Below are 56277 nucleotides of genomic sequence, written 5' to 3'. Positions count from 1 at the left end.
GCGAAAGACTTTGTCGAGGTTGGCTTCCAGATGCTGCAGGCTGTCGGCCGAGAACAACTCCAGCGTGCGCCGATTGACCTGCAGCACACGCAGCGACGCACTGCATTGGCGCAGGCGGTCCGGGTCTTCGGCCAGATGGGAGCGTATGTCCGTCACCCCTTGCGCGCGCCAAGCATCGAACAGGCGTTTGAGTTCGCTGAAATCCTCCAGCCATAGCGACACGGGCGCCAACTCGAACATGTGTTCGTAATCGGCCCCCGAGGAGAGAGAAGACACCACAACAAATTCCTCCGTGGTCAATTATTGACGACACGGCCCGTAAAAAGCAGAGTGCTCGCACTGCAGCCACAAAAAAGGGCTGGCACCTTGCGGTGCCAGCCCTTTTTCGGACGGAGCGCTCAAAACGCCCCACCTTTGTCTATCGATCAGCGTGCGGGGCGCGCTGGGCGCTTGCGCGCATCGTGGGCCACAAAGGGCTTGCCACCGCCACCCGCAGGCTTGGAGAACGCAGGCTTGCGCGGCGCGAAATCGCCACGCGGTGCGCCTGCATCACCACGGGGGGCAAAGCCACCACGGCCCGCATCGCCAAAGCCTGGCTTGCGACCATACCCTTCGCCTTCGCGGCGAGGCGCAAAACCACGGTCAGCACCACGGTCGTCACGGCCGCCGAAGCCGCCACCATCGCCACGGGCGGGAGCGCCACGGTTGTCACCACGGCCCGCAAAGCCACCACCAAAACCGCCGCCGAAGCCACCACGGTCAGGGCCGCCACGGGCTGGGCCGTTAAAGCGGCCGCGCGATGGGTTGTCACGGTTGTCGTACGAGCGGCCCTGGCCACCACGGCCGCCGAAGTCGCCACGCGGTGCCTGAGGGGCACGTTGCGAAGGCTCCATGCCAGGAACCACTTCAGCCTTGAATTGCTGGCGGCTGTACGACTCAATGTCGTAGATCTTGCGACGATCGCGGAACTCAGCGAACGTCACAGCCAGTCCATCGCGGCCCGCACGGCCGGTACGGCCGATGCGGTGGGTGTAGTCCTCTGCCTTCATGGGCAGGCCAAAGTTGAACACGTGGGTGATCGTGGGCACGTCGATGCCACGGGCTGCCACATCGGTCGCCACCAGGATCTGCACCTGGCCACTGCGCAGCGCCATCAGGCGGCGGTTGCGCAGGCCCTGGCTCAAGGCACCGTGCAGGGCCACGGCCGAGAAGCCGTCTTGCTGCAGGTCGTTGGCCAAGCCGTCGCACTCCACCTGGGTGCTGGCAAACACGATGGCCTGGTTGATCGTGGTGTCACGCAGCCAGTGGTCCAGCAGCTTGCGCTTGTGCTGGGCATTGTCGGCCCAGTACAGCACCTGCTTGATGTTGGAGTGCTTCTCTTGCGGGGAATCGATGGTCACCTTCTGCACGGACGAGCCACCGTCGTGCATCACGCGCATGGCCAGTTGCTGGATGCGGGGAGCGAAGGTGGCGCTGAACATCATGGTCTGCTTGCGCTGTGCGGTCAGCTGGTTCAGCTCGGCCAGGTCGTCCGAGAAACCCAGGTCCAGCATGCGGTCGGCTTCGTCCACCACCAGGAACTGCACCTTGTCGAGCTTGATCTGCATCGAGCGCTGCAGGTCCAGCAGGCGGCCAGGGGTAGCGACCACTAGGTCGGCGTTCTGCAGCTTGGCGATCTGCAGCTGGTAGGGCATACCGCCCACCACATTGGCCACACGCAGACCACGGCAGTGCTTGACCAGATCGATGGCGTCGTGCGCCACCTGCTGGGCCAGTTCACGCGTGGGGCACAGGATCAGGGCGCCAGGGGTGGCAGCCTTGAAGTTGCGCGAGCTGGTGGGGTCCTTGCGCTTGGCGCGCTTGGGGGCTGGCTCGCCACGGGCAGCCGCCTCGGCCACAGCGCGTTCGAACGCGGCGCGCTCTTCGGCTTCGGCCACGGCCTGCTGTTGGATCAGCGTGTGCAGCACAGGCAGCAGGAAGGCGGCGGTCTTGCCGCTGCCCGTCTGGCTGGAGACCATCAGGTCAATGAACTTGGAGGCATCGCTGCCCATAGCCAGAGGAATGGCCTTGCGCTGCACGCTGGTGGGCTGGGTGTAGCCCAGGTCAGCCACGGCTTGCACGAGTTCTGGTGCGAGGCCCAGTTCGACGAAGCCATTGGGCTCGGCCGTCACGGCTGCATCGCCTTCCGCAGCGGCGGCCACCACAGCGTCCAGGGGGGAAGACTGCACGGAAACGTCGGCAGCAAAGGAGGTATCGGCAGGCGCGAATTCGCCCTGCACCAAAGAGGTGTCGGTCATGATTTTTCTCTCACGAAGACGGTCGCGGGCGCTGCCCACGATTGGCTTCGTCAAATGGTTAAAAAACATCAACCATCAAACGAAACCTGCGCTGGCTCTGGAAAATCAGGCCGATGCGGGTGGGCTGTTATTCGCCAGTCCTGCACTGCCGGCTTACATTTGCATGTGGGCAGTGGGCTGGCAAGCCCGGTGTGTGAGGGGAGATGCACAAACTGCGAGGCGGATTTCCTGCGCAGCCCGCAATTATGACACGGTTAAGGGTTTCCCCGCAATACCCTTCAAATGCGCAGCCTGCCAAAGGAGTGCCCCGGGCCTACGCCCTCACCCACTCGCCGCCCCACTGCAGGGACGACCTATACCGCGCACGCACCGAGGGCGCTCCTGGCGCCAAGCGATTCAGGGGGTTTTCACTTCCACGGACAACAGGTGCTGGCGGTAGTGCGCCAGCTCATCGATGGACTCGTGCACATCAGCCAGCGCCGTGTGCTTCTGGGCTTTCTTGAAACTGGTGTAGGCCTCGGGCTTCCAGCGCTTGGCCAGTTCCTTCAGCGTGCTCACATCCACATTGCGGTAGTGGAAGAACTTCTCCAGCTTGGGCATGTAGCGCACCAGAAAACGGCGGTCCTGCCCGATGCTGTTGCCACACATGGGGGCTGTGCCCTTGGGCACATATTGACCCAGAAACGCGATGATCTGCCGCTCGGCCTCTTCCTCGGTCACCGTCGAGGCCTTCACCTTGTCGATCAGGCCGCTGCGGCCGTGGGTTCCCTTGTTCCAGGCATCCATCTTGTTCAGCAATTCATCCGATTGGTGGATGGCAAACACCGGGCCTTCGACACGGGGGTCCAGGCCCGGGCCCGTCACGACCACGGCAATCTCCAGAAGGCGGTCCGTATCAGGCTCCAGGCCGGTCATTTCACAATCGAGCCAGACCAGGTTCTGGTCGGATTTGGCGAGCGTCGCAGGGGTGGGGTTGTTGGCTTCTGACATGGCGCGCATTGTCGCCGATGGCCTAAACTCGCCGCACATGCCCACCCCTGACGCCTTCTCTCCTTCCATGCTGCTCACGCTGGCCTTTGCTTCGGCGCTGGTCCTGGGCCTTGCGCTCAAATTCTGGCTGGCTACACGCCAAGTGCGCCACGTGGCCCGCCATCGCGCTGCCGTGCCCGCACCTTTTGCCGAACGCATCCCCCTGGCGGCCCACCAGAAAGCCGCCGACTACACCATCACAAAGGCTCGCCTGGGGCTGCTGGAGATGGCCTTGGGCTGCGTGGTGCTGCTGGGGTGGACCTTGCTCGGAGGCCTGGACGCACTGAACCGCACCCTGCTCGATGCCATGGGGCCCGGCATGGGACAACAGATGGCTCTGCTGGTGGCGTTTGCCGCCATCGGTGGCCTGATCGACCTGCCCCTGTCGCTGTACCAGACCTTTGTGATCGAAGAGCGCTTTGGCTTCAACAAGATGACCTGGCGCCTGTGGCTGGCCGACGCGGCGAAGGGCCTGCTGGTGGGCGCCCTCATCGGCCTGCCGATTGCCGCACTGATTCTGTGGCTCATGGGCGCGGCCGGCCCGCTGTGGTGGCTCTGGGCCTGGTGCTTCTGGATGGGCTTCAACCTGCTACTGATGGTGATCTACCCCACCTTCATCGCGCCGCTGTTCAACAAGTTCCAGCCGCTCGAAGACGAATCCCTCAAGGCCCGCGTCACAGCCCTGATGCAGCGCTGCGGCTTCTCGGCCAAAGGCCTGTTCGTGATGGACGGCAGCCGCCGCAGCGCCCACGCCAATGCCTACTTCACAGGCTTCGGCGCGGCCAAGCGCGTGGTGTTCTACGACACCTTGCTGAAGCAGCTGGCCCCGGGCGAAGTCGAGGCCGTGCTGGCCCATGAGCTGGGCCACTTCAAGCACCGCCACATCATCCAGCGCATCGTGGTCATGTTTGGCCTCAGCCTGGCCGGTTTTGCGCTGCTGGGCTGGCTCTCCACCCAGGTGTGGTTCTATACCGGGCTGGGCGTGCGCCCCAATATCTCGCTGGACCCATCCATGGCGGCAGCCCCCAACGATGCCCTGGCGCTGCTGCTGTTCATGCTGGTGGTGCCCGTGTTCACCTTCTTCATCTCACCGCTGTTCTCGCAGCAATCGCGCCGGCACGAGTTCCAGGCCGATGCCTATGCGGTGGCCCAGGCCAGCGGCGCCGATCTGGCTTCGGCCCTGCTCAAGCTGTATGAAGACAATGCCTCCACGCTCACACCCGACCCGGTGTACGTGAAGTTCTACTACTCGCACCCGCCCGCCACCGAACGGCTGGCACGCATGCACACCACCCCTGCCCATCCATGACCACCACCATGCTGAAGAAAAAAGACTGGTCTGCGCTCGCCCGCCGTGCGCTGACCGCTACTGAAGTTGTAGCAAACCTCGCCAAGCTCGAAGGCTGGAGCCTCAGCGGCGACGGCGCAAACGTCGCCATCGAGAAGACCTACCACTTCGCCAATTACTACGAGACCATCTCGTTCGTGAACGCGCTGGCCTTCGTCGCCAATGCGCAGGATCACCACCCCGACCTCTCGGTGCACTACAACCGCTGCGTGGTGCGCCTGAACACCCACGATGTGAACGGCATCTCCGCGACCGACTTCGAGTGCGCCACCCAGTTCGACGCATTGGTCGCGCTGTGACACAGGCCCACCATGGCTGAACGCAGCGCCCTCATGGAAGGCACCGTGGTAGCCAGCCATGGGCGCCACTGCATGGTTGAAACCGCCGACGGCGAACGCCGCATCTGCCACCCCCGGGGCAAAAAAAGCCAGGCCGTGGTGGGCGACCGGGTGCTGTGGCAAGCCCCCCCACCCGGCCAGGGCGAGGAAGGCACCATCGAGAAGGTGCAAGAGCGGCGCAACCTGTTCTACCGCCAGGACGAGATCCGCACCAAGTCGTTTGCGGCCAACCTGGACCAGGTGCTGATCCTGATCGCGGCAGAACCCGTGTTCTCCGAGAGCCAGCTCGCCCGCGCCCTGATCGCGGCCGAGGCCGAAGGCATCAAACCCCTGATCGGCCTCAACAAAAGCGACCTGGTGGAGCCCTTTGCCCGCGCCTGGGAACGCCTGCTGCCATACCGCCACATGGGGGCAGGCACGCACTATGGCGTGCTGCCCTTGTCGCTGGCGCTGTCCAGCGATGTGGACCGCGCGCTGCTGATGGAACACCTGCGCGGCAAGACCACGCTGGTGCTGGGCCCCTCAGGCTCGGGCAAAAGCACACTGATCAACCTGCTGGTGCCAGGCGCCACCGTACTGACGGGCGAAATCTCGCAGGCGCTCAACTCCGGCAAACACACGACCACCAGCACGCACTGGTACTGGATGGATGCGGAGCGCACCACCGCGCTCATCGACTCACCAGGGTTCCAGGAATTCGGCCTGCACCATGTGGCGCCCATGCAGCTCGCCGCCTGCATGCCTGACATCGCAGAACACGCCACCGACTGCAAGTTCTACAACTGCACCCACCTGCACGAGCCCGGCTGTGGTGTGCTGGATGCAGTAAAAAACGGCCCCTCCGCGCACGGGATAAGCCCGACTCGCTATAAAATTTATAGCGATTTGTTTGAAGAGCTGAGCCACACGCGTTACTGACGTGGGGCCTGCACCAGGGGCGCCCGGCACTAGGGCGTGCCATCAATCAATATCCCCACGCGAAAGCCAGCCAGGCCGTGCAGTGCTAGGCGTCCTGAGTGCCGTGTAGCTTGGCTACACAAGCGAAGGGCAACGACGCAATGCGTGGCCTGGCTGGCTTTCCCTTCGGGCTGACCCCGCAATGCGGCGTCTGCTTTGTCGCGTGGCTTGCCCATAGATGACTATGGGCTGCGCCCCGCTTCGCGCATCCATCCGCATTGCGGGGTCAGCGCGTGGGGGTATTGATTGATGACACGCCCTAGCCCAGCAGGCGGGCCAGTGTGAGCAACGCCAGCAGCAGCATCCAGACCACCACGGATCGCCACACCAGCCCCACCACACTGCGCAGGTGGCCCACCTCGGGCTCACGGCCAGGGGTGGCATCGCTGTCGCCCATGTCGGCGTCGATCTCCAGCCCTTCAGGCGCCTGCGTTTCGGTGCGCGATTTCAGAGCCTCGCCGCCCAGGCGCACATTGATCGCGCCCGCTGTGGCGGCGAGCACCACGCCGTCGTTGTCATTGGGGAAGCGCTGTGCATGAAAGCGCCAGCCCTCGATCGCTTCCTCGAAGCTACCCACCACCGCAAAGCTCAGCGCCGTGAGCCGCGCTGGCAGCCAGTCCACCACGGTCCAGGCCTGGGCGCAGGCCTTCTGCAGAGAGGCGCTGGCGGGCTGCGTGCCCGCGCGCTGCCGGTAGTGCCAGTAACGTGAAACAAATTCGGCCAGGCGGTACAAAACCGCCCCCGTGGGCCCCAGCCCCAACGCGGCCAGCACCGAGAACCAGGCCAGCACACCAAACACGTGGCGGTGGGCGGCCAGCACCGAATACTCGATCACATGGCGCACGATCTCGCTGCGGGGCAAGGCCCCCACATCCACCTGCTGCCAATCGGCCAGACGTTCACGGGCCGCATCTTCGTCACCCTCTTCGAGCGCATCACGGATGCCCGTGAAATGGTGGCTGAACTGGCGGAACCCCAGCGTGACATACAGCACCGCCACGCTCCAGAGCACCGCAAACGGCCACCCCAGGCCCCACAGCAGCGCCCAGTGGATGGCCAGGGTGATCACGGCCGGGAGCAGCACCGCGAGGCTCCAGGCCACCCAGCCATGGTGGGGTTTGCCCGCATCGAAATTGCGGCTCACGGACAACGCCCACGCCCGCAAACCCGCATGGATAGGGTTGCTGCGAGCCAGGGGGCGGGCCTGCTCGATCAGCAGAGCGAACAGGATGGCGAAGAAACTCATGGGGGGCAATGATACTGGCGCTTCGCCCCCCTGCACCCTTTATGTGCGAGTCGGATCAGGCCTGCATGAAACGGTAGAAATTGCGCAGCATGCCCGCCGTCGCGCCCCAGATGAAATGGTTCTTGCGGTTGTCCTGGTAGGGCATGGAGAACCACTCACGGTGCACACCGTCCAGGTCGAACACATGGCGCCGGTGGTTGGCGGGGTCCAGCAGGAACGCCAGCGGCACCTCGAACAGGTCCGCCACCTCATAGGGATTGGGCTGCAGCACACAACCCGGCCGCACCAGCGCCACCACCGGCGTGATGATGAAGGACGAGCCGGTGACATAGGTTGGCAGAGTGCCCAGCACCTCGACGAATTCGGGTGCCAGCCCCACCTCTTCCTGGGCCTCACGCAAAGCCGTGGCGGCGGGCGTGGCGTCGCCAGGGTCTGCCCGCCCGCCCGGGAACGCCACCTGCCCCGAGTGCGTGGACAAGTGAGCCGTGCGCTCGGTGAGCAGCACCGTGGGCTGCTCGCGCAGCATGATCGCCAACAGCACCGACGCGTGGGCTGGCTCGCGGTTCATGAACTTCTTCTCCAGCAGCACCTCGGGCTCCCAGCGGGGCGGGTGCGCAAACCGCGCGCGCAGGGCCTCGGGCGTCTGCGCCGCCGCAGGCACGGCGGGCAGATGCGCATCCACGCCCACCACCGGCACCAGGCGGGGGTCGAAATCAGGCAGGCTGGACAGCGGCGCAACCACGGACGAAACGGCGGGGGCGGGAGAAGATGCGTTCACTCAAAAATTTCGGTTCGGGTTCAGGTTTGGATTCAACAGGCCAAAAAACAAAAAGCCGCTACAGGCTGATGCTGTAGCGGCTTGTCAGGGCAGGCCCTCGCCTTGCTTGGATTAAGCGGCGGTGGCAGCAGCAACCTTGACGCGTTGTGGCAGCTTTTCCTTGATACGTGCCGACTTGCCGCTGCGGTCACGCAGGTAGTACAGCTTGGCACGGCGCACGTCACCGCGGCGCTTGACTTCGATGCCAGCGATCAGCGGGCTGTAGGTCTGGAACGTACGTTCCACGCCTTCGCCGCTGGAGATCTTGCGCACGGTGAAGCCGCTGTTCAGGCCGCGATTGCGCTTGGCAATCACCACGCCTTCGTAGGCCTGCACGCGCTTGCGGGTACCTTCGACCACGTTCACGCTCACGATGACGGTGTCACCAGGGGCGAATTCGGGGATGGTCTTGTTCAAGCGGGCGATTTCTTCCGCTTCCAGGGTCTGGATCAGGTTCATGTTTGATGTCCAACGATCTTGTCCGCGCCAAAAATGGCTGCGTCGGGATTGACGGTTCAGTGTTTTGCGGGAGGAATCCCTGTCAAAACGGCCGGCCAGAGGATCGAAAAGCCTTTGATTATAACAATTCAGCCAAGCTTGGCCAATACCGCTTCATCCGCCGGGGCCAAACGCCCCGCCTGGCGCGCCGCGTCGATGAGATCAGGGCGGTGGCGGGCCGTGATGGCCAGCCGCTGGTCGCGCCGCCAGCGCTCGATCTGCGCATGGTGCCCGGACATCAGCGCCGCAGGCACTTGCTGCCCCGCCCACTCCTCCGGCCGCGTGTAGTGCGGGCAGTCGAGCAGACCGTCGAGCGCCGGGTTGAAGCTGTCGAGCCGGTGGCTGCCTTCGTCGTTGAGCACACCGGGCTGCAAGCGGGCGACCGCATCCAGCAAGGCCATGGCGGCGATTTCGCCGCCCGAGAGCACAAAGTCCCCCAGGCTCATCTGCACATCCACATGCGCGTCGATGAATCGCTGGTCAATGCCTTCGTAGCGGCCACACAGCAGCACGGCGCCCGCACTGGCAGACCAGCGCTCCACGGCAGCATGGTTGAGCGACACCCCGATGGGTGAAAAAAGCACCAGCGGCGCCCGGCCCTCTTCCGGCTCGGCCCGCTCCACACGGATGGCCGCAAGGCACCGCTGCAGCGGCTCGGCCATCATCACCATGCCGGGGCCACCGCCAAACGGACGGTCATCCACCCGGCGGTAGTTGCCTTCTGCATGGTCGCGCGGGTTCCACAGGCGCACATCGACCTGGCCACTGGCATAGGCGCGGCGGGTCACGCCACTCGCCAGAAAGGGCGCAAACAGCTCGGGGAACAGGGTGATGATGTCAAAGCGCATGGTGCAGGGCGCAGGGGAGCGGTATTCGGTCAGTAGTCCGGCTGCCAATCGACCGTGATGCGCTTTTCGGGCAAATCCACCTTGTCCACAAACGCCGAGACAAAAGGAATCATGCGCTCTTGCGCCTTGCCGTCCTGCTCGTAGGCCAGCACCAGCACGGTCTGGGGGCCCGTGGACATCAGCTCCTGCACCTGCCCGAGCGCCACGCCTTCGCGATTGACAACCGACAGGCCGATCAGATCGACCCAGTAGAACTCGTCTTCCGAGGTGGAAGGGAAACTCGACCGGGGCACAAAAATGCGCGCGCCGCGCAAGGCCTCAGCGGCATTGCGGTCATCAATGCCCTGCGCCCAGGCCACCACGGTGTCGGAATGGTCCTTGGCCTGGCGAATGGACAGCAGCACCGTGCCGGCAAATGCCTTGGCACCCCGCTCGGATGGCTGCAGGTACCAGCGCTTGGACGCGAACAGCGCCTCGGGGCTGCTGCTGTGGGACAGCACCTTGAACCAGCCCTTGACGCCCCAGGCATCGGCAATGCGCCCCACTTCAACGGCATCGGGCGGCAGCTCTGCGGGTTCGAGGGTCAGGGGAGTGGTGGCCATGGCGGGGGTGATTCCAGAATAGGAAAAGGGCGGGTTCCGCCAGACAAGCCGACGGAACCCGCCCTTTTCAGGGAGCTTTAAGCAGCCTTCTTGGCGGCTTGCTTGATCAGGCGGTCCACCGTGGGGGAGGACTGGGCGCCAACGCCCACCCAGTAAGCCAGACGGTCTTGCACGATGCGCAGGCCTTCTTCGGTTTCCTTGGCGGTGGGGTTGTAGAAGCCGATGCGCTCGATGAAGCGGCCGTCACGGCGCACGCGCTTGTCAGCAACGACGATGTTGAAGAAAGGACGGCCCTTGGAGCCGCCGCGGGAGAGTCGAATGACGACCATGATTTATCCTTCGGGTGGTGAACTCCGGCAACATTTGCCGAAAGCCACAGTGTTCGCAACCATATTCGCAACGCTTGAGACACGCGACATGGCCACCCGGCCAGCGACACGCTGCAAAGCCCGCGATTATATCCATTTCCTCCAAAATGCCCACCATCCGTCCCAGCACCGACAGCGATATCCCTGCTATTACCGCCATTTACCAACACCACGTGCTCCACGGTACGGGCACTTTCGAGATCGATCCACCGTCTGAAACCGACATGGCGGGCCGCCGCGCCGACGTGCTGGTGCGTGGCCTGCCCTGGCTGGTGGCCGAGCAGGACGGGCAGGTGCTGGGGTTTGCCTACGCCAACTGGTTCAAGCCGCGCCCGGCCTACCGTTTTTCGGCCGAAGACTCGATCTACGTGGCCGACAGCGCCCGTGGCATGGGCCTGGGCCGCAAGCTGCTGGCCGAGCTGGCCGTGCAGGCCGAAGCCGTGGGCGTGCGCAAGCTGCTGGCGGTGATTGGCGATTCGGCCAACGCGAGCTCCATCGGGGTGCACCGGGCATTGGGGTTCACCGACGTAGGCGTGATGCGCTCGGTAGGCTGGAAGTTCGGCGCCTGGCGCGACATCGTGCTGATGGAAAAAACCCTGGGCGCGGGCGACACCACCTCCCCCGAATGACACGATGCCCCGCATGAAGAACAAGACCCTGGCGGCCTGGCTCGCTTTTCTGGGTGGGCCGCTGGGCCTGCACCGCTTTTACCTGCACGGCATGTGGGACCTGATCGGCTGGCTGCTGCCCCTGCCCACGGCACTGGGGGTCTACGGCATCCAGCGTGTGCAGCAGTTTGGCCAGGACGACCACACCAGCTGGATGCTGATCCCGCTGCTGGGCTTCACCATCGCGGGCTGTGCGCTGCAGGCCATCCTGTTTGCCCTAAAGACACCCGAAGTCTGGAACGCCCGCTACAACCCCCACGCTGCGCCCGACGCTGCACCCGGCCGCACGGGCTGGATCACCATTGCCGCCATCGTGGCGTCGCTGATGATTGGCACGGCGGTGCTGATGGCCAGCATCGCGTTCAGCTTTCAGCGCTACTTCGAGCACCAGATCGAGGAAGCCCGCAAGATTTCCCAATGAAATCGGGGCCTTGCGCCTGATAGATAAGCGCAATTAGCTATAAAAAATATAGCGATTTGGCAACCCACCATCCGCTGACTGGCAGCGGATGGCGGCGGGCCTTCAGAAAATCTGCAGGCTGATCCAGTACGCCACGGCGGCCACAAATGCGCTGGCCGGAATGGTCAGAATCCACGCCCAGACGATGTTGCCTGCAACGCCCCAGCGCACGGCGCTGGCGCGCTGCGTGGAGCCCACACCGACGATGGCGCCGGTGATGGTGTGGGTGGTGGACACCGGAATGCCCAGCGTGGTCGCGAGGAACAGCGTGAGCGCCCCGCCCGTTTCGGCGCAGAAACCGCCCACGGGCTTGAGCTTGGTGATCTTCTGGCCCATGGTCTTGACGATGCGCCAGCCGCCGAACATGGTGCCAAGGCCAATGGCCACGTAGCAGCTCACGATGGTCCAGGTGGGGGGTGAGGCATCGGTTGCCGAGGTGTACCCCGTTGCGATCAGCAGCAGCCAGATGATGCCGATGGTCTTTTGCGCGTCATTGCCACCGTGGCCCAGGCTGTAGGCCCCTGCGGACACCAGCTGCAGGCGGCGGAACCATTTGTCCACCTTGCTCGGGCGCGTGCGCCGGAAGATATGCGCCACCGCCACCATCATGATGGAGCCCAGCATGAAGCCGAGCAGTGGCGAGACGAAGATGAAGGCCACGGTCTTGAGGATGCCGGTGGACACCAGCGCGCCCGCCCCGGCCTTGGCGATCACCGCGCCCACGATGCCGCCGATCAGCGCATGCGACGAGCTGCTGGGGATGCCGTAGTACCAGGTGATCACGTTCCAGGTGATCGCGCCCACCAGGGCGCCGAACACCACATGGGTGTCCACGATGCCGGGCTGCACGATGCCCTTGCCCACGGTGGCCGCCACGCTCAGGTGGAACACGAAGATCGCGATGAAGTTGAAGAATGCCGCGAACAGCACCGCCTGCGCGGGCTTGAGCACGCCGGTGGAAACCACCGTGGCGATCGAATTGGCGGCGTCGTGGAACCCGTTCATGAAGTCGAACAGGAGCGCCAACGCCACGAGCAGAACCACAACCCACAGGGCCGTCTGTATGGTTTCCATGCTGGTCAGCCTGTGGGGTTCAGGAGTTTTCGAGGACGATGCCCTCGATGCAGTTGGCCACGTCCTCGCACTTGTCGGTGATCGTTTCCAGCAGCTCGTAGATGGCCTTGAGCTTGATAACCTCGCGCACATCGGGCTCTTCGCGGAAGAGCTTGCTCATGGCGCTGCGCATCACGCGGTCGGCGTCGGATTCGAGCTTGTCGATCTCTTCGCAGGTCTTGAGCGCGGCCTCGGCCACGGCCGGGTCGGCAATCTTGTCGAGCAACTTGACGGCATCGCGCAGGCGCTCGCAGCACTTGAGGCTCAGGTCCGTGAGGCGGGTGATTTCTTCCGTCATGTGGCGCACGTCGTACAGCGCCATGGTCTCGGCCGAGTCCTGGATCAGGTCGGCCACGTCGTCCATGGTGTTGATCAGCGTGTGGATCTGCTCACGGTCGATGGGGGTGATGAAGGTCTTGTGGATCGCCTTGTTCACCTCGTGGGTCACGCGGTCAGCGGCACGCTCGGCGTTGTCCACGTCCTGGTTGTACTTGTCGCGCAAGTGCGGATCACTGTAATTGGCCACCAGCTGCGAGAAGGCCCGGGCCGCCTCGACGATGCGGTCCGCATGCTGGTTGAACATTTCGAAAAAATTGCCTTCGCGTGGCAACAGCTTGGCAAACAGCATGGGAGAGGCTCCTGGAACGGGATCGAATTTTGAAAAAAGGCAAAGCCATGACAGAACCATGACTTTTTCGTGACCCAGGGAGTTTAACCGTCCACCCCCGACGGGCCGATGCCTGCGCAGCATGCGGTCATGCGCCGGGGCAAGCCCTGGCGCGCGCGCGGCTCAGGCGCTGCGGAAGATGAAGTACACCGCGCCAACCAGGCACAGCCCCGCCCAGAGGTAGTCCCACTTGAGCGGCTGACCCATATAGAACACCGCAAACGGCACAAACACCCCCAGCGTGATCACCTCCTGCATGATCTTGAGTTGCCCGACGTTGAACTGCGTGTAGCCGATGCGGTTGGCAGGCACTTGCAGCAGGTACTCGAACAGTGCAATGCCCCAGCTCACCAGCGCGGCGGTGTACCAGGGCGAAGACGCCAGGCTCTTGAGGTGCCCGTACCAGGCAAAGGTCATGAAGACGTTGCTGGCAATGAGCAGCAACACGGTCTGGAGCGAAACGGGCAGGGATTGGAGGGTGGACATCGACGGCCTCGGCCAAGAGGGGCTGAACAAGGGCCGGATTATGAACAAAAATGGCACTCTGCGCGCGACAGGCAAGCACTTTAAGCTACAAATACGATAGCAAATATCTGCTTCCCCGCTTGCAGGGGGCAGAAAAAAAGGCACTGCCGGAGGGGGCAGTGCCTTGTTGTCCCCCGGGTTCTGCACCCTTTGGCAGACGGCAGGCGGCAGATGGGGTGGTGGGCAGTGCGGATTACTCGCCCAGGTAGGCGGCGCGCACCTTGGGGTCGTTCAGCAGCTGCTGGCCCGGGCCGGTCATGGTGATCAGGCCCGACTCCATCACATAGCCTCGGTCGGCAATCGCCAGCGCGCGGCTCGCGTTCTGCTCCACCAGCACAATGGTCACGCCCAGAGCGTACACGTCGCGCACCACCTCGAAGATCTTGTCCACCATGATGGGCGACAGGCCCATGGAGGGCTCGTCCAGCAGCAGCACCTTGGGCTGGCTCATCAGCGCGCGACCCATGGCCAGCATCTGCTGCTCGCCGCCGGACATGGTGCCCGCCAGCTGGTCCTTGCGCTCGCGCAGGCGCGGGAAGATGGTGAACATCTTCTCGATGTCGGCCAGGATGCCCGCCTTGTCCTTGCGGATGTAGGCGCCCATCTGCAGGTTCTCGGTGATGGTCATGCGGGCGAACACGCCACGGCCTTCCGGCACCATCACCAGACCTTCCTTGACCAGATCCCAGGCGCCCTTGCCCTTGATGCTCTTGCCCAGGTACTCGATGTCGCCATCGTTCATGCCCAGGGTGCCGGTGATGGCCTTCATGGTGGTGGTCTTGCCAGCGCCGTTGGAGCCGATCAGCGAGACCAGTTCACCCTCGCGCACTTCGAAGTCCACGCCCTTGACGGCCTGGATACCGCCGTAGGCCACCTTCAGGCCCTTGACCTGCAGCAGTACCTTGTTGGATTTTTCGGCCATTCTCAATGTCCTCCGGTGCCCAGATAGGCCTCAATCACTTTTTCGTTCTTCTGCACTTCGGCCGGGTTGCCTTCGGCAATCTGCTTGCCATAGTCAAGCACGGTCACACGGTCGCACAGGCCCATCACCAGCTTCACATCGTGTTCGATGAGCAGGATGGTGCGGTTGTCGTTGCGGATGCGGTCGATCAGCTCGCGCAGCTGCACCTTTTCGGTGGCGTTCATGCCGGCGGCGGGCTCGTCCAGCGCAATCAGTTGCGGGTCGGTGGCCAGGGCGCGGGCAATCTCCAGGCGGCGCTGGTCGCCATAGCTCAGCGTGCGCGCCTTGTAGTCGGCAAACTTGCCAATGCCCACGTAGTCCAGCAGCTCCTGGGCACGCTTGGCAATGGCTGCTTCTTCGGCCTTGAAGCCCTTGGTGCGGAACACCGCGCCAAACAGGCCAGAGCCCGTGCGGATGTGGCGGCCGACCATCACGTTTTCCAGCGCCGTCATTTCGGCAAACAGGCGGATGTTCTGGAAGGTGCGCGCAATACCGGCCTTGGCCACTTCGTGCACGGCCGTGGGCTCGTAGGGCTTGCCCGCCAGCTCGAAGGTGCCCGCGTCGGGGGTGTACAGGCCGGTGATCACGTTGAAGAACGTGGTCTTGCCTGCGCCGTTGGGGCCGATCAGGCCATAGACCTGGCCACGCTTGATGGTGATTCCCACGTCGGACAAGGCCTGCAGGCCGCCGAAGCGCTTGGAAATACCGGCGACCTTCAGCACCACTTCATTGGATTTCTCTGTCATTGCTAACTTTCGGTGGTGTTCTGCTTCAGGTCTTCTGCGTCAGGCTCTTGCCGTGTTCAGGCGACGGCCACAGGCCACGGGGGCGCAGCAGCATGATGATGATCATGGCCAGGGCAATCAGCAGCTGGCGCAGGATGGCGGAGTCCAGGCGGCCGTCCGTCATGGCCTGCAGCGGGCCGGCCACGTAGCGCAGCACTTCGGGCAGGGCCGACAGCAGCACGGCACCCAGGATCACGCCGGGGATGTGGCCGATACCGCCCAGCACCACCATGGCAACGATCATGACCGACTCCATCAGGCTGAAGGACTCGGGCGACACGAAGCCCTGGAAGGCACCGAACATCGCACCCGACACACCGCCGAACGAAGCGCCCATGCCAAAGGCCAGCAGCTTCATGTTGCGGGTGTTGATGCCCATGGCCTTGGCGGCGATTTCGTCTTCGCGGATGGCCATCCAGGCGCGGCCGATGCGGGAGTCCTGCAGGCGGTAGCAGATGATCACGGAGACCACCACCAGCACCAGGAACAGGTAGTAATAGAGCGTGACGGAGTTGATGTCGAAGCCGAACACCTCCAGGCGCTTACCCAGGTCCAGGCCAAAAATTTTGACCGAGTCGATTTGGCCCAGCCCCTTGGGGCCGTTGGTCAGGTTGACGGGGTGGTCCAGGTTGTTCAGGAAGATGCGGATGATTTCGCCAAAGCCCAGCGTCACGATGGCCAGGTAGTCACCGCGCAGCTTGAGCGTGGGCGCCCCCAGCATGGCGCCAAAAAACGCCGCTAACAACGCCGCCACCGGTATCACGATCCACAGCGAGGTGTGCAGCCCGTTGGGGAACATGGCGGCAAACGCCGCAAAGTTGTCCGCGAGGTGCGGCGAGGCCATCAAGGCAAACAGGTAGGCGCCCACGGCGTAGAACGCCACGTAGCCCAGGTCCAGCAGACCGGCGTAGCCGACCACGATGTTCAAGCCCAGGGCCAGCAGCACATACAGCAGGGCCAGATCGGCAATGCGCACCCAGGCGTTGCCGAAGGATTGCAGGATCAGCGGCAGCACCAGCAGCGCCACGGCGCCGATGATCCAGTTGGTTTTGGTGTTCTTCATGGTGTGAGGCTCCTCAGGCGCGATCCGCCACACGCTCACCCAGCAGGCCCGAGGGGCGCAGCGTCAGGATGATGATGAGCACGATGAACGCAAAGATGTCGGTGTAGTGGCTGCCCAGCAGGCCGCCCGTGAGCGTGCCGATGTAGCCCGAGCCGATGGCTTCGATGAGGCCCAGCAGGATGCCGCCCACCACTGCGCCGGCCAGGTTGCCGATGCCGCCAAACACAGCCGCCGTGAAGGCCTTGAGGCCCGGCAGGAAGCCCATGGTGTGCTGGGCCGTGCCGTAGTTGGAGGCATACATGATGCCGGCGATGGCCGCGAGCACCGCGCCGATGATGAAGGTGGCCGAGATCACCATATCGGGCTTCACACCCATCAGGGACGCCACGCGGGGGTTTTCTGCCGTGGCGCGCATGGCGCGGCCCAGGTTGGTGTGGTTGACCAGGTAGACCAGCGAGGCCAGGGCCACAGCCGTCACGCCCAGGATCAGGATCTGCGTGGGGGTGATGAAAGCGCCACCGATCTGGAACGGCGAACTGGGCAGCAGCGTGGGATACGGCTTGTAGTTGGGCTTCCAGATGATCATCGCCAGCGTCTGCAGCAGGATCGACATGCCGATGGCGGTGATCAGGGGGGCGAGGCGCGGACTGGTGCGCAGGGGCTTGTAGGCCACCTTCTCGATCACGAAGTTGAGGGTAGCGGCCACCACACACGCGATGATGGTGGCCAGCAGCAGGATCATCCAGCCCGGCGCGCCCGGCATGGCGGCCTGCATCATTCCAATACAGCTCCAGCTGGTCAGGGCGCCGATCATGAGCACCTCGCCGTGGGCAAAATTGATGAGTTGAATAATGCCGTACACCATCGTGTAGCCCAAGGCTATCAAGGCGTACATGCTGCCGAGAACCAGACCGTTGATGATCTGTTGCAGCAAAATGTCCATAAGAGAAGTCCTTCGTTTGTGACGCACCCACCGCTTAGGCACCGGAATCGGTACAGCCTTGTGGGCCCGACTGCCATCTAGCAAAAAACCCGCCAGGCATTCAACTGTGCGGGTTTGTGGACGGGATTGTAGCGAGTAGTCTTCTCTGCCCCCACCCGCGCTGGGCGGGGTTTTCCCTCGGGTTTTCGTCCCATCAGCGCGCCACGCACTTCATAAGGAAAAATGATCCACGCAGGATCATTGATGTGCAAACTTATTACCGCATTGATGCAAAATCAGCATAAAGTGGCAAACACACCCGGCATGCGCCCTTTCCAGGCCCGCTGCCTCACCCCCCGTCGCTGGGGTCTGCAGCAACACCCGCTGCGGCATTGCGTACACGCAACTCGCGCAATTTCTGTGCAATCTTGATTTCGAGGCCGCGCTCCACCGGCTGGTAGAAACCGGGCTCTGGCATGCCCTCGGGCAGGTAGTTTTCGCCTGCCGCAAAGCCGCCCTCTTCGTCGTGTGCGTAGCGGTAACCCTTGCCGTAGTCGAGCTGCTTCATGAGCTGGGTGGGTGCGTTGCGCAGGTGCATGGGCACGGGCCGGGTGCCGTCCTGCTTCACCCACGCGCGCGCCGCGTTGTAGGCCTTGTAGACCGCGTTGGATTTGGGCGCCACTGCCAGGTACACCACACACTCGGCCAGCGCCAGTTCGCCCTCGGGGCTGCCCAGGCGTTCATAGACCTCGGTCGCGTCCAGTGCCAGGCGCAGGGCGCGCGGGTCGGCCAGGCCGATGTCCTCGCTGGCCATGCGCACCAGGCGACGCGCCATGTAGCGCGGATCGGCCCCGCCGTCGAGCATGCGCACCAGCCAATACAGCGCAGCGTCGGGGTCGGAGCCGCGCACCGACTTGTGCAGCGCGCTGATGGTGTCGTAGAACTGCTCGCCGCCCTTGTCGTAGCGGCGCATGCGCTCGCCCAGCACCTTGAGCAGCCACACGTCGGTGATTTCGGCGAGCTTTTCCTGCGCGGCCGCCATGGCCAGCGTCTCCAGCGTGTTGAGCAGGCGGCGCGCATCGCCATCGGCATAGGCCACCAGGCGGTCAATTGCTACGCTTTCGATAGCTGGAAAGGCTTGCTCATCGCGCGCAAGGGCCACAATTTTCTTCAAATCCTCTTCGGACAACGGCTGCAGCACGTAGACGGCAGCACGCGACAGCAATGCGGAGTTGACTTCGAACGAAGGGTTCTCGGTGGTGGCGCCAATAAAGGTGAACAGGCCCGATTCGACATGGGGCAGGAAGGCGTCCTGCTGGCTCTTGTTGAAGCGGTGCACCTCGTCGACAAAAACGATGGTGCGTTGCTGCATGAGCCCGTCGCGCGCAGCCTGCGCCTGCTCCACCGCCTCGCGAATGTCCTTGACCCCACCCAGCACCGCGCTGATGCTGATGAACTGCGCATCGAACGCATCGGCCATCAGCCGCGCGATGGTGGTCTTGCCCACGCCCGGCGGGCCCCACAGGATGCAGCTGTGCGGGCGCCCCGATTCAAACGCCAGACGCAGCGGCATGCCGGGGCCCAGCACATGCTGCTGGCCGATCACCTCGGCAAGCAGGCGGGGCCGCAGGCGCTCGGCCAGGGGCTGGTGGGTGGAGGCCTGCGCCGCTGGGGAGGTGGAGGCACTGCGTGTGGCCATGGTGGAGTCGGTCCTGTCTACATCACGCTTATCGAGCAAAAATGCTCTTTGCGCCTGACCAGCCTGCGCTGGAAGCTATATTATTTATAGCAAATCACTGCTTCACCACATCCGCCCCGGCAGGCGGCTTGAACTGGAAGCTGCTGGCGGGCAGCGCTGCATTGGCCTGCATGCCGTTAAAGCGGATCAGCGAGCGCTGGCCAAAGCTGTCCAGAATGTCGAGCGCCGCCAGCTGTTCGCCCGCAAAACCCACACGCACGCTCTTGAGCTGGCCGTCCTTGGCCTTGGGGCTGGCCAGCACCCACTGCAGGCCGTCCGCCTCGGGGGCGGCCTCCAGCGTGAATTCGGCCTTGAGCGCCGACAGGTCGGGGGCCGACGCTAGCAGCGCAGCGGGCGTGCTGCCCAGCGCCTGCGACTGCGAGCGCTGCGTGACCTGGTTCAGGTCCACGTCGTACAGCCACAGCGTTTGCCCATCGGCCACGATGGTCTGCTCGAAAGGTTTCTTGTAAACGAACTTGAAGCGCCCCGGGCGCTGGAACTCGAAGCTGCCACTCGACAGTTTGGTGCGCGCGGTCTGCCCCTCCTTCGGGGGCGATGTCACGGTCTGGGTGAAATCAGCCTTGCCCGTCTGGGTGCCTTTCATGAAGGACTCCAGGCTTTTCAGGCCGTCAGCGCTTGCTGCGCTTGCCGCAGCAGCTATCAAAATTGCAGTAGCGATCTTTTTCAACAGAAACTCCTGTGGGGTGCGGGCCGGGCTTGCCGCCCGGTCCATCATTCGCTGCGGTTGGGCACCAGCACCTCGCGCTGGCCGCTGGCCGTGAGGCCGCTCACCAGGCCTGCCTTTTCCATGTCTTCCAGCAGCCGCGCCGAGCGGTTGTAGCCAATGCGCAGCTTGCGCTGTACATACGAGATGCTCGCCTTGCGGTCCTTGAGCACCACTTCGACAGCCTGGTCGTACATGGGGTCCTTCTCGCCCCCTTCGCCACCGCCGCCGTCTCCTGACAGATCACCGTCACCGTCCACAGTTCCGCCTTCGAGCACGCCCTCGATGTAGTCCGGCTCCCCTTGTTCCTTGAGGTAGCTGACGACACGGTGTACTTCTTCGTCCGACACAAAGGCGCCATGCACTCGGATCGGCAGACCCGTGCCGCTGGCCATGTAGAGCATGTCGCCCATGCCCAGCAATGCCTCAGCGCCCATCTGGTCGAGGATGGTGCGGCTGTCGATCTTGGAGCCCACCGAGAACGCGATGCGGGTGGGGATGTTGGCCTTGATCAGGCCGGTGATCACATCCACGCTCGGGCGCTGGGTGGCCAAAATCAAATGAATGCCGGCCGCGCGCGCCTTTTGCGCCAGGCGGGCAATCAGCTCTTCGATCTTCTTGCCCACCACCATCATCAGGTCGGCCAGCTCGTCGATGATGACCACGATGTGCGGCAGGCGCTGCAGCGGCTCGGGCTCTTCCGGCGTCAGGCTGAAGGGGTTGTAGATGAACTCCTCGCGCGCCTTGGCCTCGTCGATCTTGGTGTTGTAGCCCGCGAGGTTGCGAACGCCCAGCTTGGACATGAGCTTGTAGCGCCGCTCCATCTCGGCCACGCACCAGTTCAGGCCGTGCGCCGCCTGTTTCATGTCGGTGACCACGGGCGCCAACAGGTGCGGAATGCCTTCGTAGACCGACATTTCCAGCATCTTGGGGTCGATCATCAACAGGCGCACGTCGCGTGCCTCGGCCTTGTACAAGAGCGAGAGGATCATCGCGTTGATCCCCACCGACTTGCCCGAGCCCGTGGTACCCGCCACCAGCACGTGCGGCATCTTGGCCAGATCGGCCACCACCGGGTTGCCCACGATGTCCTTGCCCAGGCCCATGGTGAGCATGCTCTTGGCCTCGTGGTAGACCTGCGAGCCCAGGATCTCGGACAGGCGGATCGACTGGCGCTTGGCGTTGGGCAGCTCCAGCGCCATGAAATTCTTGCCGGGGATGGTCTCCACCACGCGGATCGAGACAAGGCTGAGCGAGCGCGCCAGGTCCTTGGCCAGGCCCACGATCTGCGAGCCCTTCACACCCGTGGCGGGCTCGATTTCGTAGCGCGTGATCACCGGGCCGGGCATGGCCGCCACCACGCGCACTTCCACGCCAAAGTCCTTGAGCTTTTTCTCGATGAGGCGGCTGGTCATCTCCAGCGTCTCGGGCGCCACGGTTTCCTGGCGCTGCTGGGGGCCATCGAGCAGGTCTACCAGGGGTAGCTTGCTGTCGGGCATCTCGGTGAACAGGGGCTTTTGCCGCTCTTTCACCACACGCGTGCTTTGTGGCACGTCCACCAGCACGGGTTCGATGATCTGGATGGGTTCGGGGTGGTGCACCTCGCTCTCGGTGCGCTCCTCCAGCACCACGACTTCGCGCTCGCGTGCAGCCTTGCGGCCCACGGCCACATCCTTGGCCACTTCGCGTTTTGCCAGGCGTGACTGAACCAGCGCATCGATGCGCCCCCCCAGAAACTCCGCCACATGGCCCCACGAAAAGCGGAACACCAGTGCCGCCCCCAGCACCGCCAGCACAATGGCCAGCAGCCCCGAGCCGGTGAAGCCCAGCCACTTCACACTGGCAGGCCCGGTGAGGTACCCCAGCACACCACCGGCATGGCCCGGAAGGAAGGATTCAAACCGGTACAGCCGCGACCATTCCAGGGCCGTGCTGGCACACATCAGCACCACCAGGCCCAGCCAGAACGTGGCCCGGCGCACCAGCGGGCTGGCCGCCCCGGCCACAACTTCGCCCCCGCGCATCCAGCGCGCCAGCGAAGACAACCAGGCGCGCACACCCGCCGCCACACACAACCACACCGAAAAGCCCATCGCAAAATAGCTGCCGTCAGCCAGCCAGGCCCCCAGCCGCCCCGCCCAGTTGGCCACCGCGCGTGCATCCCGCGCGCCCGAGGTGGACCAGGCCGCGTCCTGGGCCGAAAAGCTGACCAGCGCCAGCAGCCAGAAAACCAGGGCCAGCAGGCCCACAAGCAGGCCAATCTCATGGCCAAAACGGGCCGCGCCCGTGCGGGGCGGCGACTTGGCCGCCGCCGATGCATTCAAGGTATTGAGGGAATAGGTCATAAGCGTGCCGGGCGAGCTTACCCCATGCATCCCGGGGTCGTGGGCCAGGGCGTGTCGCCCTAATCAGACCGCCGGAGGCGGTGCCGTCAGCCCAGCGCGCTCAGCCGATCCCGCAGCAGCGTGGCGCCGCTCGGGAGCACCTCGATGAAGCCACGTTCTTCCAGGTCCTTCATCACGCGGCTGACCATCTCGCGCGATGCGCCCACCATCTTGGCGAGGTCCTGGCGCGATATCTTGTCCTTGATCACCTGCTGGCCCTGGGCGTCGGGCACAGCAAAGTCCAGTAGGGCGTGGGCTACACGGCCGTATACATCCAGTAGCGCCAGTGACTCAATCTTGCGATCGGCATGGCGCAGGCGCTTGACCAGGCCGCGCATCACCACCAGCGACATGGAGGCGTTCTCGGTCAGGCAGCGCGCAAACTCGGCGCGGCCCAGCATCAGCACGTCGGTCTGCACCTCGGCCCGCACCGTGGCCGAGTGGGGTTCGTTGTCGATGATGCTCATCTCGCCCAGGTAGTCGCCTTGCGCCAGGGTGGCCAGGATCACCTCGCGCCCCCGGCTGTCCGAGGTCATCACCCGGGACCGGCCCGTGAGCAGGATGAAAAGGGCATTCGACTTCTGCCCCTGCTCCACCAGGGCCTCACCGCGCTTGAAACGGCGCTTGATCACCGCGCCGCTGATCACCTCAGCCTGCGCCACCGTCAGCAGCGAGAACAAGGGCACCCGGCGCAGCAGGTCCAGGTTGGACAACATCGTGGACATGCAGACATCTCCTTTCAGGGGTGCGGCTCAACCGGCGCCGCAACGGGTTATCAATCGCTTCTTACAATCGCCGTGATTGAAAAACGGGCTGCGTGCAGCCGCATCCGCCGGTTGATACTCGGCGGCTCAACCCCCAGCTTTCCCAACAGCGCCCCGTGTAGCGGGCGCAAAACACAGGCTTTTACCATGTCCACCACCCAACACGCGAAAGTTCTGATTCTCGGCTCGGGCCCTGCGGGCTACACGGCGGCCGTCTATGCGGCCCGCGCCAACCTGAACCCGGTGCTCATCACCGGCATGGCCCAAGGTGGCCAGCTGATGACCACGACCGAGGTGGACAACTGGCCTGCCGACGTGCACGGCGTGCAGGGCCCGGACCTGATGCAGCGCTTTCTGGAGCACGCAGAGCGCTTCAAAACCCAGATCATCTTCGACCACATCAACAAGGTCGATTTCAGCAAGCGCCCCTTCACGCTCACGGGCGACAGCGGCACTTACACCTGCGACGCGCTGATCCTGGCCACGGGCGCATCGGCCAAATACCTGGGCCTGCCCTCGGAAGAAGCCTTCATGGGCAAGGGCGTGTCCGGCTGTGCGACCTGCGACGGTTTCTTCTACCGTGAGCAGGATGTCTGCGTGGTCGGCGGCGGCAACACGGCGGTGGAGGAAGCGCTCTACCTGTCCAACATCGCCCGCAAGGTCACGCTGGTGCACCGCCGCGACAAGTTCAAGGCCGAGCCCATCCTGGTGGACAAGCTCCACGAGAAGGTCGCCGCCGGCAAGATCGAACTCAAGCTGTTCAACACGCTGGACGAAGTGCTGGGCGACAACACGGGCGTGACCGGCATCCGCATCAAGAGCACCAAGGACGGCAGCACGGAAGACATCAAGCTGCAGGGCTGCTTCATCGCCATTGGCCATGCCCCCAACACCGAGATATTCCTGGGTCAGCTGGAGATGGAGAACGGCTACATCATCACCCAGGGCGGGCTCAAGGGTTTTGCCACACAGACCAGCGTGCCTGGCGTGTTTGCCGCAGGCGACGTGCAGGACCATGTGTACCGTCAGGCCATCACCAGCGCGGGCACGGGCTGCATGGCCGCGCTGGACGCGCAGCGCTTCCTCGAACAAGAAGCTTGATCAAAAACTGTGCAGCAGGCTATAATTTGCGGCTTTGCTGAATTCGGCCCGTTTTTTGCGGTCCTTTCGAAACAGGCAAATCGGGTTACCGCCACCCTTTCTGGCGAGGTGAGGCCGCAAGCCAACCTGGGCACACAAGCCCAGGGTCCAGCGAGCGGCCGTTAAAAGTATCGGAGTGTCCTCATGGCACGCGTCTGCGACGTAACGGGCAAGAAGCCCATGACCGGGAACAACGTTTCCCACGCCAACAACAAAACCAAGCGCCGGTTCCTGCCGAACCTGCAATACCGCCGTTTCTGGGTCGAGACCGAAAACCGCTGGGTTCGCCTGCGTGTTTCGAGCGCTGCCCTGCGTTTGATCGACAAGAACGGTATCGACTCGGTGCTCGCAGACCTGCGTGCCCGTGGCCAGGCTTAAGGAGTAGCACCATGGCAAGCAAAGGCGGACGCGACAAGATCAAGCTGGTGTCCTCGGCGGACACCGGTCACTTCTACACCACCACCAAGAACAAGAAGACGATGCCTGAAAAGATGTCGATCATGAAGTTCGACCCCAAGGCTCGCAAGCACGTCGAGTACAAGGAAGCCAAGCTGAAGTAATTCGGCGCCGCTCCCTCAAAAAACCGCCCTTCCAGGGCGGTTTTTTTATGCCTGCAGCACAACGCGCTGCCTTCGGGAGGGCGACCTCAGGCCACCTTGCGCGGCACAGGCAGCTCCGCCATCTGGGCAGCCAGCAAACCTCCCAGCGTGCGGTAGCCCGCTTCCACCTCGGCAGTGAACGGCATGCCGCAGCTCAGCCGCAGGAAATGCTCATACCGTCCCGTGTTGGAGAACATGGGGCCCGGGGCCACGCGGATGCCGTTCTGCAACGCTTCGTCGTACAGGCGTGTCGAGGAAATGCCGAGAGGCAGCTCCAACCACAGGCTCAACCCACCTGGCGGCAAGCTCAGGCGCGTGCCCGTGGGGAAGTAGCGCGCTACGGCCCGCGCCGCCTGTTCGCGCTGGATACGCAGTTGCGCCCGCATGCGGCGCATGTGGCGCTCGTAGGCCGGGGAATCCACGCTGCGCGCGGTCAGCAGCTGCGACCAGGTCTGCATGTTGCGCGTGCGTGCGAACTTGATCATCTGCACCCGCGCCTGCCAGCGGCCTGCACTCATCCAGCCCTGGCGCAGGCCGGGCGCAAAGCTCTTGCTGAGCGATGCGCAGTAGATCACCTGGCCCGCATCGCCCGGGCGGTCCCAGGCCTTGGCAGGGCGCAGCACGTGGGGAGACTCCACAAACTCCCGGTAGATATCGTCCTCGATGAGCGCCAGCCCATGCTCCACACACAGGGCCACCAGGCGTTCCTTGTGGGCGTCGGGCATCACGCTGCCCAGGGGCATCTGCAGGTGGGGCACCACCACCACCCCCTTGAGCCGGGGCTCATTGCGCGCGGCCAGTTCCAGCGCCTCCAGCGACATGCCGGTGTGTGGACTGCTCGGAATCTCCAGCGCGCGCAGCCCCCGCACCTCGATGGCCTGCAGGATGCCAAAAAACGTGGGCGATTCCACGGCAATCACGTCGCCCGGCTCGGCCACTGCATCCAGTGCAAGGTTCACGGCTTCAGAGTTGCCGTGCGTCGCACCAATGTCGGCAGGCGCCACGCACACACCAAAGGTGAGCGCATGGCGCGCCATGGCCTGCTGGAAGTCCGGGTGCGTGGTCGGCGCCGAGGGGCCATACACCAGGATATCGGGCTGCTTCCGCAGCAGGCCATGGGCCAGCCGGTTGAGCGCGGCCGCATCAAACAGGCTGGGCGCGGGCATGGCGCTGCCCAGGTCCAGCGGCAAGGGGCCAGCACGACGCGCCTTCTCCAGAAATCCCGAAATACGCTCGTTGATACCTGCGAAGACGCGCGGGTCCTGGGCCAGGGGCTCATGCAGGTCAGGCTCGCGCGCCCCGGGCAGCGCCACACCACCCAGCTCCCGCACAAAGTAACCCACCCGCTCCCGGGCCTCCACACACCCCTGGGATTCAAGCTGGCGCAGTACCTGCAGTGCCGTCGTCAGGCTCACTTGGTGCCGCTGGCACAACTCGCGCACGGAAGGCATGCGCATGCCCGGTGTGAGGCTGCCTGCGGCGATCGCCTGTTCATACAAGGCCGCCAGCTGGCGATAGATCGGGGCGTCGCGGGACTCGGAGGAATGTGACATGGCGTGGTGCGCAGCCGTGGGACGGGCTCGGCAGCGGATCCGTGCATCGTGCCCGAACACCGCTGGCGGGTACAGGTACAGGAAAGGGGATCGAGCACCATAACAGCATTCAAAAAATCAACACTGTTCTACCCCTCTGCGCCGGTGCGTGTACCTGTTGAACCGAAGCGGCTTTTCCTACGCTAAGGCCTTCACTGCAGCCTTTTTTGTCCACCCGGAGCCCCACACCATGCCACTGCACAGCCCCTCCACACCCCCGCCACCCCTCACCCAGCACCTCGCCCCCGGCCAGGGCAACTGGATTTGCCTGGCCCCCGGCAGCACACTGCGCACCACACGAGGCGAAGTGGCTGTCCACTGGCCCCCCCAAGACTGCGGACAGGCATCGCAGACGCCACCGCCACCCACTGTGCTGAAGGCCGGGCAGCACCTGCCGTGGAGCGGGCAGGCGCAGGCCGTCTGGATCCAGTTGCACAACCCTTGGCACCGCCCCGCCGAAATCCAGCTCATGGAAGCCACACCCGCGCCAGGGCTGTGGCAGACAATCTGGTGCGGGCTGCGCGCCGCACTCCAAAGCCCCCGGAAAGCTGCCAAAGATTCCGACCATGGCGGCGCCTTGCACGCCGCGCGGTAAGCGAGAACCCCAAAAGAAAAAGGCCTTGCCAAGCGGCAAGGCCTTTGTACGGTCAAAGCAAGCCGCGTCAGGCTTGCGCCGCCCGCAGCCGCAGAGAGAACTCACGCAACGCGGAAATACCGCTTTCTTCCGCCCGGCGGCACCAGGCCTGCAGGTCGGCCGTGAGCTGCTCACGCGATTGGGAGGTGTTCAGCCAAAGCTGGCGCAACTCTTCGCGCATGATCACCATCTTGTCGAGCGCTGGGTGCGCGGCGCGCGCCTGGGCCAGTTGTGGCAGCGCGATGGCCGGAATCTTCTCGACATCGCGGGGCAACCAGCGCTTGGCGGCTTTCAGCACCGAAACATCCGCCTGACGCGCCTTGAGCGCAGCAATTTCTTCCTTGCACGCCTGACGCACACCCCGGGCATAACCGGCCATGACCTCGTAGCGGTTGGCGATCAAGGCCTCCAGGGTTTTCTCATCGGCCACGGCTTTCACATCGCCCAGCTGCAGCTTGGGCGGCACCTTCTTGACCGTGGCCCAGCCCACTTTTTTCATCAGGCTGATGTAGACCCAGCCAATGTCGAACTCATACGGCTTGACCGAGAACTTGGCCGACGTGGGGTAGGTGTGGTGGTTGTTGTGCAGCTCTTCACCGCCAATGATGACGCCCCAGGGCGACAGGTTGGTGCTGGCATCCTGCGCCTCGAAGTTGCGGTAGCCCCAGTAATGGCCCACACCATTGACCACACCGGCCGCCCAGAAGGGAATCCACAGCATCTGCACTGCCCACACGGCGGCACCCAGGGCACCGAACAGGGCCAGATCGAGCACCAGCATCAGGCCCACGCCCTGCCAGCCAAAACGGGTGTACACGTTGCGCTCCATCCAGTCATCGGGCGTGCCATGGCCGAACTTCTTGATGGTTTCCATGTTCTTGGACTCGGCGCGGTACAGCTCGGCACCGCGCCACATCACGGTATCCAGGCCACGCGTCTGCGGGCTGTGGGGATCATCCACGGTTTCACACTTGGCGTGGTGCTTGCGGTGGATGGCCACCCACTCCTTGGTGACCATGCCCGTGCCGATCCACAGCCAGAAGCGGAAGAAATGCGAAGGAATGGCGTGCAGATCAAGCGCGCGGTGTGCCTGCGCGCGGTGCAGAAAAATCGTGACCGCCGCAATGGTGATGTGGGTCGTCGCCAGGGTGTACAGGACGATCTGCCACCAGGCCAGGTTCCACAGCCCATGGCCCAGCCAGTCAATGGCAGCGTTCAGCACAGCCCAATCGGGTAACAGCATATTCAACAAAAGCCTTACTACAAAGAACCCGCTCACCAGCGAAGCAGGTCACCCATTTTAAAGTGACACCCCTTTGAAAAACCGGGGGCATCCATAGGATTTACGCTGATTTAGAGGGCATTCTCAGCGCATCTGTCGCCAACTGGTCATATCCCCAAGTTGGTGCAGACGAGCCATCCCTCAGCGCTTGCGGGTCCAGACGGCTGCGAAGAAACCGTCGGTCTGGTGCAAATGGGGCCACAGGCGCAGATAACCACTGCCGGATGCGCCTCCGCTGCACAGCCCCTGGGCACCTTCAACCTTGAGCTGCGCCAGCAGCTCACCCGCATCGAGCAGCTCAAAATCCGGGTGCGCGGCGCTGAAGGCTTCGGCGATCGCCTCGTTCTCCTCGGGCAGGATGCTGCAGGTCGCGTACACCAGCCGCCCGCCCGGCTTGAGCAGGCGTGCCGCACTGGCCAGGATCGAAGTCTGCTTGGCGGTCAGTTCCTCCACCGCCTTGGGGCTTTGGCGCCACTTGAGGTCGGGGTTGCGCCGCAGGGTGCCCAGGCCGGAGCACGGAGCATCCACCAGCACGCGGTCGATCTTGCCCGCCAGGCGCTTGACGCGCTCGTCGCGCTCGTGCGCGATCGCGGCCGGGTGCACATTTGAGAGGCCACTGCGCGCCAGGCGGGGCTTGAGCGCGTCCAGCCGGTGGCCCGACACGTCGAACGCATACAGCCGCCCGGTGTTGCGCATGGTCGCACCCACCGCCAGCGTCTTGCCCCCCGCGCCCGCGCAGAAATCCACCACCATCTCGCCGCGCTTGGCATCAAGCAGCAGGGCCAGCAGCTGCGAGCCTTCGTCCTGCACCTCGATGGCACCGCGGGTGAACGCATCCAGCTTGGTCAGCGCGGGCTTGTCGTCAATGCGCAAACCCCAGGGCGAATACGGCGTGGGCTGGGCCTTGATGCCGGCCTTGGCCAGCTCCTTTTGAACATCGGCACGTTTGTCCTTGAGCGCATTGACGCGCAGGTCCAGCGGCGCGCTCTGGGCCAGGCTGCCCACCAGGGGCCAGAAGCCGTCGCCCAGTTGGTCCTTGAGGGGCTTGACCAGCCATTCGGGCAGGTTGTGGCGGTGGCGCTCCATCAAGTCGTCCGCCGTGACGGCGTCGCACTGATCCAGCCAGTTCTTCTCCTGGTCGGTCAGTGCCGCCTTGAGGAAATCGCGCGGGCCATAAAAGCCCAGGATGGCCAGGCGCCGCTCTTTGGGGCCCGAGCCCGACGGCGCCATGTGGTCAAACAGCAGCTTCTTGCGCAGCACGGTGTAGACCGTTTCAGCCAGCGTGGCGCGCTCGCGGGGCCCCAGGCCCCGGTTGTCGCGGAAAAAACGCGACACCACCGCGTCGGCGGGGTGTTCAAACGTGAGGGTGAGCCTGACCAGTTCGGCGCAGGCGTCGAGAAGAACTTTGGGATGCATCCCCCGATTGTCCCATTCCCTGCCGCGTCGGCTGCGCCCGATCTCCCCGCGTGCCGCACGGCAAGGAAGGGGGTGACAAAACCGCTCCGGGTACGGCTTTTACGTCAACGGGTGTAGATGGGCTCGAACGCCGAGCGCTGGATCTCCTGCAGCGTGGGTGATTCACCGGCCCACAGCACGAGCGCGGGGCCGGGCAGGCTCAGGTTGCGCTCCAGCGCACGGCACAGGTGGTAGCGGCTTTCGTCGTCCATGCCTGGCAGCTCCACAAACACCAGGTAGGCCCTGCGCTGTGGGTGTTCGCGCAGGTTCTTGCGCACCAGCCAGCAGCGGGCCAGCGGGGCACAGCGGGCCAGTTCGGACTGCAGCTCAGCCAGCTCGAAAGAACTCAGGTCGTTGCGCGTGATCTGGCTGAAGAACGAGGTGCCCGACAACTCTTCCCAGGCACGCTCTTCCGATTCCTGGGCGCGCTCCAGCCGCTTGCGCCATTGTTTGAACGCGGCGGCGTCGTGGTCCAACCCCAGGCGCGGGGTTTCCAGCTCGGCCAGCGCCGTGCGTGCGGCCCAGTAGCGGTCGCTGCTGCCCGCCTCCCACACCCGGTTCAGCAGCGCCAGCTTGGCTTCGCGGTCGCCCTCGGGCAGGCAGGGCACCAGCCCGCGCAGGGCGGCCGGGTAATCGGTGCTGCGCTCCAGCGCCAGCTCGTACAGGGCACGCACATCGGCATGCGGGTCCAGGTGGCGCTTCAGGCGGGCCAGCTCCACCAGGTCGGCAGCACTGCTCTGCGCCGTGGAGGCACCCAGGGCCTCGGCGCGGGCGCGCACGCGGCCGAGCCAGGCGTGGTGTTGCTTCCACTCGGTGGCGTTGTCGCGGCACCATTGCTTGTCGAAATGGGTCACCCAGCGTTTGGCGTCGGGGCCCAGCAGGGCCAGGGCGTTGCCTCGCGACCAGTCCGGCACGGTGGGCGTCGCGTCCAGCGCCTCGATGCGGTCACGCAGGCCGGGGTGGGTGTCGTCCACGCTGCTCAGGCGCTTGAGGGCCTGGCGCAGCGCATCGTTGGCAAACACGGCGTCGGGGGCCTTGGCCAGCTGGCGGCGCATGCTGCGGTAGGGGCCCACCGGTACCGGGTTGTCGGCCGCCACACACCAGTGGTTGCCCCAGAACTCTGCCTGCAGCCAGGCGCCCCGGATCTCGATCTCGGCCAGGGCGGCGGCCGTCACGTCGCGGCCCAGCAGCTTGCCCGCAATGCGGTCGGCTTCGTACTCATCCTGGCGGGCCAGCGCAAAGGTCTTGGCAGAAAAGCGCGGAAAGTACCAGCGCATGAAGGCCTGTGTGGCGGCAGCCACCGGGCCTTCATCGTCGGCCAGGCTGTGGTTCAGGCGCATCCACGACAGGCGCGTGCGGTAGATCCAGGCGGCAAACCGGCCGTGGTCGCCGCGCAGGTGCCCGTATTCATGGGCCAGCACGGCCAGGAAACGCGGCCGGTCCAGCGCCATCAACAGGGGCAGGCCAATGCTCAGGTGGTTGACGGCGCCGCCCAGCAGGCCAAAACGCGGCAGTTGCTGGATGCTGGCGTTGAATTCGTCGGTGAGCGTGACCTTGTGGAGGGGCGGCCCCTTGATCTTGCGGCGGATGCGCGCCAGGGCCTCGAACAGGTCAGGAGCGTCCAGCGCTGTGATCTCCACCCCGACAGGCTCGTCAAACCGCACCCACAAGGCCCGCAGGCTGACCCAGAGCAGGCCGCCCGCCCCGAGCAGGGCCCACACCAAGGCAAAACGAAAGCGGCCCTGCAGCAGCTGCGGCACCACCCACAGCAAAATACCCACGGCCAGCGCCAGGCACCCCAGCACCCACGCATAGCCCAGCGCCGCAAACGCCGCCACACTGCGGCGGTACGCTCGGCTGTTGTCGGCACTGGCATGCTCGCTCATGCGCACCAGATGCACAAAATCTGCCTGATCCACGGACGTCCCTCACTCTTGCTTGATTTTTATCAGACGCCATCCTAACCACTCGTACCCTTCCCCCACCACCATGACCGACGACGACCTGCCTGCACTCCTCCACACGCCCCCGGGGCTGTACCGCCACTACAAGGGCATGCTCTACGAGGTGATTGACACCGTGCGCCACAGCGAGACGCTGGAACCCATGACGCTGTACCGCGCGCTGTATGGGCAACGCGGCCTGTGGGTGCGCCCTGCCGCCATGTTTGAAGAGCAGGTGCTCATCGATGGCGTGCTGCGGCCCCGCTTTGAAAAGTGCGGCGACGCCACCGAAGCGGGCTGAGCCTGGCCCCCGTCACACCACTCTGCGCGGAAAAATGGCCGCCGCTACCAGCCCGCCACCTGCGGCATTGCGCAACACCAACTGCCCGCCATGGCGGCGCGCAATGTCGCTGGCAATGGTGAGCCCCAGCCCCGCCCCGCCGCTCTGGCGGTTGCGCGAGGCCTCGACGCGGTAGAACGGTTCCATGACCCGTTCCAGCTCTTCAGCAGGCAAACCGGGGCCATGGTCCCGTACCTCGATGGTCAGCGCATCAACCGCATCGTGCAGCGTGACCTCGGCACTGCCGCCGTAGCGGATCGCGTTGCCCACCAGGTTGTCCAGACAGCGCCGCAGCGCCACGGCCTGCACCCGCAGCGGGGCCGCCTGCCCCGCCACCGTGACCCGGTGGCCCATGGCGAGCTGGTCATCGGCCAAGCTGTCTACCAGGGCCTGCACATCCAGCAGCACCCAGGCCTCGGCACCCGCCACGCCACGCAGGTAGTCCAGCGTGGAGGTGATCATGGTGTCCATCTCGGCAATGTCGCGGCGAAACAGCTGCTGCGCGCGGGCATCGCCCAGGCTTTCAGTGCGCAGGCGCAGCCGGGTCAGCGGCGTGCGCAGATCGTGCGACACCGCCGCCACAAACCGGTCACGCTCGGCCAATTGCTGGCGGATGCGCGCCTGCATCTGGTTGAACACACGGCTGGCGTCGCGACATTCCAGCGTTCCGTCCTCGGGCAGCGGGGGCCGGTCGATATCACGGCCCAGCTCTTGCGCGGCCGTGGCCAGCCGGTGCATGGGGCGCGACAGCCAGCGTGCGGCCCACCAGGCCACAGCCACCAGCGCGGCCAGGCGCACACTGATATCGAGCAACAGGCCCAGTTGCAGCGAGGGTGGCGCATCCAAAAAACCGGGTCGCTGGCCTCCCGGCCCGGGCCCGGGCGGTGGCATGGGCCGCCCATCGACTGCCGCCGCGGGGGGCGGCGGGCCAGGCGGGTGCTCGGGGTGCGCCGGGCGCAGCTCAAACATCAGCGTGAGCGCCAGCACATGGCTCACGATCACCGCCACGATGAGCAGCAGCGCAAGCCGGCCAAACAAGGTGTTTGGCAGCCAGCGCTGCAGCGCCACACGCCAGCGTGCCGCCATCAATGAGGCCATCAGTGGGGCCACCCCACCTGCCCCTGCAGCGACTGCACATTGAACAGGTAGCCCGCGCCGCGCACGGTGCGGATCATCGAAGGCGAGCGGGGGTCGTCCGAAAGCTTGCTGCGCAGGCGCGAGACCAGCAGGTCGATGCTGCGCTCAAACGCATCCATCGCCCGGCCCCGGGCCTGCTCCATCAGCTGGTCGCGGCTGAAGACGCGGCGTGGCATGCGCAAGAAGGTGCAGAGCAGGCGGAATTCGGCGTTGGACAGCGGCACCACCACGCCCTGCGGGGATACCAGGTGCCGCTCGATGCTGTGCAGCGTCCAGCCATCAAAGCGCACCACCTCGTCGGGCCCTTGCCGGGCCGGTGCGGTGTCGCCCGCCATGCGGCGCAACACCGTCTGGATGCGGGCCACCAGCTCGCGCGGCTCGAAGGGTTTGCCCATGTAGTCGTCAGCCCCCATCTCCAGGCCCAGCACGCAGTCGTAGGGGTTGGCGCGGGCGGTCAGCATGATGATGGGCACCCGGGAGCGCTCGCGCAGCTCGCGCGCCAGCGTGATGCCGTCGGTGCCGGGCAGCATCACATCCAGCACCACCAGGCCGATGGGGTGCGCCGCCATCTGGGCGCGCATCGACGGCGCATCGCCCGCCGCGTGGGCGGCGTAGCCAAAGCGGGCAAGGTATTCGGTGAGCAATGTGGTGATCTCGACATCGTCGTCCACCACCAGGATGTGTTGCATGGGCAGGCACAGGCGCAAAAAAAACGCCCCAAAAGTACGCACCAAGTTTAGGCAGCCGCCCCCACGCGCTCGGGGCAATCTGGCGGGCAATTGCCCCCTTGTTCGGGCCTTGCAGGCGCCCTTTGTACCGGCCTTGGTACAAAGCAGACAAACCCCGGAGACATGCCCACCCAAGAATGGACGCGGGCCATGGCTGAGGGCTTCCGCTGTGGGGGACCAGGCACCGACCCACCCTTGGAAGAAAGGAACAACGATGACGACCATCAGTAGCGTCAGCAGTGCCTGGTCCAGTGCCAGCGTGCAGCGGGCATCGCGCCCGCCGCCCTCGCCAGAGCGGCTGCTGTCCAAAATCGATGCCGACGGCAGCGGCGGTGTGAGCGACACCGAACTGCAGGGCCTGCTGGACGATGTGGCCAACAAGACCGGCGTGAGCAGCCAGACCAGCGCGGCCGACCTGGTCAAGCAGTACGACAGCGATGGCGACGGCAGCCTCAACGCGGACGAGCTGGGCAAGACCATGCAAAGCGTGTTGCCCCCGCCGCCCTCGACCATGGCGTTCGCCCAGTCGCGCAGCAGCGCCACAGCCACCGGCCAGGCGGGCGACGACCTGTTTGGCAAGGTGGACAGCGACGGCGATGGTGCCGTGAGCCAAACCGAGCTGCAGGCCCTGCTGGAGGCCATGTCGGGCGGCACAGCCAGCCAAACGGGCGTGAGCAGCGACGAGCTCTTCAGCCAACTGGACGCAGACGGCGACGGCAGCCTGAGCGAAGCCGAATTCGACGCCGGTCGCCCCTCGGGCGCTGGCGCAGAGGCTGGCGGCATGCAGGCCCTGGGCGGCATGCCGCCGCCTCCCGGGGGCCCTGGGGGTGCCGGGGGCGCATCAGGCAACAGCTCGGCCGCCAGCTACGACCCACTGGACACCAACGAGGACGGCACGGTCTCGGCCGCCGAACGGCTGGCAGGCAGCACCAGCAGCGTGGAGCAGGACGCAATCACCGCGCTGTTCAACGCCATCGATACCGATGGCGACGCCAGCATCAGCGCCAGCGAATCCAAGGCCTTCATCGACCAGCTGACCAGCCAGACCCAGTCGGCCCCCAGCAGCAACGAATCCGGCCGCCGCAACGACCTGGCGCGACTGGCCGACTTTGCCCGGCAGCAGTACGCGCTGGCCGCCAATGACTGGAACACCGCATCGTCCACCACCAGCAGCCTGAGCGCGGTGGCCTGACGCGGCTGGGGAGACACGAGGAGACACTGGAAGGAAACGGAGGGAGCCCCTTCCAGGCCCTTGGCACGCGCAGTGCGATTCGCCCGTCAGTTGACGAGCTGCGCGCGCCGGTGGGTTTCAGGCAAAAAACAGGCCTCTGCGCGCGACCACATTGCCCTTTAAGCTATTATTTTGATAGCAATCGCCCTGCGCATGGCAACAGCGCTACAGCGCCTGCACCAGCGCCCGCACGGCGCGGGGGTAGATCACATGCTCCTGGGTCAGCACCCGGGCCGCCAGCGTCTCGGCCGTGTCGCCGGGGAGCACGGGCACCACCGCCTGGTCCAGGATGGGGCCCACATCCAGCTCGGCCGTCACCTGGTGCACCGTGACGCCTGCAAACTTGCAGCCTGCATCGATGGCGCGCTGGTGCGTGTGCAGCCCGGTAAAGGCGGGCAGCAGCGAGGGGTGGATGTTGATGAGCCGCCCGGCGTAGTGCGCCACAAACCCCGGGGTGAGGATGCGCATGAAGCCGGCCAGCACCACCAGGGCGGGTTGGTGGCGGTCGATGGTGGCGGCCAGCTCGGCATCAAACGCCTCGCGGGTGGCAAAGGCCTTGTGGTTAAGCGCCTCGGCAGCGATACCCTGCTCGCGTGCAAACACCAGCCCGGCGGCGTCCGGCTTGTTGCTGATCACGGCCGCCACGCGGGCGCCGTAGCGTTGTGCCCAGTTCTCCTGTTGCGCGGTGCGGACGATGGTGGCCATGTTCGAGCCGCCGCCAGAGATCAGAATGACGATGTTCTTCATAAATTGCCACGGATTATCCCAGTGCCCTTCGATCCCCTCACCCGCCCCCTCACCCCCCACGAAGCCCGCGTGCTCGCCACCCTGATGGAAAAGGCGCGCACCGTGCCCGACAGCTACCCCATGTCGCTCAACGGCCTGGTCACCGGCTGCAACCAGAAAACCAGCCGCGACCCTGTGATGAACCTCAGCGACGCCGAGGCGCAGGAAGCGCTGGATTCGCTCAAGCTTCTGACGCTGGCGTTTGAGAGCAGCGGCAACCGTACTACACGGTGGGAACACAACTTCCAGCGTGGCGTGGGCGTGCCCGAGCAATCGGCCGTGCTGCTGGGCCTGCTGATGCTGCGCGGCCCCCAGACGGCGGGCGAGCTGCGCATCAACGCCGAGCGCTGGTACCGGTTTGCCGATATTTCCTCGGTCGAGGCGTTTCTGGACGAGCTGCAGGAGCGCAGCGCAGAGAAAGGCGGCTCGCTGGTCGTGCAGCTGCCCCGCGCGCCCGGTGCGCGCGAGCAGCGCTGGGCGCACCTGATGTGTGGGCCTGTGGATACCAGCAGCAGCCACGCCCCCCAGCCAGGTACCGGCGCCACAGGGCCGTCCCCCGCCCTGCAGGCCCGGGTGGACGCGCTGGAGGCCGAAGTGGCCAGCCTGCGCGCCACCGTGCAGCGGCTGTGCGCTGAGCTGGGCATGGCCGCAGACCCTGCGCCGATGTCGCCACCCGGACAGGAATAAAACGAACGACCGTGCTACAAACAGGACTTCTCAGGAGACAAGCCGCATGGATCTCGCATTCACCCCCGAAGAACAGGCCTTCCGCGACGAAGTTCGCGCATGGGTTCACGCCAACCTGCCCCAGGAAATTTCGCACAAAGTGCACAACGCCCTGCGCCTGACCCGCGCAGACATGCAGGGCTGGGCCAAGATCCTGGGCAAAAAGGGTTGGCTCGGTTTTGGCTGGCCCAAGGAATTTGGCGGCCCCGGCTGGACGGCCGTGCAAAAGCACCTGTTTGAAGAAGAGTGCGCGCTGGCTGGCGCGCCCCGTATCGTGCCGTTTGGCCCGGTGATGGTGGCCCCGGTGATCATGGCGTTTGGCAACGCCGAGCAGCAAAAGCGCTTTTTGCCTGGCATCGCCAGCGGCGAAGTCTGGTGGAGCCAGGGCTACAGCGAACCCGGATCGGGTTCTGACCTGGCCAGCGTCAAGACCCGCGCCGAGCGCGTGGGCGACAAATACATCGTCAACGGCCAAAAGACCTGGACCACGCTGGGCCAGCACGGCGACTGGATGTTCAACCTGGTGCGCACCAGCAACGAAGGCAAGCCGCAGACCGGCATCTCCTTCCTGCTGCTGGACATGAAGTCCAAGGGCGTGACCGTGCGCCCCATCAAGCTGCTGGACGGCGAGTGCGAAGTCAATGAGGTGTTCTTCGACAACGTCGAAGTGCCCGCCGAGAACCTGATCGGCGAAGAGAACAAGGGCTGGACCTACGCCAAGCACCTGCTGTCGCACGAGCGCACCAACATTGCCGACGTGAACCGCAGCAAGCGCGAGCTGGAACGCTTGAAGCGCATTGCCAAGACCGAAGGCATGTGGGACGACCAGCGCTTCCGCGACCAGATCGCCCTGCTTGAAGTGGACATCGTCGCGCTGGAAATGCTGGTGCTGCGGGTGCTGTCGGCCGAGAAGAGCGGCAAGAACTCGCTCGACATCGCGGGCCTGCTCAAGATCAAGGGCAGCGAGATCCAGCAGCGCTACGCCGAGCTGATGATGCTGGCCGCCGGCCCGTTCAGCCTGCCCTTCATCGAAGAGGCCATGGAGGCCGGTTGGCAGGGCAACTTCCCTGGCGGCGTCACCGCCAACGCGCCGCTGGCGTCCACCTACTTCAACCTGCGCAAGACCACCATCTACGGTGGCTCCAACGAAGTGCAGCGCAACATCGTGGCTCAGACCGTCCTCGGCTGAACCCAAGTTCCAGGAGACAAGAACATGGATTTCGATTTTTCTGACGACCAGGAACAACTGCGCGACGCCGTGCGCAAGTGGGTGGACAAGGGCTACACGTTTGAGCGCCGCCGCGCTGCCGTGGCCGCCGGTGGTTTTGACCGCGCCGCCTGGGGCGAGCTGGCCGAGCTGGGCCTGACCGCACTGACCGTGCCCGAAGCCCACGACGGCATGGGCCAGGGCGCGATCGACGCCATGGTGGTGGCCGAGGAACTGGGCCGTGGCATGGTGCTGGAACCCATCGCCCAGGCCTTCATCGCCAGCAACGTGCTGTCGCACTACGCCCCCGCCAACGTGCAAGGCGCCTGGCTGCCCCGCGTGGCCAGCGGTGAAGCGCTGGTGGTGCTGGCCTACCAGGAGCGCAAGGCGCGCTACCGCCTGGACGTTTGTGAGGCAAAAGCAGCCTCTGCGCCCGCTGGATATGCCGTAACAGCTACAAAAAGCATAGTAGCCGCTGGTGACCAGGCCGATGCCTTCATCGTGCCTGCGCAGCTGGACGGAAAAATCGCCCTCTTCCTCGTGGAACGCTCGGCCGCAGGCGTCACCACACGTGGCTATGTCACGCAAGACGGCAGCCGCGCCGCCGAAGTGCAACTGGCCAACGCCCCCGCCACGCTCATCACCACCGACGGCCTGGCCGCGCTGGAACTGGCCGTGGACACCGGCATTGCCGCCACCTGTGCCGAAGCTGTGGGCGTGATGGACAAGACCGTGGCACTCACCGTCGAATACATGAACCAGCGCAAGCAGTTCGGCGTGTTCATCGCCAGCTTCCAGGCGCTGCGCCACCGCGTGGCCGACATGAAGATGCAGCTGGAACTGGCCCGCTCGATGAGCTACTACGCCAGCCTCAAGCTCGGCGCCCCGGCGGCCGAACGCCGCGCCGCCATGGCCCGCGCCAAGGTGCAGCTGGGCCAATCGATGCGTTTTGTGGGCCAGCAATCGGTGCAATTGCACGGTGGCATTGGCGTGACCGACGAGTACATCGGCAGCCACTACTTCAAGAAGCTCACGCAGCTGGAAATGACCTTTGGCGACACCCTGCACCACCTGGGCGAGGTATCGGCCCGCATGCAGGACACGGCCGGCGTTTTTGCATAAACCGGGGCTGTCACGCACTTGTGCAATGCTCGTGGGCTGACCGGCTCACGGGCATTTTTTCTTTCAGGAGACCTTCCGATGAACACGCTGTGGCTGCAACGCCGATCCCTCCTCCTCGCCACCGCCGCTGCGGCAGCCACCCTGGCCCTGGCCGGTTGCGCCACCCAGAGCCCCGGCCTGGCCGAGGCCCCGCCCATCGTTTTTGTGCACGGCAATGGCGACACCGCCGCGCTGTGGCAGACCACCGTGTGGCGGTTTGAATCCAACGGCTGGCCACGTGAGCGCCTGCATGCCATCGATGTGCCCTACCCGCTCTCGCGCGACGATGACACCAAGCCCCAGCCGGGCCGCACCTCGACCGCAGAGCACATGGCCTACCTCAAGGCTGAGGTGGACAAGGTGCTCAAGGCCACGGGCGCCAGCAAGGTCGTGCTGGTGGGCAACTCGCGCGGTGGCAACGCCATCCGCAACTACATCTATAACGGCGGTGGCGCTGCAACCGTGAGCCACGCCATTCTGGGCGGCACCCCCAACCACGGCGTGTGGGCAACCCCCGGGGTGCGCGAAGGCAGCGAGTTCTCGGGCACGGGCCCGTTCCTCAAGGGCCTGAACGCCCCCAAGAACGCCGCCGGTGACGAAGTCAACGGCCCCGTGCGGTGGATGACCATCCGCTCGGACAACAACGACAAGTTCGCGCAACCCGACGGCCTGTGGATCGGCCAGAAAGGCACGCCCACCAACGTGACGGCTGCCGGGCCCGAGCTGAAAGGCGCGGTCAATGTGGTGATCCCGCGCATCGACCACCGCGAAACCTCGTACTCGCCCGCCGCCTTTGAAGCCACCTACCGGTTCATCACCGGCAAGGCTCCGCAGGCCACGACCATCGCCGCAGAAAAGCAGGTGGTGCTGAACGGCAAGGTCACCGGCCTGGGCGTAGACCCGGCCGATGCGAAGACGGGCAACTTCAGCAACAACCTGCCGCTGGCAGGCGCCCAGCTGGAGGTGTATGCCACCGACGACGCCACAGGCGCCCGCAGCGGCCCGCCACTGCTGCGCAAGACCGTGGGGGCCGACGGCGTGTGGGGGCCGTTGAGCATCCCGCCTGGCACCCCCACCGAGTTCGTGATTTCAGCGCCCGGCTACGCCACGACCCACATCTACCGCAGCGGCTTCCCGCGCAGCAGCAACCTCATCCACCTGCGCGCAGAGCGCATGGCCGACGCAGACAAGTCTGCCGAATCCATCGTCACCCTGACCCGCCCCCGGGGCTACCTGGACCCGGCGCGCGACAAGATGCTGCTGGATGGCGCGGCACCGGCGGGTGTGCCTGCAGGCGCGGGCGTGGCGGCAGCCAAGGTCAAGCCCTCGGGCGGGCAGCGCACGATTGCAGCCGAGTTCAACGGCGAACGCGTGGTGGGCCAGACCTGGCCTGCCTCGCAGGGGCGTGTGGTGATGCTGGAAATCAGCCAGTAGCCCAGCGCCGGAGGCTGCGCATTGCCGCGCAACTTTGGCCTGCCTCTCATACTGAGGGTGAAGCTGGTGCCCGCGCAGTACGCCCCTTGTGCTCCGCACCTTCAGTGTTTGTGCCCTTCATGCCCCTGGTGCCCGTGGGTTTCGGCACGTTTGCGGTCGTCCACCACGTTCACCGTTGCGCCGTTTGGCAGCAACATGTCTCCCGCGCGCTGGCCCCCCTTGCACGCACCCAGCCAGCGCCCCTCAAACTCTGTCCGGCCAGGGTTGAAGCGCACCGGCTTGGAGTACTTCACCTCAAAGACTCCCCGATAGGCGGCCTGCAAGTCTCCCGACAGTTCCACGACGGCCTCCACCCGGTTGTCGTGCACGTAGCAAGTGGTGCGTATTGCATGCCCCTTTCCTGACTTCTTCACGGCCACGTCATGGCAGTGTTCCTGGCCAGGCACCACGGACAGCAACATGATGGATTCGGCCTCTTCACTGGTGCATTGCTGCACTTTCTGTTGCCGCATCATGGAATCGCCCGGGCCCCGGATCGTGACCTCCCACAGTCCGGGTTTTCTCACCGGCAGAGACTGCGTCTGGGCAAACACAGGCCCTGCAGCGAACGCCAGAACCCCCAGGCCAGCCACCCACGGTGCGCAAATCCTGTACATCGCTCGATTCATCGCTCTACCCTTCAAAGCAAAAAAAGAAAAGGGTTCGGCGGCACACGGCACCACCGAACCCGATTCATCACACCGGGCTGAAATCAGCTCAGCGCATCTGGCGGCGGTGCATGCCCACAAAGAACAGCGCCATCAAAGCCGACAGGATCAGCAGGCCCCATTCTGACAAGGTAGGAATGGAGGTCGGCACCATCACAAACGAAAACGCCACCGTGCAGGACGCATTGATCGGATTGGTTGTGTAGGTGTTGCCCACCAAGTTGCCACCACAAGCGCTGCCCCCCGAAGCGACCCGCGCGGTATAGCCCGGGCTGGGTGTCACGGTGTACACCACGGTATTGCCGGGCGCGGCAACGTTGGTCACCCCCAATGGCGTCACGGTTCCGTTAGGACCCGCGCTGGCCGTCACGGACAAGGCCGCGAAGCTGAAGGCCACGTTGCAGTCTGCAGTCACAGGATTGATCGTGTAGGTGTTGCCTGTGAGCACGCCATTGCACGTGCCGCTCGCGCTGGGGATGTTCCCCGCACCCGGGGTCAGCGTATAGGTCACGGAACCGCCCACAGCCACGGTGCGCGAGGTTCCGGGCGATACGGTCCCACCGGCACCGGATGTCATGGTGACGGTGGCTGACAACGCGAAGTTGGCTGTCACGGCCGCGTTGGCCGTCATCGCCGGCACCGTACACGGGTTGGTCGTTCCAGTGCACGCGCCCGACCAGCCCGTGAAAATGCTACCTGCGGCTGCCGTCGCCGTGAGGATTGCCTGGCCACCATCGGCTACGGGCATGGCGCAGGTGGCGCCGCAGTTCATGCCAGCAGGAACACTGACCACCGTTCCACTGCCCGCCCCCGACTTGGTCAGGGTCAGGTTGTGCAAGGTTGCAGCCGCAGAGTTGGTGTCACCCGCCGTGTTGTTGGCCGTGTTGTTGTCTGTGACACCTGCCGGGGGCGCGATGTTGAAGACTGTGGACGTAGACGTGGGGCCCGTCACCGTCGCTCCAAACGTGAGGGTGACGCTGCCGCCCACCGGGATATCCAGCAAGACACCGCCACCGGGCAATGCGCCTGCAGCAGGAGCACCTGCCTGGCAGGCACCGCCGCCCGCACCGCTGCAGGTCCAGCTCCCTACGGTCAGGCCCGAAACGGTGGGCTGGGTCAGGGTGGCGCCGATCACGGGCGAGGGGCCATTGTTGGTCACCACCACCGTGTAGGTGGGCGTGCTGCCCACCGCACTGGCCGATGCACCGTCGGTCACGGAGACCACAAGGTCGGTGAGCGTGGCGCCGCTCACCACCTGCGTTTGCACCATGGGGCCCAGCACCGTGCTGGCGCCCGTGGCGGACATGGAGTACGTGCCGTGATTCAGCGAATTGTTCGGGCTGGTCGTGCTCGCATTGGCAGGAATGCCCCAGACGATCTGGAAGGTCCCACTCTGGTGATCGACCAAAGAGCCGAAATCGCAGGTCACCGTGCCAGCAGATCCCACGGCCGGCGTGGTGCAGGACGCCCCCGCAGGCACACTCACTGACTGGAAGACAGCATCAATGGTCGCGGTGTTGGTGTTGTTGCGAATCTGCGGACTGGTGGCACTGACCTGGCTGTTGAACACCATCACCCCGCTGTTGTTGCTGTAAGTGTAGGTGTAGGTCACGTTGTCGCTGGGCTGCGCCGTGGTCGGCCCGGTTGCAGACACCAGGAGACCCGCGAAAAACGGCCCGATCGAGTCCACGTAGACCTCACCCGAATGGCCGCCTTGGCTGCACCCTGCCGCGATGATCTCCACCTCGACGGTATCGCCCACATCCAGCAACCCGCTGCCGGGCGCCACATCAATCGCCTGCCACCCTGTGTACTGGTAGCCGCCCACGGCCTGCCAGGGAACACCTGGCTGGGCCGCGAAGTTGAAGGTGTAGAAGAGGCGCGTGCCCTTGGTGACATTGCGCACTTCCACATAGAAGTAGGCCTGCTCGTTGGGGTTGTGACCCCCATCTTGAATCACCGGTGCCACCGCCATGCGCAGGTGCACCTTGCCATCGACGGGATCCACATCCGACAAGGCCATTTGTGCCGACTGTTGAATGCCACTGGCCCGGTTGTTGTTGCCACGCGCATTGACACGCGCGCTGTAAGAGCCTTGAAAAGGAATGGTGATCGCCTGCCCCGGGGCGTCTGGCGCATTGGCAGGCGTCCCGGATGCCGTGTTTACCACCTGGGTCACAGGCGCCGCGACAGGCGGCTGCAGGTTGAGGTGGCTTTTCTGGGTGGGAGGGAAGGTAGCGATACCGTTGTTGCGGTAATGCGTCACCGTCCAGCCAGTGAAGTCGCCGGCTTCGAAATCGCCGTTGACCACACCCCCATGCGCTACAGAGGCTGCACACAGCACCCCTGCACTGGCCGTCAAAACCCCTCGCAGGCAACTGCGGGCCAAAGCCCGCGCGGCTTTCCAAACAATGATCGTTTTCAACACATTCCCCCTCTTGGTAGATCCACGTCCGACACTCGTGGCCGTGGGCAGACTCACACGAACGAAACACTCTTCACACGAACACCCTGGCCCGCAGGCAAGCCTCTCCCCTCGGCGGCCGTGAGGCCATCGATCAAAGGCTTTTTGGGATTGGGACAGTGGCGCGGTGCAGCACCGGTGCAACCGATGGCACCCCAGCAATGGCTCTTCTAAGGCACTAAGACAAGCCCTTTGCCAAACACCGAGCGCACCGGCAAAGGCGTGCCAGTGGCTTCGAGGGTCTTACGGCGCAGTCGGGTCAAAGCGGACTCGATGCGGTGGAAATCGTCATCCAGCGCCCGCCCCCCCACGGCCTGCACCAGGGCTTGCTTGCTCACCACCGCGCCCCGTGTCTGCATGAGGCACGACAGAAGCTCCAGCTCCCGGGTCGTGAGGGCCACGGTCTGTTGATTGGGGGCCCGCAAGGTTGCGCTCGAAGGGTCCAGCTGCCATGGCACGGCTGCCATCGCTTCGCCGCCGCCATGCAATTGCTTGTTGCGCAACTGGGACCGAATGCCTGCAACCAGCTCCTGCATATCGACCGGCTTGACGAAATACTGCAAGGCACCGGCCTCCAGCCCCTTGATCCGGCTGTCCAGATCCGCGCGGGCCGTCATCAGCACGGTAGGCACACCCTGCGCAGCCAATCGGGTCAGCAGACTCAAGCCATCCTCGCCGGGCAATCCGATGTCAATGACCACCAGATCGGCACGGCTGCGCAATAGGCGGACATAAAAATCCTCAGCGGAATCTGCCCCCCAGGACTGGAAGCCCGAGCGCCCGAGAAACCGACACACATTGCTGCGTATGTCTTCGTCGTCTTCTACGACTGCGATGATCGGTTCTGCAGACATGACAGGAATAGATGGTGGGTCCGAAACATTTGGCTACGTACCATTGTGTCAGCGCATCGACGAGCCAGCCATGCACAACAACTCACGAAAACTCACAGCCAACTCACCTCCAATCCAATCTCATATGGCGTGCTGCTGGCTGGCTGCGCTGTGGGTCTGCCTGCTTGTGGTGATCGCCTTGTGGCCTGCAACAGCCCGGTCTTCCACGCTGTTCGCCACCGCCCAGCTAGGCTGGGACATTCCCATGGACAGACTGGATGACCCACTTGGTCATCTCGGGCCCGATGCCGTGGCTACCACCGAGGTGAGCGCCATGACATCCCGGCTGAGCACCCCCTTGAACGCCGGGTATCTGGGCCACACCGTATGGCTTCGGTTTGAGGTCCCAGTACGCGCCCTGGACTCCGGGAAGGAGGGCCTCTGGCTGCTCGCCCAACCCACCTATCTCGACTTCGTGACCCTTTACCAGAAGGGTGTTGATGGCGAGTGGCTCGCACAAATCAGCGGAGACTTGGTGCCGACGAACCAGAAAGTAGGCACCCGGCAACACCTCTTTCGCTTGGCCCCCGGCCAAACAGCCCTGGTTCGAATCCAGACCACCAGCGCCGTACAGTTCCAGGCAGAGGTGCTCACCACGGAGGCGCTAGCGGCAGAACTTGCCCGATCCGAGCGGGGCATGGGGCTGTACTTTGGTGCCACGGCGATCTTGCTCGTCTGTATTTGGGCGGCGACTGCCATTTTCCGCACGCGTGCGCTGTTCTCGCTGGCCGTGCTGGGAACCATCAGCGCCATTCATATCTTCAATGTGCGCGGCTACGGCAGCCTCTGGTCGCCGGACGAATTCACGGTGTGGGCCAGCCATGCCGTGGGCATAGGGGCATTTCTACTGCCTGCCACGCTGGCTTGGCAGATCAAAGAACAGCTGGCGCGCGGAACCCGCTACCGCGGGGCCGACAGACTCCTCACATTCCTGATCGCTCTGAATTTGCTCGGCACATTGAGCGTGCCGCTAGGGTTTTACCCAGCCGTGGCATGGGTCAACCTGGTCTCCCTGCTCACCGGCGACGTGACGGGCGTGGCCATTTGCTTGCTGGCATTGCGACAGCGAGATCGCATCGCTGCGCATGCTCTGCTGCTCGCTGCCTATGGCCTGCAAGGCTTGGGAGCGGTTCCCATCGTCATCCTCATGACAGGACTGGTCCCATTGAGGACAGATGCCACCTCGCTCTGGCAACTGGAAACCATCGCCTTCACCAGTTTTCTCGCCATCGCTTTTTTTGTTGGTATGGTGGCACGGTATCGGCAGGCGCAACTGGACAAGGACCGGGCCATCGAGCGGCTTGCCCTGTCTGAACACTCGCTGGAGGAACGCATCGAGCGGCGCACCGCTCAGCTCTCGGAGGCCCAAACGGCCCTGGGCCAGGCCCTGGAGAACGAGCGGACCCTGCGGGATGAGCAAAAGCAGTTCTTTCACATGATCAGCCATGAGTTCAGAACCCCGCTGGCGGTTATAGACAGTGCGGCAGCGGAACAACAGACCTTTCCCTCGCCCGATCTCCCATCCCAGACTGACCGGGCAGCACAGATCCGCAGGGCCTGCAGGCGTCTCACGTCATTGGTAGACAGTTGCCTGATCAATGAAAGATTGGATAGCGCGGGATTCTCGCTGCAGGCCTCACCCACCAAAGTGAGCGATCTGTTGCAGCACGCGGCACAACTGGTGCATTGGTCTCCACGCCATCACTTGCAGCTGTTTACCGACTCTGCCCCCGAGGAGTGGGTGTGCGATGCGACGCTGGTACACATCGCACTGTCCAACCTGGTGGACAACGCCGTGAAGTACGCCGCAGCGGGTGAGATTATTATCGCGGCACGCAAAGGAGAATCAGGGCTCCTGGATATTTCAGTGGCGGACGAAGGCTCCGGCATGTCACTCGATGTCATGAACCGGATCTTTGAGCGGTTTGAACGGGGTGACCGCACCGACCAAAGCAGAGGGTTTGGCCTGGGACTGTGGGTGGCACGCAGGGTGGCGCGCCTGCATGGTGGCGACATTACCGTCGAATCCACAGTGGGAGAAGGCACCTGTTTCACGCTGTCACTGCAAGCCCAGCGCATCGAGCAGGGTTGAGTGGCCGCGCAGCCGGCACCTATCCCCAAGGTCCTGCCGCAGGAATCCTGGATAATTCGCCACCCATTCCTCCTTATGTTTACGGGCTCGCAGAGCCTGGCAGACCGCGCAGCGGTCCGTTTGCAACCATCCAGCACCCCATGAGCGCTACAGCGACCGACCCCAACCTCAAATATCTGACCAAGGCACGCGAACAGATTGCCAATGGCGACCTCAAGAATGCGGCGCAGACGCTCAACAAGGCCAACGCCCAATGGCCGCAAGACCCGCGCGTTTTCATGCTGGGTGGCCTGCTGGCAGAAAAGGCTGGCAACGTGAAGGGTGCGTTTGAAGCCCTGCGCAAATCGGTGTCGCTGGCCCCGGACTGGGGGCCAGGCCTGCTGGAGTTGGCGCTTCTGCTCGCCCGCCAGAACCAGTTCAAGGAGGCGGTAGAATCCGCTGAAAAGGTTGCACTGATCGAGCCCCGGAACCTGCAGGTTCTGGCTGGCGTGGTGGACATTGCACACCGCGCAGGCCATTCCGAAATGGCGATCCGCCACCTTCGCCGAGGCCTGGAACTGGTACCTGGCGACGTGATGCTTCGGCGCCTGCTGGCCGCCGACCTGAGCGGCCTGGGCCAGCACGAGGAGTCCCTGGCACTGTGGAACGCGCTCGTGGCAGAGAACCCTCAGGATTCCCAGGCCCTGATTGGACGCGTGCAGGCCTGCATTGCCGCAGGCAAGCCGGCCGACGCCGAACAGAACACCGCAGCCTTGCTGAATCTGGCGCCAGACGACGCGGTCTATCAGTACTACGCACAGCTGGCGCGCGGTGAAACTCCCGGGCAGCAACCCGCTGAGCTGACACGCCCGATGTTTGACAACATGGCAGAGTTTTACGACTTGCACATGGTGCGGGGCCTCAAGTACCAGTTGCCCAAGCAGGTGGGCGACCAGATCCTGGCGCGCCACCCCGAAAAGAAAATCAATGTGCTGGATCTGGGTTGCGGCACCGGCCTGCTGGGTGTGTGCCTGGGCCGCCTGGACGGCGCACTGGTGGGCGTGGACCCGTCGATGAAGATGATCGAGCAGGCGGCGCGCCACAACGTGTACGACCGTTTCCACACCGTCAACCTGCACGATGCCCTGCGCGAGACGCCCGATGGCCTCTACCAGGTGATCGCGGCGCTGGACGTGTTCATCTACGCCGGTGACGTGACGGAGGCGATTCCCAATGCGTTGCGCGTGCTGGCACCGGGCGGCATGATGGTTTTCTCGTTCGAGACTGCCCCCGAACAAGGCGCCGACCTGGTGCTGCAGCCCTCCGGCCGCTACGCCCACAAACGCAGCCACATCGAAGCCCTGTGCCAAGCCGCAGGCTTTGCCACAGTGGAAGTGCGGGACACCGAACTGCGCGAGGAAAACCACCAACCCGTGAACGGTTTCGTGGTGACCGCTTGCAAGGCCGCCTGACGCCTTCGTGCATCAAAAATCCCTGACCACCCGGGCCCAGCCGGGTGTCAGGGCGTCACGCCAGCAGCCGTGAAGACTTGGGGACATGCGCCATCAGAAAATCCATCTGATCGGCCAGGATGCGCCGGTTGCGCAAGATGAAATCCTCCCACAGGCTGGGCACGTAGGGGGTGTACAGCAGCGGCATGTGCGCCTGCTCAGGGGTGCGCGGGCCCTTGCGGTGGTTGCACGGGCGGCAGGCCGTGACCACGTTCATCCAGTGGTCCTGGCCGTTGCGGGCAAAGGGCACGATGTGCTCGCGCGTCAGGTGTTCCTCATGGAAATGGCCGCCGCAGTAGGCGCACACGTTGCGGTCGCGGGCAAACAGCTTGCTGTTGGTGAGGCTGGGTTTCAGGTCGAACGGGTTGATGCTGGGCACACCCTTGGTGCCGATGATGCTGTTGATGGCAATCACCGATTGTTCACCCGTGATGGCGTTGTGCCCGCCCCGGAACCGGGCAATCTGGGCGCCGGACTCCCAGCGCACTTCCCCGGCGGCGTAATGAATCACCGCCTGCTCCAGCGAAATCCACGATTGGGGCAGCCCTTGGGCTGACAGCTTCAAGACCTTCAAAACACGCCTCCTGGAACACAAAGTACACAAGGAATCGGAACGCAGATGTCTCGCGGGCAGCCCTGCGCGGGGCCAGCCGTGGGTCACAATATACTCCGTTTTCATGACAAATTGGCGTCCTGCGCTTGATGGTCCTGCGCATGCTGCTATCAAAAAGATAACAAACCGATGAAGATCTTTCGCGGATTCCACCACCCTGGCATTGCCAATGCCTGTGCGCTGACCATCGGCAATTTCGATGGTGTACACCGGGGCCACCAGGCCATGCTGGCCCTGCTGAACAGCGAGGCCGCGCACCGGGGCGTGGAAAGCTGCGTGCTGACTTTCGAGCCGCACCCGAGGGACTACTTTGCAGGGGTTCACAACAAGCCGGAACTCGCTCCCGCGCGCGTGGGCACGCTGCGCGACAAGCTGACCGAGCTGGCACGCTGCGGTGTGCAGCAGACCGTGGTGCTGCCTTTTGACGCCCGGCTGGCCGCCCAGTCGCCCGAAGCTTTCATCGACGAGGTGCTGGTGCGCGGCCTGGGCGCCCGCTACGTGCTGGTGGGCGACGACTTCCGCTTTGGCCGCCAGCGCGCAGGCGACTATTCCATGCTCGACGCGGCAGGTCAAGCCAAGGGCTTTGATGTGGCGCGCATGAACAGCTACGAGGTACATGGGCTGCGGGTGTCCAGCTCCGCCGTGCGCCAGGCCCTGGCCGCAGGCGACATGGAAGCAGCAGCGCGCCTGCTGGGGCGGCCCTACACCATCAGCGGCCATGTGGTGCACGGACGCAAGCTGGGGCGCGAGTTGGGCGCTACCGCCGGTGGAGCCGGTGACGGCTTTCGCACCCTGAACCTGCGTTTTGCGCACTGGAAACCCGCTGCCAGCGGCATCTTTGCGGTGCTGGTGCATGGCCTCGCCGCCGAGCCTTTGCCGGGTGTTGCCAACCTGGGCGTGCGCCCTTCGCTGGACCCGAACGATGTGAACGGCGGCCGTGTGCTGCTGGAAACCCATTGCCTGCACTGGCCTGCCGATCTGGGCCCCGAGGGGGCGTACGGTAAAATCGTGCGCGTGGAACTGCTACACAAACTGCACGACGAGCTGAAATACGACGGTCTGGACGCCCTGACAAAGGGCATCGCCAAAGACTGCGCCGATGCGCGTGCCTACTTTGCCTCGGCCCAGGCACACAACCACACCGAAACCCGGCGCCAGACCACCCGCGACCGAATTTGAGGGAGCTGCTTCGCGCAGCGCCCGCCTGACGGGCCCGTCATCTTTAGCGCTCCAACCCCGTTTTTGCTCCGGGCCTTGCCCCGGAATGCCCCGTTTTTAAGGCTCCCTCATGTCCGACGACAACGCCAGCACTCCCTCCACGGATTACCGCAGCACGCTGAATCTGCCCGACACCCCCTTCCCCATGCGTGGCGACCTGCCCAAGCGCGAGCCGGGCTGGGTCAAGGAATGGGAAGACCAGGGCACCTACAAGCGCCTGCGCGACGCCCGCCGGGGTGCCCCCAAGTTCATTCTTCACGACGGCCCGCCCTACGCCAACGGCCAGATCCACATGGGCCACGCGGTCAACAAGATCCTGAAGGACATGATCACCAAGGCGCGCCAGCTGGAAGGCTTTGACGCGCTGTACGTGCCCGGCTGGGACTGCCACGGCCTGCCGATCGAAAACGCCATCGAAAAGAAACACGGCCGCAACCTGAGCCGCGACGACATGCAGGCCAAGAGCCGCGCGTTCGCCACAGAGCAGATCGAGCAGCAGATGGTGGACTTCAAGCGCCTGGGCGTGCTGGGCGAATGGGACAACCCCTACAAGACCATGAACCCCGCCAACGAGGCGGGCGAAATCCGCGCCTTCAAGCGCGTGATGGAGCGTGGCTTTGTGTACCGAGGCCTCAAGCCCGTTTACTGGTGCTTTGACTGCGGCTCGTCGCTGGCCGAGTTTGAGATCGAGTACCAAGACAAGAAGAGCACCACGCTGGACGTGGCTTTCAAGGCGCACGAGCCTGCCAAGCTGGCCGCCGCCTTCGGGCTGCCCGCACTGGCCAAGGACGCGTTTGTGGTCATCTGGACCACCACTGCCTGGACCATCCCTGCCAACCAGGCGCTGAACCTGAACCCCGAGATCAGCTACGCACTGGTGGACACAGGCGAGCGCATCCTGCTCGTGGCCGAGCCGCTGGTGGCCTCGTGCCTGGAGCGTTACGGCCTCACGGGCAGCGTACTGGCCACCACCCTGGGCAAGAACCTGGGCGGCCTGGAGTTTGAACACCCGCTGTACGACGTGAAGAGCGAGGACGGAACCCAGGGTTACAAGCGCCTTTCGCCCGTGTACCTGGCCGACTACGCCACGGCCGATGACGGCACCGGTATCGTGCACTCCTCCCCTGCCTACGGCCTGGAAGACTTCAACTCCTGCCGCGCGCATGGCATGGCGCTGGACGAGATCCTGAACCCCGTGCAAGGCAACGGCACCTATGCGGCCGATTTCCCGCTGTTCGGCGGCCTGCACATCTGGAAGGCTGTGCCGGTGATCATCGAAGCGCTGCGCAACGCGGGCCGCCTGATGACCACCAAGGACATCACGCACAGCTACCCGCACTGCTGGCGCCACAAGACACCCGTGATCTACCGCGCGGCCGCCCAGTGGTTCATCCGCATGGACGAAGGCGAAGGCGTGTTCACTAAAGCAGGCATGAAGCCCGCCAAGACGCTGCGCCAGATCGCCCTGGACGCCATCGAGCACACCAGCTTCTACCCCGAGAACGGCAAGGTCCGCTTGCACGACATGATCGCCGGGCGGCCCGACTGGTGCATCTCGCGCCAGCGCAGCTGGGGTGTGCCCATCCCGTTCTTTTTGCACAAGGACTCGGGCGAGTTGCACCCGCGCACCATGGAAATCATGGACCAGGCGGCCGACATTGTCGAAAAGGGCGGCATCGAGGCCTGGAGCCGCGTGACGACCGAAGAAATCCTCGGCGCAGCCGATGCACCGCACTACACCAAGAGCACTGACATCCTCGAAGTGTGGTTCGACTCCGGCTCCACCTTCAGCCATGTGCTGCGCGGCACGCACCCCAACGTGCACCACGACACGGGCCCAGAGGCCGACCTGTACCTGGAAGGCCATGACCAGCACCGGGGCTGGTTCCACAGTTCGCTGCTGCTGGCATCGGCGCTGGAAGGCCGCACGCCCTATCGCGGCCTGCTGACCCATGGCTTCACCGTGGACAGCCAGGGCCGCAAGATGAGCAAGTCGCTGGGCAACGGCATCGACCCGCAAGAGATCAACAAGAAGCTGGGCGCCGAGATCATCCGCCTGTGGGTGGCCGCGAGCGACTACTCGGGCGACATCGCGGGCGACGAGAAAATCCTGGCGCGTGTGGTGGACGCCTACCGCCGCATCCGCAACACGCTGCGCTTTTTGCTGGCCAATGTGAGCGACTTCGACCCGGCCCAGGACGCCGTGCCGTTCAACCAGATGCTGGAGATCGACCGCTACGCGCTCACCCGCGCATCCGAGTTCCAGGCCACGGTGCTTGCGCACTACAAGGTCTACGAATTCCACCCCGTGGTGGCCAAGCTGCAGCTGTACTGCTCGGAAGACCTGGGCGGCTTCTACCTGGACGTGCTCAAGGACCGCCTGTACACCACGGCGCCCAAGAGCCTGGCACGCCGCAGCGCACAGACCGCGCTCTACAACATCACCCACGCCATGCTGCGCTGGATGGCGCCGTTCCTGTCCTTCACTGCCGAAGAGGCGTGGAAGGTATTTGGCAGCTCCGACTCCATCTTCCTGGAAACCTACGGCAACGTGGCCGGTGTGGGTGCGGGTGCCGACGAAGGCCTGCTGGCCAAGTGGGCGCGCCTGCGCGAGATCCGCGACGTGGTGAACAAGGAAATCGAAACCTTGCGTGCCGATGGCAAGGTAGGCTCATCCCTGCAGGCCGTGGTGCAACTCACCGCAGCACCGGAAGACCATGCGCTGCTGGCCAGCCTGGGCGACGACCTGAAGTTCGTGTTCATCACTTCTGCTATTGAATTGATAGCTGGAAACGATCTGCAGATCCTCGTGAACCCCAGTTCTGATGCCAAATGTGAGCGCTGCTGGCACTACCGCAGTGACGTGGGCAGCGATGCCGCCCACCCCACCATCTGCGGCCGCTGCACCAGCAATCTGTTCGGCAACGGCGAAAGCCGGGCCCACGCGTGATGGCGAGCACCACTGCACGCAACGGCCCGCGCATCTGGGTCTGGCTGGCCTGGGCTGTGGTCCTGCTGGTGGCCGACCAGATTACCAAGACGCTGATCCTGGACAACTACCGGCTGGGCGACTCCACGGTCATCACCAGCTTCTTCAACATCGTGCGAGCACACAACACGGGCGCGGCGTTCTCGTTCCTGGCCAATGCCGGGGGCTGGCAGCGCTGGCTGTTCACGGGCATAGGCGCGGTGGCCACGGTCTTCATCGTTTGGCAACTGCGCGCACACCCGGGGCAAAAGCTGTTCTGTTTTTCGCTGGCCAGCATCCTGGGCGGTGCGGTGGGCAACGTGGTGGACCGCCTGATGCACGGCTACGTCGTGGATTTCCTGGACTTCCACTGGGGCTTCCTCTCGGGCATCTTCCACGGTGGGCATTTCCCGGCCTTCAACCTGGCGGACATGGCCATCAGCGTGGGCGCGGTCTGCCTGATCCTGGATGAACTGCTGCGGATGCGGCGCGAGCGCTGACACAGCGCCCCCAACACTGCACACACCACGGCCCGCAGCACGCGGGCCGTTTTGTTTTTGCTTTTGTTTTTGCGCCACTGCGCTGCAGGCGTGCCAGCACAACGCCCCCCCTGCCTCAGCATGGACATCTGCGCCGACGCTATGGAATCAGGAGTATGCTTATATGTCAGTTTTGTGACAAACCAGCGTGCGCAGTTCTTGCATGTCGCGTGGGGGCCGACAGCCGCACAGGCCAACGGGGCACCGCAACAGCGTCCACGCGCCGCACAATGGGGTCATGAACGCAGCACCGGCTCCGGGGAGCCGGGCGGAAGTCTGCGCAGGTCACAAGAAGAAGAAACAACGGGTTTTCATGAAGCATCTCCTCAATCTCCTGGCAGCCGTGGCGCTGCTGATCTGGGGCACCCACCTGGTGCGCACCGGCATCCTGCGCGTGTTCGGCGCCAACCTGCGCCAGCTCATCGCGCACAGCGTCAGCAGCCGATTCACCGCCGTGCTTTCGGGCATCGGCGTGACGGCCGTAGTGCAGTCCAGCACGGCCACCGCACTCATCGTGTCGTCCTTTGTGGGCCAGGGCCTGGTGGGCCTGCCTGCCGCGCTGGCCGTGATGCTGGGGGCCGACGTGGGCACCAGCGTGATGGCCGTGGTGTTCTCGATGGACCTGTCGTGGCTGTCGCCGCTGTTCATCTTTGTCGGCGTGGTGCTTTTCATCTCGCGCAAGGACACGGCCGTGGGCCGCGTGGGCCGCGTGCTGATCGGCCTGGGGCTGATGCTGCTGGCACTGCGCCTGATCACCGAGTCCACCACCGTGCTCACTCAGTCGCCCACCGTGCGCACGCTGCTGGGCGCACTTACCAGCGACCTGCTGCTGGAGATCTTCACTGGCGCCATTCTGGCCATCGTGGCCTATTCGAGCCTGGCCACGGTGCTGCTCACCGCCGCGCTGGCGGGCTCGGGCGGCATTCCGGCCGACGTGGCGCTGGGGCTGGTGCTGGGCGCCAATCTGGGCAGCGGCGTGCTGGCCGTGCTCACCACCATGAAGGCCAATGTGCAGACGCGCCAGGTGCCTCTGGGCAACCTTTTCTTCAAGATCATTGGCGTGATCATCATGACGCCGCTCACCGGGCTATGGCTGCAGCATGTGCGGCCCTATGTGCCCGAAACCGCTGCGCTGGTGGTGCTGTTCCACCTGGCTTTCAACGTGGTCGTGGGCATCGTCTGCATTGGCCTCACCGGCACTGTGGCCCGTGCCGTGCAGCGGCTGCTGCCCACCGAAAAAACCCAGGCTGCCGCAGGCACCCGGCCCCAGCACCTGGACCCTTCGGCCCTGGCCACGCCCTCGCTGGCCATCTCCTGCGCAGCGCGCGAAGCGCTGCACCAGGCGGATGTGGTCGAGTCCATGCTGCTGGGCCTGCAGAAGGTGATACAGACCGACGACCTGCAGCTGGCCGAAGACCTGCGCAAGCTCGACGACGAGGTGGACGGGCTGTACTCGGCCATCAAGTACTACATGACCAAAATCTCGCGCGAGGCGCTGGACGAGCGCGAGGGCCGACGCTGGGCCGACATCATCAGCTTCACGATCAATATGGAGCAGATCGGCGACATCATCGAACGCGTGCTGATCGACATCGAGGACAAGAAGATCAAGAAGGGCCGCCAGTTCTCCGAGGCGGGCATGGAAGAGATCAACGAGCTGCACGCGCGCCTGATCGACAACCTGCGGCTGGCGATGAGCGTGTTCTTGAACGGCAGCGTGCGCGATGCGCAAAAGCTGCTGGAGGAAAAAGCACGATTCCGCGACCTGGAGCATGCGTACTCGGCCACCCATCTGGCGCGCCTGTCGGACAACACGGTGCCCAGCATCGAGACCAGCTCGTTGCACATCGACCTGATCAGCGAACTCAAGCGCATCAACTCGCTGCTGTGCTCGGTGGCCTACCCCATCCTTGAATCGGCCGGGGCGCTGGCGCCCAGCCGGCTCAAGACGATGGTGGACCAGGGCTGAGAAAAGAGAGGCAGAACACCTGCCGACACCCGCCAAACACGGCGGGCAGCAAGGCCGCGCTAACGCAGCAGGGCCAGCACGCCCTGCGGCAGCTGGTTGGCCTGGGCCACCATCGCCGTGCCGGCCTGCTGCAGGATCTGCGAACGCGAGAGGTTGGCGGTTTCTGCGGCAAAGTCGGCGTCGAGGATGCGGCTGCGCGAGGAAGACAGGTTTTCAGACGTCACCTGCAGGTTGCCGATCGAGGCTTCGAAGCGCGATTGCAGGGCACCGAGCTTGGCGCGCTCGCCGTTGATGAAGCTCAGCGCCGAATCAACCGTCTTGAGCGCGTTGGTAGCTTTGGCAAAAGTCGTGACATCCAAATCCGCCACCTTCTCCAGGCTGGATCTGTTATCGGCCACCGCGTTGGTTCCGGTCGCATCGACCGCAAACGCCTTGTCGGAGTCCAACGTAAGGTAGCCGCTGACGACGACTGCATCGTCCAGCCCCCCGATCATCAGGTTGGCCGATGCTCCCACGAGCGTAAGCCCTCCATCTCCGTCATCCGCCATCTTCTGAACAGCCACGGCTCCAGTGCTCTGGTTCGTTCGGTCACCGATCAGGATGTTGTTCCCACTGCGGTTGCCCAGGATGATGCCCGTCTCGCCATCATTCACCTGAGCAGTTACGCCCGTCTTTGCAGACTAGGGTCTGTTGAGAATCATTTCAGCCGAGCACGGGGATATGGTGCAATAGGCAGATGAGCATTCGATGGGTACTGACAGACGCACAATGGGCAAAGATGGAGCCCCACGGCCTTGGCAAGCCAAG

The 56277-nt window shown here is 64.5% G+C and carries 53 protein-coding genes (1 of these 53 only partly in view); 21 read left to right on the top strand and 32 right to left on the bottom strand.

The window, feature by feature from the left end; genetic code table 11:
- The 3 genes from ACYZGB_RS09985 to orn form a co-directional block, all read right to left on the bottom strand.
- On the bottom strand, positions 1-279 hold the 5' end (the start) of the coding sequence (locus ACYZGB_RS09985) for a sensor domain-containing diguanylate cyclase (RefSeq protein WP_462388068.1). It extends 1194 nt beyond the left edge of the window; only the first 279 of its 1473 coding nucleotides appear in the window; its start codon is at positions 277-279; its stop codon lies off the left edge, out of view.
- Between the two features lie 146 nt (positions 280-425).
- A complete protein-coding gene (locus ACYZGB_RS09980) occupies positions 426-2297 on the bottom strand; it encodes a DEAD/DEAH box helicase (protein WP_462388067.1) in 1872 nt (623 codons plus the stop codon).
- Positions 2298-2693: 396 nt separating this feature from the next.
- A complete protein-coding gene (orn, locus tag ACYZGB_RS09975; RefSeq protein ID WP_462388066.1) occupies positions 2694-3287 on the bottom strand; it encodes an oligoribonuclease in 594 nt (197 codons plus the stop codon).
- A 37-nt stretch (positions 3288-3324) separates the two neighbouring features.
- Here orn and ACYZGB_RS09970 point away from each other — a divergent pair, with 37 nt between their 5' ends.
- Genes ACYZGB_RS09970 through rsgA form a run of 3 tightly spaced genes read left to right on the top strand, consistent with a single transcriptional unit; the run spans position 3325 to position 5930 of the window.
- The gene (locus tag ACYZGB_RS09970; RefSeq protein WP_462388065.1) at positions 3325-4635 is read left to right on the top strand and encodes a M48 family metallopeptidase; all 1311 of its coding nucleotides are present in this window, start codon (positions 3325-3327) and stop codon (positions 4633-4635) included.
- Entirely contained in the window at positions 4632-4973 is a 342-nt protein-coding gene (locus ACYZGB_RS09965) for a 4a-hydroxytetrahydrobiopterin dehydratase (protein ID WP_462388064.1), read from the top strand. Before ACYZGB_RS09970 ends, ACYZGB_RS09965 begins: the two co-directional genes overlap by 4 nt.
- Before the next feature lie 12 nt (positions 4974-4985).
- Positions 4986-5930: a ribosome small subunit-dependent GTPase A gene (rsgA, locus tag ACYZGB_RS09960; RefSeq protein ID WP_462388063.1), complete on the top strand. Its 945-nt coding sequence runs from the start codon at positions 4986-4988 to the stop codon at positions 5928-5930.
- Between the two features lie 298 nt (positions 5931-6228).
- Here rsgA and ACYZGB_RS09955 read toward each other — a convergent pair whose 3' ends face one another.
- The 6 genes from ACYZGB_RS09955 to rpsP all read right to left on the bottom strand — a co-directional run bounded on the left by ACYZGB_RS09955 (position 6229) and on the right by rpsP (position 10309).
- Positions 6229-7215: a CobD/CbiB family protein gene (locus tag ACYZGB_RS09955; protein ID WP_462388062.1), complete on the bottom strand. Its 987-nt coding sequence runs from the start codon at positions 7213-7215 to the stop codon at positions 6229-6231.
- Between the two features lie 55 nt (positions 7216-7270).
- Positions 7271-7993: a CoA pyrophosphatase gene (locus ACYZGB_RS09950; protein ID WP_462388061.1), complete on the bottom strand. Its 723-nt coding sequence runs from the start codon at positions 7991-7993 to the stop codon at positions 7271-7273.
- 111 nt (positions 7994-8104) lie between these two features.
- Complete coding sequence (gene rplS / locus ACYZGB_RS09945) at positions 8105-8491, bottom strand: 50S ribosomal protein L19 (protein ID WP_099729610.1); 387 nt, start codon at positions 8489-8491, stop codon at positions 8105-8107.
- Between the two features lie 128 nt (positions 8492-8619).
- Complete coding sequence (gene trmD, locus ACYZGB_RS09940) at positions 8620-9378, bottom strand: tRNA (guanosine(37)-N1)-methyltransferase TrmD (RefSeq protein WP_462388060.1); 759 nt, start codon at positions 9376-9378, stop codon at positions 8620-8622.
- 29 nt (positions 9379-9407) lie between these two features.
- Positions 9408-9980 carry a ribosome maturation factor RimM gene (rimM, locus tag ACYZGB_RS09935; RefSeq protein WP_063461300.1) on the bottom strand — a complete coding sequence of 191 codons (573 nt, stop codon included), beginning with the start codon at positions 9978-9980 and terminating at the stop codon, positions 9408-9410.
- 77 nt (positions 9981-10057) lie between these two features.
- Positions 10058-10309, bottom strand: coding sequence for a 30S ribosomal protein S16 (rpsP, locus tag ACYZGB_RS09930; protein WP_063461301.1), 252 nt, complete (start codon positions 10307-10309; stop codon positions 10058-10060).
- 146 nt (positions 10310-10455) lie between these two features.
- Between rpsP and ACYZGB_RS09925 the strand changes: the two genes are divergently transcribed.
- Positions 10456-10977: an N-acetyltransferase family protein gene (locus tag ACYZGB_RS09925; protein ID WP_462388059.1), complete on the top strand. Its 522-nt coding sequence runs from the start codon at positions 10456-10458 to the stop codon at positions 10975-10977.
- 13 nt (positions 10978-10990) lie between these two features.
- Positions 10991-11437: a TM2 domain-containing protein gene (locus ACYZGB_RS09920; RefSeq protein ID WP_462388058.1), complete on the top strand. Its 447-nt coding sequence runs from the start codon at positions 10991-10993 to the stop codon at positions 11435-11437.
- 102 nt (positions 11438-11539) lie between these two features.
- Here ACYZGB_RS09920 and ACYZGB_RS09915 read toward each other — a convergent pair whose 3' ends face one another.
- The 11 genes from ACYZGB_RS09915 to ACYZGB_RS09865 form a co-directional block, all read right to left on the bottom strand.
- Positions 11540-12550, bottom strand: coding sequence for an anion permease (locus tag ACYZGB_RS09915; RefSeq protein WP_462388057.1), 1011 nt, complete (start codon positions 12548-12550; stop codon positions 11540-11542).
- Positions 12551-12569: 19 nt separating this feature from the next.
- On the bottom strand, positions 12570-13217 hold the full coding sequence (locus ACYZGB_RS09910; RefSeq protein ID WP_055403060.1) for a DUF47 domain-containing protein: 648 nt from the start codon (positions 13215-13217) through the stop codon (positions 12570-12572).
- A gap of 162 nt (positions 13218-13379) precedes the next feature.
- Positions 13380-13742 (bottom strand): DMT family protein, encoded by a 363-nt coding sequence (locus tag ACYZGB_RS09905; protein WP_063461306.1) that lies wholly within the window; start codon positions 13740-13742, stop codon positions 13380-13382.
- A gap of 232 nt (positions 13743-13974) precedes the next feature.
- Positions 13975-14703, bottom strand: a complete 729-nt coding sequence (locus tag ACYZGB_RS09900) for an ABC transporter ATP-binding protein (protein WP_094285393.1) — start codon at positions 14701-14703, stop codon at positions 13975-13977.
- Between the two features lie 2 nt (positions 14704-14705).
- Positions 14706-15488, bottom strand: a complete 783-nt coding sequence (locus tag ACYZGB_RS09895) for an ABC transporter ATP-binding protein (protein WP_063461308.1) — start codon at positions 15486-15488, stop codon at positions 14706-14708.
- 25 nt (positions 15489-15513) lie between these two features.
- The gene (locus ACYZGB_RS09890; RefSeq protein ID WP_137746072.1) at positions 15514-16590 is read right to left on the bottom strand and encodes an ABC transporter permease subunit; all 1077 of its coding nucleotides are present in this window, start codon (positions 16588-16590) and stop codon (positions 15514-15516) included.
- A 13-nt stretch (positions 16591-16603) separates the two neighbouring features.
- Positions 16604-17533 (bottom strand): branched-chain amino acid ABC transporter permease, encoded by a 930-nt coding sequence (locus tag ACYZGB_RS09885; RefSeq protein WP_462388056.1) that lies wholly within the window; start codon positions 17531-17533, stop codon positions 16604-16606.
- Between the two features lie 328 nt (positions 17534-17861).
- Complete coding sequence (locus ACYZGB_RS09880) at positions 17862-19211, bottom strand: replication-associated recombination protein A (RefSeq protein WP_462388055.1); 1350 nt, start codon at positions 19209-19211, stop codon at positions 17862-17864.
- Between the two features lie 94 nt (positions 19212-19305).
- Complete coding sequence (lolA, locus tag ACYZGB_RS09875; RefSeq protein WP_462388054.1) at positions 19306-19938, bottom strand: outer membrane lipoprotein chaperone LolA; 633 nt, start codon at positions 19936-19938, stop codon at positions 19306-19308.
- 44 nt (positions 19939-19982) lie between these two features.
- A complete protein-coding gene (locus tag ACYZGB_RS09870) occupies positions 19983-22319 on the bottom strand; it encodes a DNA translocase FtsK (protein ID WP_462388053.1) in 2337 nt (778 codons plus the stop codon).
- An 86-nt stretch (positions 22320-22405) separates the two neighbouring features.
- Complete coding sequence (locus ACYZGB_RS09865) at positions 22406-23083, bottom strand: Crp/Fnr family transcriptional regulator (RefSeq protein ID WP_462388052.1); 678 nt, start codon at positions 23081-23083, stop codon at positions 22406-22408.
- 186 nt (positions 23084-23269) lie between these two features.
- Here ACYZGB_RS09865 and trxB point away from each other — a divergent pair, with 186 nt between their 5' ends.
- The 3 genes from trxB (at position 23270) to rpmG (ending at position 24822) form a co-directional block, all read left to right on the top strand.
- On the top strand, positions 23270-24223 hold the full coding sequence (gene trxB, locus ACYZGB_RS09860; protein WP_462388051.1) for a thioredoxin-disulfide reductase: 954 nt from the start codon (positions 23270-23272) through the stop codon (positions 24221-24223).
- Positions 24224-24406: 183 nt separating this feature from the next.
- Positions 24407-24640 carry a 50S ribosomal protein L28 gene (gene rpmB / locus ACYZGB_RS09855; protein ID WP_010463481.1) on the top strand — a complete coding sequence of 78 codons (234 nt, stop codon included), beginning with the start codon at positions 24407-24409 and terminating at the stop codon, positions 24638-24640.
- 11 nt (positions 24641-24651) lie between these two features.
- Positions 24652-24822 (top strand): 50S ribosomal protein L33, encoded by a 171-nt coding sequence (rpmG, locus tag ACYZGB_RS09850; RefSeq protein ID WP_063461314.1) that lies wholly within the window; start codon positions 24652-24654, stop codon positions 24820-24822.
- An 86-nt stretch (positions 24823-24908) separates the two neighbouring features.
- Here rpmG and ACYZGB_RS09845 read toward each other — a convergent pair whose 3' ends face one another.
- Positions 24909-26414, bottom strand: coding sequence for an aminotransferase-like domain-containing protein (locus tag ACYZGB_RS09845; RefSeq protein WP_462388050.1), 1506 nt, complete (start codon positions 26412-26414; stop codon positions 24909-24911).
- 229 nt (positions 26415-26643) lie between these two features.
- Between ACYZGB_RS09845 and ACYZGB_RS09840 the strand changes: the two genes are divergently transcribed.
- Positions 26644-27048: a hypothetical protein gene (locus ACYZGB_RS09840; RefSeq protein WP_462388049.1), complete on the top strand. Its 405-nt coding sequence runs from the start codon at positions 26644-26646 to the stop codon at positions 27046-27048.
- 67 nt (positions 27049-27115) lie between these two features.
- Here the strand turns inward: ACYZGB_RS09840 and ACYZGB_RS09835 are convergent, their stop codons facing one another.
- The 3 genes from ACYZGB_RS09835 to ACYZGB_RS09825 all read right to left on the bottom strand — a co-directional run bounded on the left by ACYZGB_RS09835 (position 27116) and on the right by ACYZGB_RS09825 (position 31743).
- Positions 27116-28330: a DesA family fatty acid desaturase gene (locus ACYZGB_RS09835; protein WP_462388048.1), complete on the bottom strand. Its 1215-nt coding sequence runs from the start codon at positions 28328-28330 to the stop codon at positions 27116-27118.
- A 180-nt stretch (positions 28331-28510) separates the two neighbouring features.
- Positions 28511-29785: an RsmB/NOP family class I SAM-dependent RNA methyltransferase gene (locus tag ACYZGB_RS09830; RefSeq protein WP_462388047.1), complete on the bottom strand. Its 1275-nt coding sequence runs from the start codon at positions 29783-29785 to the stop codon at positions 28511-28513.
- Positions 29786-29889: 104 nt separating this feature from the next.
- Positions 29890-31743 (bottom strand): M48 family metallopeptidase, encoded by a 1854-nt coding sequence (locus ACYZGB_RS09825; protein WP_462388046.1) that lies wholly within the window; start codon positions 31741-31743, stop codon positions 29890-29892.
- Between the two features lie 70 nt (positions 31744-31813).
- On the opposite strand from ACYZGB_RS09825, the gene ACYZGB_RS09820 reads away from it, so the two are divergent.
- Complete coding sequence (locus ACYZGB_RS09820) at positions 31814-32068, top strand: DUF1653 domain-containing protein (RefSeq protein ID WP_462388045.1); 255 nt, start codon at positions 31814-31816, stop codon at positions 32066-32068.
- 12 nt (positions 32069-32080) lie between these two features.
- Here ACYZGB_RS09820 and ACYZGB_RS09815 read toward each other — a convergent pair whose 3' ends face one another.
- Together ACYZGB_RS09815 and ACYZGB_RS09810 are read right to left on the bottom strand one after the other, a co-directional pair.
- A complete protein-coding gene (locus tag ACYZGB_RS09815; protein WP_462388044.1) occupies positions 32081-33205 on the bottom strand; it encodes an ATP-binding protein in 1125 nt (374 codons plus the stop codon).
- Positions 33205-33933 (bottom strand): response regulator, encoded by a 729-nt coding sequence (locus ACYZGB_RS09810; protein ID WP_462388043.1) that lies wholly within the window; start codon positions 33931-33933, stop codon positions 33205-33207. The genes ACYZGB_RS09815 and ACYZGB_RS09810 overlap by 1 nt, the downstream gene beginning before the upstream one ends.
- Before the next feature lie 253 nt (positions 33934-34186).
- On the opposite strand from ACYZGB_RS09810, the gene xopAW reads away from it, so the two are divergent.
- Positions 34187-35164 carry a XopAW family type III secretion system calcium-binding effector gene (xopAW, locus tag ACYZGB_RS09805; RefSeq protein ID WP_462388042.1) on the top strand — a complete coding sequence of 326 codons (978 nt, stop codon included), beginning with the start codon at positions 34187-34189 and terminating at the stop codon, positions 35162-35164.
- A 204-nt stretch (positions 35165-35368) separates the two neighbouring features.
- Here the strand turns inward: xopAW and purN are convergent, their stop codons facing one another.
- A complete protein-coding gene (gene purN / locus ACYZGB_RS09800; RefSeq protein WP_462388041.1) occupies positions 35369-35950 on the bottom strand; it encodes a phosphoribosylglycinamide formyltransferase in 582 nt (193 codons plus the stop codon).
- A 21-nt stretch (positions 35951-35971) separates the two neighbouring features.
- Here purN and ACYZGB_RS09795 point away from each other — a divergent pair, with 21 nt between their 5' ends.
- The 4 genes from ACYZGB_RS09795 to ACYZGB_RS09780 all read left to right on the top strand — a co-directional run bounded on the left by ACYZGB_RS09795 (position 35972) and on the right by ACYZGB_RS09780 (position 40517).
- Positions 35972-36676, top strand: a complete 705-nt coding sequence (locus ACYZGB_RS09795) for a YceH family protein (RefSeq protein WP_462388040.1) — start codon at positions 35972-35974, stop codon at positions 36674-36676.
- Positions 36677-36722: 46 nt separating this feature from the next.
- Positions 36723-37904 (top strand): acyl-CoA dehydrogenase family protein, encoded by a 1182-nt coding sequence (locus tag ACYZGB_RS09790; protein ID WP_462388039.1) that lies wholly within the window; start codon positions 36723-36725, stop codon positions 37902-37904.
- A 24-nt stretch (positions 37905-37928) separates the two neighbouring features.
- Positions 37929-39044 carry an acyl-CoA dehydrogenase family protein gene (locus ACYZGB_RS09785; RefSeq protein WP_462388038.1) on the top strand — a complete coding sequence of 372 codons (1116 nt, stop codon included), beginning with the start codon at positions 37929-37931 and terminating at the stop codon, positions 39042-39044.
- Between the two features lie 78 nt (positions 39045-39122).
- The gene (locus ACYZGB_RS09780) at positions 39123-40517 is read left to right on the top strand and encodes an alpha/beta fold hydrolase (RefSeq protein WP_462388037.1); all 1395 of its coding nucleotides are present in this window, start codon (positions 39123-39125) and stop codon (positions 40515-40517) included.
- 101 nt (positions 40518-40618) lie between these two features.
- Here the strand turns inward: ACYZGB_RS09780 and ACYZGB_RS09775 are convergent, their stop codons facing one another.
- The 3 genes from ACYZGB_RS09775 to ACYZGB_RS09765 form a co-directional block, all read right to left on the bottom strand.
- Positions 40619-41110 carry a DUF3617 domain-containing protein gene (locus ACYZGB_RS09775; RefSeq protein ID WP_462388036.1) on the bottom strand — a complete coding sequence of 164 codons (492 nt, stop codon included), beginning with the start codon at positions 41108-41110 and terminating at the stop codon, positions 40619-40621.
- A 163-nt stretch (positions 41111-41273) separates the two neighbouring features.
- Positions 41274-43649 (bottom strand): IPTL-CTERM sorting domain-containing protein, encoded by a 2376-nt coding sequence (locus ACYZGB_RS09770; RefSeq protein WP_462388035.1) that lies wholly within the window; start codon positions 43647-43649, stop codon positions 41274-41276.
- A gap of 209 nt (positions 43650-43858) precedes the next feature.
- Positions 43859-44542: a response regulator transcription factor gene (locus ACYZGB_RS09765; RefSeq protein ID WP_462388034.1), complete on the bottom strand. Its 684-nt coding sequence runs from the start codon at positions 44540-44542 to the stop codon at positions 43859-43861.
- On the opposite strand from ACYZGB_RS09765, the gene ACYZGB_RS09760 reads away from it, so the two are divergent.
- Positions 44523-46673, top strand: a complete 2151-nt coding sequence (locus ACYZGB_RS09760) for a sensor histidine kinase (RefSeq protein ID WP_462388033.1) — start codon at positions 44523-44525, stop codon at positions 46671-46673. The genes ACYZGB_RS09765 and ACYZGB_RS09760 overlap by 20 nt on opposite strands.
- Positions 46674-46813: 140 nt before the next feature.
- Positions 46814-48124, top strand: a complete 1311-nt coding sequence (locus ACYZGB_RS09755; RefSeq protein ID WP_462388032.1) for a methyltransferase domain-containing protein — start codon at positions 46814-46816, stop codon at positions 48122-48124.
- Between the two features lie 55 nt (positions 48125-48179).
- On the opposite strand, the gene ACYZGB_RS09750 is transcribed toward ACYZGB_RS09755, so the two are convergent.
- A complete protein-coding gene (locus ACYZGB_RS09750) occupies positions 48180-48737 on the bottom strand; it encodes an HNH endonuclease (protein WP_462388031.1) in 558 nt (185 codons plus the stop codon).
- Positions 48738-48905: 168 nt separating this feature from the next.
- Between ACYZGB_RS09750 and ACYZGB_RS09745 the strand changes: the two genes are divergently transcribed.
- From ACYZGB_RS09745 to ACYZGB_RS09730, 4 genes are all read left to right on the top strand, one after another.
- On the top strand, positions 48906-49955 hold the full coding sequence (locus ACYZGB_RS09745) for a bifunctional riboflavin kinase/FAD synthetase (RefSeq protein WP_462388030.1): 1050 nt from the start codon (positions 48906-48908) through the stop codon (positions 49953-49955).
- A 109-nt stretch (positions 49956-50064) separates the two neighbouring features.
- Positions 50065-52944, top strand: coding sequence for an isoleucine--tRNA ligase (ileS, locus tag ACYZGB_RS09740; protein WP_462388029.1), 2880 nt, complete (start codon positions 50065-50067; stop codon positions 52942-52944).
- Positions 52944-53462, top strand: coding sequence for a signal peptidase II (gene lspA / locus ACYZGB_RS09735; protein ID WP_462388028.1), 519 nt, complete (start codon positions 52944-52946; stop codon positions 53460-53462). The genes ileS and lspA overlap by 1 nt, the downstream gene beginning before the upstream one ends.
- Before the next feature lie 352 nt (positions 53463-53814).
- On the top strand, positions 53815-55470 hold the full coding sequence (locus tag ACYZGB_RS09730; protein WP_462388027.1) for a Na/Pi cotransporter family protein: 1656 nt from the start codon (positions 53815-53817) through the stop codon (positions 55468-55470).
- A gap of 59 nt (positions 55471-55529) precedes the next feature.
- On the opposite strand, the gene ACYZGB_RS09725 is transcribed toward ACYZGB_RS09730, so the two are convergent.
- Entirely contained in the window at positions 55530-56123 is a 594-nt protein-coding gene (locus ACYZGB_RS09725) for a flagellin (RefSeq protein WP_462388026.1), read from the bottom strand.
- Positions 56124-56277: the final 154 nt, after the last annotated feature.

The organism is Acidovorax sp. Q11 (assembly GCF_054950075.1).
Note: the sequence above shows the minus strand (reverse complement) of the source record. Positions and strands in the feature narration are given on the sequence as shown.

What these genes read in the sequence shown, in the direction of transcription:
- ACYZGB_RS09900 (WP_094285393.1), bottom strand. Translation starts at nt 14,703, where the DNA reads ATGGCCGAAAAATCCAACAAGGTACTGCTGCAGGTCAAGGGCCTGAAG.
- ACYZGB_RS09870 (WP_462388053.1), bottom strand. Translation starts at nt 22,319, where the DNA reads ATGACCTATTCCCTCAATACCTTGAATGCATCGGCGGCGGCCAAGTCG.
- ACYZGB_RS09905 (WP_063461306.1), bottom strand. Translation starts at nt 13,742, where the DNA reads ATGTCCACCCTCCAATCCCTGCCCGTTTCGCTCCAGACCGTGTTGCTG.
- purN (WP_462388041.1), bottom strand. Translation starts at nt 35,950, where the DNA reads ATGAAGAACATCGTCATTCTGATCTCTGGCGGCGGCTCGAACATGGCC.
- ACYZGB_RS09880 (WP_462388055.1), bottom strand. Translation starts at nt 19,211, where the DNA reads ATGGCCACACGCAGTGCCTCCACCTCCCCAGCGGCGCAGGCCTCCACC.
- rpsP (WP_063461301.1), bottom strand. Translation starts at nt 10,309, where the DNA reads ATGGTCGTCATTCGACTCTCCCGCGGCGGCTCCAAGGGCCGTCCTTTC.
- ACYZGB_RS09730 (WP_462388027.1), top strand. Translation starts at nt 53,815, where the DNA reads ATGAAGCATCTCCTCAATCTCCTGGCAGCCGTGGCGCTGCTGATCTGG.
- rpmG (WP_063461314.1), top strand. Translation starts at nt 24,652, where the DNA reads ATGGCAAGCAAAGGCGGACGCGACAAGATCAAGCTGGTGTCCTCGGCG.
- ACYZGB_RS09820 (WP_462388045.1), top strand. Translation starts at nt 31,814, where the DNA reads ATGACCGACGACGACCTGCCTGCACTCCTCCACACGCCCCCGGGGCTG.
- lspA (WP_462388028.1), top strand. Translation starts at nt 52,944, where the DNA reads ATGGCGAGCACCACTGCACGCAACGGCCCGCGCATCTGGGTCTGGCTG.
- ACYZGB_RS09785 (WP_462388038.1), top strand. Translation starts at nt 37,929, where the DNA reads ATGGATTTCGATTTTTCTGACGACCAGGAACAACTGCGCGACGCCGTG.
- rimM (WP_063461300.1), bottom strand. Translation starts at nt 9,980, where the DNA reads ATGGCCACCACTCCCCTGACCCTCGAACCCGCAGAGCTGCCGCCCGAT.
- ACYZGB_RS09920 (WP_462388058.1), top strand. Translation starts at nt 10,991, where the DNA reads ATGAAGAACAAGACCCTGGCGGCCTGGCTCGCTTTTCTGGGTGGGCCG.
- ACYZGB_RS09910 (WP_055403060.1), bottom strand. Translation starts at nt 13,217, where the DNA reads ATGCTGTTTGCCAAGCTGTTGCCACGCGAAGGCAATTTTTTCGAAATG.
- ACYZGB_RS09815 (WP_462388044.1), bottom strand. Translation starts at nt 33,205, where the DNA reads ATGGCCTCATTGATGGCGGCACGCTGGCGTGTGGCGCTGCAGCGCTGG.
- ACYZGB_RS09755 (WP_462388032.1), top strand. Translation starts at nt 46,814, where the DNA reads ATGAGCGCTACAGCGACCGACCCCAACCTCAAATATCTGACCAAGGCA.
- xopAW (WP_462388042.1), top strand. Translation starts at nt 34,187, where the DNA reads ATGACGACCATCAGTAGCGTCAGCAGTGCCTGGTCCAGTGCCAGCGTG.
- rplS (WP_099729610.1), bottom strand. Translation starts at nt 8,491, where the DNA reads ATGAACCTGATCCAGACCCTGGAAGCGGAAGAAATCGCCCGCTTGAAC.
- trmD (WP_462388060.1), bottom strand. Translation starts at nt 9,378, where the DNA reads ATGCGCTTTGACATCATCACCCTGTTCCCCGAGCTGTTTGCGCCCTTT.
- ACYZGB_RS09810 (WP_462388043.1), bottom strand. Translation starts at nt 33,933, where the DNA reads ATGCAACACATCCTGGTGGTGGACGACGATGTCGAGATCACCACATTG.
- ACYZGB_RS09895 (WP_063461308.1), bottom strand. Translation starts at nt 15,488, where the DNA reads ATGACAGAGAAATCCAATGAAGTGGTGCTGAAGGTCGCCGGTATTTCC.
- ACYZGB_RS09890 (WP_137746072.1), bottom strand. Translation starts at nt 16,590, where the DNA reads ATGAAGAACACCAAAACCAACTGGATCATCGGCGCCGTGGCGCTGCTG.
- ACYZGB_RS09760 (WP_462388033.1), top strand. Translation starts at nt 44,523, where the DNA reads ATGATCGGTTCTGCAGACATGACAGGAATAGATGGTGGGTCCGAAACA.
- ACYZGB_RS09745 (WP_462388030.1), top strand. Translation starts at nt 48,906, where the DNA reads ATGAAGATCTTTCGCGGATTCCACCACCCTGGCATTGCCAATGCCTGT.
- ACYZGB_RS09865 (WP_462388052.1), bottom strand. Translation starts at nt 23,083, where the DNA reads ATGTCCACGATGTTGTCCAACCTGGACCTGCTGCGCCGGGTGCCCTTG.
- ACYZGB_RS09965 (WP_462388064.1), top strand. Translation starts at nt 4,632, where the DNA reads ATGACCACCACCATGCTGAAGAAAAAAGACTGGTCTGCGCTCGCCCGC.
- ACYZGB_RS09830 (WP_462388047.1), bottom strand. Translation starts at nt 29,785, where the DNA reads ATGCATCCCAAAGTTCTTCTCGACGCCTGCGCCGAACTGGTCAGGCTC.
- ACYZGB_RS09845 (WP_462388050.1), bottom strand. Translation starts at nt 26,414, where the DNA reads ATGTCACATTCCTCCGAGTCCCGCGACGCCCCGATCTATCGCCAGCTG.
- ACYZGB_RS09885 (WP_462388056.1), bottom strand. Translation starts at nt 17,533, where the DNA reads ATGGACATTTTGCTGCAACAGATCATCAACGGTCTGGTTCTCGGCAGC.
- rsgA (WP_462388063.1), top strand. Translation starts at nt 4,986, where the DNA reads ATGGCTGAACGCAGCGCCCTCATGGAAGGCACCGTGGTAGCCAGCCAT.
- ACYZGB_RS09955 (WP_462388062.1), bottom strand. Translation starts at nt 7,215, where the DNA reads ATGAGTTTCTTCGCCATCCTGTTCGCTCTGCTGATCGAGCAGGCCCGC.
- ACYZGB_RS09970 (WP_462388065.1), top strand. Translation starts at nt 3,325, where the DNA reads ATGCCCACCCCTGACGCCTTCTCTCCTTCCATGCTGCTCACGCTGGCC.
- ACYZGB_RS09790 (WP_462388039.1), top strand. Translation starts at nt 36,723, where the DNA reads ATGGATCTCGCATTCACCCCCGAAGAACAGGCCTTCCGCGACGAAGTT.
- ACYZGB_RS09925 (WP_462388059.1), top strand. Translation starts at nt 10,456, where the DNA reads ATGCCCACCATCCGTCCCAGCACCGACAGCGATATCCCTGCTATTACC.
- rpmB (WP_010463481.1), top strand. Translation starts at nt 24,407, where the DNA reads ATGGCACGCGTCTGCGACGTAACGGGCAAGAAGCCCATGACCGGGAAC.
- orn (WP_462388066.1), bottom strand. Translation starts at nt 3,287, where the DNA reads ATGTCAGAAGCCAACAACCCCACCCCTGCGACGCTCGCCAAATCCGAC.
- ACYZGB_RS09980 (WP_462388067.1), bottom strand. Translation starts at nt 2,297, where the DNA reads ATGACCGACACCTCTTTGGTGCAGGGCGAATTCGCGCCTGCCGATACC.
- ACYZGB_RS09840 (WP_462388049.1), top strand. Translation starts at nt 26,644, where the DNA reads ATGCCACTGCACAGCCCCTCCACACCCCCGCCACCCCTCACCCAGCAC.
- ileS (WP_462388029.1), top strand. Translation starts at nt 50,065, where the DNA reads ATGTCCGACGACAACGCCAGCACTCCCTCCACGGATTACCGCAGCACG.
- ACYZGB_RS09780 (WP_462388037.1), top strand. Translation starts at nt 39,123, where the DNA reads ATGAACACGCTGTGGCTGCAACGCCGATCCCTCCTCCTCGCCACCGCC.
- ACYZGB_RS09835 (WP_462388048.1), bottom strand. Translation starts at nt 28,330, where the DNA reads ATGCTGTTACCCGATTGGGCTGTGCTGAACGCTGCCATTGACTGGCTG.
- ACYZGB_RS09915 (WP_462388057.1), bottom strand. Translation starts at nt 12,550, where the DNA reads ATGGAAACCATACAGACGGCCCTGTGGGTTGTGGTTCTGCTCGTGGCG.
- trxB (WP_462388051.1), top strand. Translation starts at nt 23,270, where the DNA reads ATGTCCACCACCCAACACGCGAAAGTTCTGATTCTCGGCTCGGGCCCT.
- ACYZGB_RS09765 (WP_462388034.1), bottom strand. Translation starts at nt 44,542, where the DNA reads ATGTCTGCAGAACCGATCATCGCAGTCGTAGAAGACGACGAAGACATA.